The sequence below is a fragment of the Methylorubrum salsuginis genome (genome assembly GCF_900114375.1).
Classification (GTDB): Bacteria; Pseudomonadota; Alphaproteobacteria; order Rhizobiales; family Beijerinckiaceae; genus Methylobacterium; species Methylobacterium salsuginis.
The window spans coordinates 193,993-244,531 of sequence record NZ_FOSV01000006.1 but is presented as its reverse complement, the minus strand read 5'-3'; the positions used below and the strand labels follow the sequence as shown (position 1 = coordinate 244,531).

Genomic DNA, 50,539 nt, shown 5'->3' with positions numbered 1-50,539 from the left:
GATCCACTCCGACAGGGCGGCCCGCTGAGCGGCCGACAGGCGCGACACCCGTCCCGGGTAGGCCAAGCTCTCGACGCCGGCCCGGCCGCGCTCAGAGTAGAGGGTGCGGTGTTCCGCCACCGAGCTCTCGTCGAGATACAGCGCCGCGGCGATCCGGGCCGGCGTCCAGCCGTCGTCGAGGAGCAGAAGCACGTTCAGGCGCCGATGCACGGCACTGTTGAGCTGGCGCCGCATCAGCGCCAGGAAATGCCCGCGATCGTCAGGAGACAGAATCAGCCCTGCCATTCCTGAAGGGATCACGCAAAACCCGCGCGCGAAAACCTAAAAACGGATTCCTTCCGAAGTCGCGGTATATCAGCGATCCCGCCCGCTGCGCCGGGGCCCGGCCGTGTCGAATCGAGCCGGGGCACCCGCGTCTCCCGGCAAGGGTCTGGAAGCCGTCTTCGCCGGACTTCTCGGGCAGATCGGGGCCAAAACAACATTCCGTTCAGGTTATCGCCGTCAAAACCATCCTTCGCAAACCGGCCACACCTTTTATCAACGCCTATCGCCGAGGATCACACCACTTTCACTCGACAAGACTTCGACGCCCCGCGCAATGCCTTCGATCGTCAGTCAAGCCTTCGCGGCAACATTCGGCCTCCTCGTCCTGGCGACGACGGGACCGAAGGCCGCCGCGCCGGAACAGGCGGTCCGGCCGAGTGATCTGGCCGGCCTGCTCCAGCCCCTGGCGGCCTCTCCGCCGCGCCTCGACCAGCACGGGGCGCGCATCACCGCCGAGACGCTGCATGACCGGCTCGTGATCGTGTCGTTCGTGAACGGCGAATGCACCGTCGTCTGCGCCGTCCGCACCCTCGAACTCGACAAGCTCGCCCGCGCCCTGCCCGAGCGCCTGCGCGAGCGGGTGCGCTTCGTGGCGCTCGGCACCGATCCGGCCCGCGACGACGCGGGGCGCCTGCGGGCCCTCGCCGACGGGCTGGTCGGGCCGACGACCCCCCTGCGCTTCCTCGGCACCGACGCCCCCGCCAACGCGGCGGTCATGGCCCGGCTGCACTATCCCGAACGCCTGCTGCCCGAGCCGCCCCCGACCCTGCTTCTGTTCGACCGGCGCGGCGAGCTCGCCATGACTTATGGCAGCGACCCGCTCGATGCTCCCCGGCTGCTGGCCGACCTCACCGTCCTCGAAACCTTCGAGGACGGGGTCGGGCGGCCCCCGCGCGGCGCGGCCCCGACCGCCGGCCGGACGGCATCGGGCCCTCAGCCCTGAGCGCCGGTTTCGCGACCTATTCCCGCGACGAGCGGCGCTCCGCCTCCCCGTCCGACCCTTTTCCCGATCGACTGAACGGAGTGACGACATGATGCGACGCGACGCGGCCTCCGGCCGGGCCCGCGCCCGCCGGACCGCCCTGCTCTCGGCCACGATGCTGGCCACGGGCTTCCTGAGCCCGGCGCAGGCGGCCAAGTTCGGGATCGTGGTCAACCCGGTCCAGGATCCGCTGATGGCCAACCTCGCGATTCCCGACGCGGCGCCCACCGTCGGCATGTGGTCGGGCGTGACCGGCTGGCCGATGAACGCGATCCACATGAGCCTCCTGCCGTCGGGCAAGGTGGTCTCGTTCGGCACGCCCGGCGGCAATCCCGGCACCCAGGACGGTCGGACCTTCGATGTGTGGAACCCCTATGCGGGCCTGGGCGACAACAGCCACGTCACCCTGCAGGGCATCGCCAAGATCAACAGCTTCTGCGCGGCGCAAGCCTTCCAGGCCGATGGCTCGCTGCTCGTGTCCGGCGGCATCTTCGACAACGGCACCGACAAGGGCAGCGTCGTCGTGAACACGGCCGCCAACGGCATCTCGGCCATCGGGGCGCAGCTTGCCAACGACCGCTACTATTCCACCATGCTGACCCTGCCCAACGGCCAGCAGCTCATCATGGGCGGCTCCTACCCCTATCAGGGCGGCTGGGCCGATCCCCAGGGCAGCATCGACAAGGGCCTGATGACCGGCATGACGCCGGAGATCTACGATGGCCAGAACTGGCGCAGCCTGTTCGGCGCCAAGAGCCGCGAGGCGTTCGGCCCCGATTTCAACCGGTTCTGGTATCCCCGCGCCTGGGTCGCGCCGAACGGCAAGGTGTTCGGCCTCTCCTCCGAGCGGATGTGGTACCTCGACCCGACGTCTAACGGCTCGGTGACCTCGCAAGCCTTCCTGCAGGGGCAGAAGGACGTCGGCAACGCGGCGGACGCCCCCAATGTCGGCCCCGCCTCGACCGCGGTGATGTTCGCGCCGGGCAAGATCCTCCAGGTCGGCGGCAACGCCTATTCCAACGGCGAGGGTTTCCGTTCGAGCAGCCGCGCGACGGTGATCGACATCAACGGCAACGCGCCCGCGGTGAACGACACCGCCTTCATGAACAACGGTCGCGGCTGGGCCAACGCCACCGTGTTGCCGACCGGCCTCGTCGCCGTCACCGGCGGCAGCCGCTACAACGACCGCGGCGACGGCGACGTGGTGCTGGCCAGCGAATTCTGGGATCCGACCACCGGCCGCTGGTCGCCGGGCGCGTCGAACGCGGTCTATCGCGGCTACCATTCGAGCGCGATCCTAATGCAGAACGGCGCCCTGATGGTCGCGGGCGGCGGCGCGCCCGGCCCGGTCGCCAACCAGAACGCGGAGCTCTTCTATCCGCCCTATCTGTTCACCAGCGTGAACGGGAAGGCCGCGCTCGCTCCCCGGCCGCAGATCGTCAGCCTCACCACCACCAAGCTCGCCTACGGCCAGACGATGCAGTTCGAGTTCGCCTCGCAGAACGGCGTGGCGCAGGTGGTGCTGATCGGCCTCAGCTCGGTCACCCACAGCTTCAACGCGACGCAGCGGCGCATCCCGCTGACCTTCACCCAGGCCGACCAGACGGTGACGCTCCAGCCGCCGGCCTCCGGCGCCCTCGCCCCGCCCGGCTATTACCAGCTCGTCGCGATCGACCAGAAGGGCGTGCCCTCACCGGGCGTGATCGTGGCGGTCGGCAACGTCGCCGCCCCCCCGCAATCCGCGGCGCCCACCGTCGCCACGGCGGGCGGGGGCACCGGGGGCGGAACGGGCGGCACCGCGGATGGCGGGACGGGCGGCACCGGCACCGGCAGCGGAACCGGCAGTGGAACGAGCACCGGCGGCGGAACGGGCACCGGCACGGCGGTCAGCCTGCAGGCCAGCAACTTCACGAACTCGTATCTGACCAACGTCAACGGCGTCGCACGCCTCGTGACGCCCGCCAACGATGGCGACCGTCAGCAATCGACGTTCCGGCTGGTCGCCGGTCTCGCCGGCACCGGCCTATCGTTCCAGTCGAGCACCTCCGCGAACCAGTACCTGCGCCACCAGAATTTCGGAGTACTCCAGCAGAACAACGACGGCGGCGACCTCTTCAAACAGGACGCGACCTTCACCCAGCGGACGGCGCTCGCCGGCACCTGTGGCTGCAACACCGGGGCCTGCGCCTCCTACGAGGCCGTCAACTGGCCCGGATACTACGTGCGCCACCAGAACTACTCGTTCTACCTCGCCAAGTTCGACGGATCGGACTTGTTCAAGCAGGACGCCTCGTTCTGCGCGGCTCCGCCGCTCGCCGGCGGCGGATCGACGGGTGGCGGGTCGGCCGGCGGCGGCCTGCCGGCTTCCAACGGCCAATGGAACCAGATCGGCGGCCCCTCGGGGCGGGTGTCGATCGGCTCCGACGGCACCGTCGTGACCAACAACGCCGACAACAAGACGGTCTGGCGCTCGACCGGCGACGGCAACTGGACCCAGATGCCCGGCACCCTGCTGAACGACATCGCGGTGATCGATGCGACCACGATGTACGGCATCGGCACCGACAACAACGTCTACCGCTACAACGGCCAGAACTGGACCCAGGTCGGCGTCAACGCCCGCTCGATCAGCGCGTCGTCGGACGGCACGGTGCTGATCGCCAACGGCAACGGCGAGCTGTGGCTGAAGCAGGCCAACGACAACTCGAACGGCTGGACCCGTCTGCCCGGACAGGCGAACCGTGTCGCGGTGATGAACGCCAACAGCCTCTGGCATGTCGGCACCGACAGGAACGCGTACCGCGGCGACCGGAACGGGAACTGGGTTCGCGTGGGCGGGGACGTCGCCGACATCGCCGCCTCGCCCGACGGCAGCGTGATGGTGATCAACGCCACCAACGGCACGCTGTGGCGCAAGGTCGGCGACAACGCGACCGAGGCCTGGACGCAGTTCGGCGGCACCGTCAAGGCCGCCGACGTGACGATCCCGAACGCCCAGCGGGCGATCATGATCGACCAGAACCGGAACGTCTTCCGCTGGTAACCGGACGATCCGGGTCGAGACCCGAGCCTGACGCACGCCCCGACCTCACGGTCGGGGCGTGCCGCTTTTCGGGGGAGGTCGGACCACGGGAGCCGCGCCGCGCGGCTCGATCGGCGCCGCGGCCCATCCGGTCCGGCCCGACAGCCGGCCGTTTCTTTCAGGCCGCTCAGGGAGCCCGTTCGACGCGGATAGGGGAACGCATGTCGCTCTTCCGCCCGTGACGGACGCTCGGCGACATCCGCTCGCCACCGCATCTATTGACTGCACCTCGCCGCACGGCCAACCAGTCATCGAAGACGCGTTAGCAAAAATTAAATTATCATATGCCACTTTTTCCCGCACTGCACGGGGACTAGCCGCATGAAATCAATTCGCTTTCGACTGACAGCTTCTGTCGTCACTCTCATTGCAGTGCTGTGCCTCAACATAGCACTTGGAATGTTTTCTACCATTAAGGCGAACCAAAGTATCGAAAGTCTCTACAGCGATCGTATCGTCCCCCTGCGCGAGCTGAAGATTGTTGCCGATAAATACGCTGTCAACATCGTCGACACCTCGCACAAGATCAACAACGGCAACATTGCGTGGGCCGAGGGTGCGCCGCTCATCGCCGATGCACAAGACCGGATCGGGACGATCTGGGCGTCCTATCTGAAGACCGAGTTGACGGAAGCGGAAAAGCGCCTCGTCGCCGACACCCAGAAAGCCATGGTGGCCGCCGATGCCGCCGTGAAGGAACTGTCCGGCATCCTGGCCGGGGGCGACAAGACTCAGCTGGCAAGCTTCGTGCGCAACCGGCTCTACCAGACCATCGATCCCGTCAGCGCCGCCGTCCAGGCCCTGATCGATCTGCAGATCGAGGAAAGCCGGACCATCTACGGCGAGTTCACCGCCCTCTCGGCGACGATCAAAGTCCTGCGGATCGCCATTCTGCTCGTCGGCGCGCTGGCCGCCGGCCTCGCGCTGTACACCGTCCTGCGCGGTGTCCTGGCCCCCCTCGGCGCCATCACGCAGATGATGCGGCGGCTGGCCGACGGCGACACGGCCGAGGCGGTGCCCGGCCTCGGGCGCGGCGACGAGATCGGCAGCATGGCGGCCTCGGTGCAGGTGTTCAAGGACAACCTCATCCGTACCCGCGCGCTCGAGGCGGAGACCGCGCTCGCCCGCGCCTCGGCCGAGGCGCAGCGCAAGGCCGGCATGCGCGACATGGCGGATCGCTTCGAGCAGGCGGTGGGCGGCATCGTCGGCATGGTCTCGTCTTCCGCGACCGAGCTGCAGGCCACCGCCCAGCAGATGACCGCAACCGCCCAGCAGACCGCCAGCCAGTCCGGCACCGTGGCGGCGGCGGCCGAGGAGGCCGCCACCAACGTCAACACGGTCGCGGCGGCGGCCGAGGAGCTCGGCGCCTCCGTCCAGGAGATCGGCCGGCAGGTGACCGGCTCGGCCCAGCTGGCGCAGGCCGCCGTGGGCGAGGCCGACCAGACCGCCACCCTGGTCCAGGCGCTGAGCCAGAGTTCGGCCCGCATCGGCGAGATGGTCGGGATGATCTCGGGCATCGCCAGCCAGACCAACCTCCTGGCGCTCAACGCCACGATCGAGGCGGCCCGGGCGGGCGAAGCGGGCCGGGGCTTCGCGGTGGTGGCGGCCGAGGTGAAGAGCCTGGCCGAGCAGACCGCCAAGGCGACCGAGGAGATCAGCCAGCAGATCGGCCAGATCCAGGGCGTGACCGGGCAGGCGGTGACGGCGATCGGCGGGATCACCGGGCGGATCCGCGAGATCGACGACGTGGCCGCCTCGATCGCGGCGGCGGTGGAGCAGCAGGGGGCGGCGACGCAGGAGATCGTGCGCAACGTGGCGCAGGCCTCGGCCGGCACCCACGCGGTCACCGGCAACATCGCCGGGGTGGCGCAGGCCTCGGAGGAGACCGGGGCGGCCGCGAGCCAGGTCCTGGCGGCGGCCTCCGAGCTGTCGCGGCAATCCGAGCATCTCGGCGCCGAGGTCCAGCGCTTCCTCGCCACCGTCCGCGCCGCCTGAGCGAAGCCGGCACCCGCGCCGGAATTCGATCCCCGACGAGAGCCGCCTCCGACCTGACGGCGTCAGGTCGGAGGCGATCCGAGGCCGCGGGGCCGCGCACAACAACAATCCAATAAAATCACCCAAAACCTGCGAAGAAAATCACCCAACCCCGAAAAACAAAGAAAACGGCTTTCGTTGACACCAATACAGACCGGCTGCTCCTCTTGAGCCTCGTGCCAAGGGAGCCGCCGATGTCGAGTCAGACCCCCACCTCGATCCATGCCGAGACGCTCGCGCTGCATGCCGGCTGGCGGGCCGATCCGCAGACCGGGTCGGTCGCGGTGCCGATCCACCAGACCACCTCCTACCAGTTCCGCGACACCGACCATGCCGAGAGCCTGTTCGCGCTGCAGGAACTCGGCAACATCTACACCCGCGTCACCAACCCGACCGTCGATGTGCTGGAGCGGCGCCTCGCCGCGCTCGAAGGCGCCGCCGCGGCCCTCGCCCTCGCCTCGGGGCAGGCCGCCTCGGCGCTCGCCGTGCAGAACCTCGCGCGGACCGGCGACAACATCGTCTCCTCGACCGACCTCTACGGCGGCACGTGGAACCTGTTCGCCCACACCTTGCGGGAGCAGGGCATCGAGGTCCGCTTCGTCGACCCGACCGACCCGCACAATTTCTCCCGCGCGACCGACGGGCGGACGCGGGCCTACTACGCCGAGACCCTGCCGAACCCGAAGCTCACCGTGTTCCCCATCGCGGAAGTCGCGGCGATCGGCCGGCCGCTCGGCATCCCGCTCATCGTCGACAACACCGCAGCCCCTCTGCTGGCGCGGCCCCTCGACCACGGCGCGGCGGTCGTCGTCTACTCGACGACGAAGTATCTCGGCGGCCACGGCATCGCCATCGGCGGGGCGATCGTCGATGGCGGGCGCTTCGATTGGGCGGCCCATCCGGACCGCCAGCCGGCGCTGAACACGCCCGACGACAGCTATCACGGCGCGGTCTGGACCGAGGCGGCGCAAGCCATCGGCCCGATCGCCTACGCGCTCCGGGCCCGCGTGCGGCTGCTGCGCGACCTCGGCCCCGCGGTCTCGCCGCTCAACGCCTTCCTGACGCTGCAGGGCATCGAGACGCTGCCCCTGCGCATCGAGCGCCACAGCCGCAACGCGCAAAGCGTCGCCGACTGGCTTGGGCAGCGCCCTGAGGTCGCGCGGGTGATCCACCCGTCGGTCCAGACCGGCGCCGCAAAAGAGCGGGCCGACCGCACCCTGAAGGGCGGCTATGGCGGCCTCGTCGGGTTCGAGCTGGCGGCGGGCCGCGCCGCCGGGCGCCGCTTCATCGATGCGCTGAAGCTATTCTACCACGTCGCCAATATCGGCGATGCCCGCAGCCTCGCGATCCATCCGGCCACGACCACGCATTCGCAGCTGACGCCAGAGGAGCAGCGCGCCACCGGCGTCACCGACGGCTATGTCCGTCTCGCGGTCGGGCTGGAGCACATCGACGACATCCTGGCCGACCTCGATCAGGCGCTTTCCGCCGCCGGATCCCTGGCGCGGGCGGCCTGAGATGCCGGCCTCCCTCCCGATCCTCGACCTCGCCCGCCTCGATGTGGGCGAGACGGAGAGACGAACCTTCCTCGAAGAACTGCGCCGTGCGGCCCGCGAGATCGGCTTCTTCTACCTCGTCGGCCACGGCATCCCGGACGCGCGGATCGCGGACGTGCAGGCTCTCGCGCGGCGCTTCTTCGCCCTGCCGGCGGCGGAGAAGCGGGCGGTGGCGATGGTGAAGTCACCGCATTTCCGCGGCTACACCGAGGCCGGCGCCGAGATCACCCGCGGCCGGGCCGATTGGCGCGAACAGTTCGACATCGGCGCCGAGCGGCCCGCGCTGCCGCGCGCGCCCGGCGCCCCGGCCTGGACCCGGCTGCAGGGCCCGAACCTCTGGCCCACGGCGCTGCCGGAACTGCGGCCCGAACTGCTGGCGTGGCAGGAGGCGGTGACGGGAGTCGGCATCCGCCTGCTCGAAGCCTTCGCCCTCGCTCTCGGCCAGCCGGCCGACGCCTTCGCGCCGATCTATGCAGGCGCGCCCAACCAGCACATCAAGATCATCCGCTATCCCGGCCGCGAGGCGACGCCCGACGACCAGGGCGTCGGCGCGCACAAGGACAGCGGCTTCCTCACGCTCCTCGTGCAGGACGACGAGGGCGGCCTCGAAGTGACCGACGATGCCGGGGGCTGGATCGCGGCGAGCCCGGTGCCGGGCGCCTTCGTGGTCAATGTCGGCGAACTGCTCGAACTCGCCTCGAACGGCTATCTGCGCGCCACGATCCACCGGGTGGTGACGCCGCGGGCAGGGCGCGACCGGCTCTCGGTCGCCTTCTTCCTCGGCGCCCGCCACGACGCCACCGTGCCGCTCCTCGACCTGCCGCCCGCGCTGGCCGCCCAGGCCGGAGGAGCGGCCAGCGACCCGGACAACCCGCTCTTCCGCGAGGTCGGCCGCAACTACCTCAAGGGCCGCCTGCGCTCGCATCCCGACGTGGCGGCCGTCCACTACGCCGACCTGCTCGACAAGGAGGTAAGGGCCGCATGATCCCAATCGGCGCGGATCCTGACGCATCGCCGATCGCCCCCGCGGCGGCGGGGCGGCGGGCCTCCGCCGGACGCACGGGACAGGACCCTCGGTCCGGTTCCGTGCCGCTTGGTATGAGAGACTTTCTTGGCCGCATCCGCGCCTTCCTGCGCGGCGTCGAATGCCCCGCCGAGGCCGGTCCGCTCCCGCTCGCCGCGGGCGCCATGCTCGGAAACGAGTGGCTGGCCCCGCATCTCGTGCGCTGGCCGCCCCGGACTCTCCCGGGCGCGGAACGACCCGGCAAATCCTGACCCGGCCGCCGTCGGCGCTGCCGAATCCACCGAGGCGCCGCGGCCCGGAACGAGACAGCCGGAAACCGGCCGGGCGCAGAGCGCCCGGCCGGTTTCATGCGTCCGCAGGGGCTGCGCCGGCCCCGCTCAGCCGGGCGCGAGGCCGAGGATCGAGCCGAGCGGCACGATCAGCGTGGCGCCGACGTAGAAGCCGTCCTTGGAGCGGTTCGGGGTGAAGGGGTTCCAGTAGGAATTGCCGTTGACGAGGTACTGCACCACCGGTTCGAAGAAGATGCCCTTGCCGAGCGCCAGATGGGCGTTGGCCTCGAACACCAGCTTGTCGCGCGGATAGGCGCCGCCGGGCCCGCCCGAGATGAGGTTGGCGTCGCCGAGGAACAATGCGTAGTCGGAGGCGATCCGCTGCCAGTTCACCTTGAGGCCGTAGCGGTCGAGGGGCCGGCTCTGGTCGGGTGCCTGGAGGGTGAGGCCGGCGAAGGCGTTCCAGCGGATCGGAATCGTCGGGTCCGGGGCATAGGCGAGGCTGGCATAGGCCTGAAGCGAAGTCGGGTTGAGGTTGGCGCCGTCCGCCCCGCCATCGGCCCGCCAGACCACCTTCGATCCGGTGAGGATCACGCCGGAGGTGCCGGAGCGCTGCAGCACCGGATCGCCGGGATTCAGCCCCTTCGAGCGGCCGAAGACGGTGCGAAGATTATCCTCGTGGTCGGCGGTGTTATGGAAGCCGGTCAGCGCGACGCGGCTCGGGTACAAGTCGGTCGCGAAGGTGGTGGCGCGGCCGATCTCGGCCAGCGTCACGACGCCGTTCAGCGGCTCGGTGCCCCAATCGTAGCCCGAGGAGAAGTTGGCGCGCCCCGTCACCGCGAAGGCGCCGGCCTGGATGTAGCTCTCGGGCGTGAGCTTGTAGGCGACGTTGCCGCCCCAGACGCCGTAGAGCGGCGAGGTGAGCCCGGCATTGATCTGCAGGATGTCCTGGAAGCAGCTCGCCGCCGACTGGCAGGGCGGCAGCGCGTAGTATCGGTTGGGATGCGTGCGCCCGACCTCGACGGAGAGGCGGTCGTCCAGAAGCCGCTGCTCGTAGGTGAGCGTCGAGAGGCGGGCGAAGTCGCGGTTGAAGGTCGGCTGGTAGCCCACCGTGCTGTCGCCGACATCGCCGTCCATGTTGCGGTTGTTCCACCGCGCCCCGATGAAGAGCTGGGTGAAGTGGAACAGGCCGCCCTTGATGCCGGCGAGCCGCTCGAGGTCGGCGTCGAGACTCAGCAGGTAATAGGTCGAGTGGGAGAGCTGGCCGGGGCGCAGGCCGGCGCTCGGGTTGGCGAAGGAGAAGTCGTAGACGTTGACGTCGAAGCTCAGGCCGGCCCGCGCGAGGTCGGCGGCGTAGGGGGCAAGCGGGCCGTGCCACTTCACGCTGCCGTCGGGCGCGATGCCGATGGCGCCCGGATCGGTGCGGGGCCCCGCCTCGCCGGTGAAGGTCTCCACCGCGCTCGGCGACTGTGCCAAAGCGGGGATTGTCGCGACCGGCAGGAGGCAGGCGAGGGCCGTCGTCCGGAGCAGGTGGCGCAAGGGAAACGGCAGGGGCAGGCTGTTCGGCATCGGGCTCGTCTTCAAGGGCAAATGCGCAGGCGGCATCGGTCCGGCGCGAGGGCCGGCATGCGGAGGCGGATCGAGGGAGTGACGGCCCGCTATCGCCGGGCTTGTCCGGAGGGGACCGGTGGAAACGGGATGCCGATGCGTCCCGCACCGGCCCTCGGAATCAAGAGCGGCAAAGGTGAAGCCCCGCTCCTCGATCCCTCGTCATCCGAACTGGCATGATGATCCAAATTAATAGGCTCTCGGTCAATGAAATCGATTGTCTTTTTACATTGGCATATTGGAACGACATCCCCTCGCGACGCTCAAACAGGGAACGACCGCGCCTTCGCGTCACGCCGGCTGCCGCTCCGGTGCGGGCGCGCCCGCGCGGGGGCCGAGATAGTATTGCTTGATGTCGTCGCGGCTCCGCAGCGTCTCCGCGCCACCCTCCAGCACCGAGCGGCCGTTCTCCAGCACGACGGAGCGGTGGGCATGGCGCAGGGCCAGGGTGACGCTCTGCTCGGCGATCAGCAGCGTCAGGCCCTGCCTCCGGTTCAGGTCGGCCAGCACGCGATAGATCTCCGCAGTCACCTTGGGGCTCAGCCCCATGGAGGGCTCGTCGAGCACGAGCAGGCGCGGCCGGCCCATCAGCGCGCGGCCGATCGCGACCATCTGCTGCTCGCCGCCCGAGACCAGCCCGGCGGGCAGGCGGCGCTTCTGCGTCAGCCGCGGAAACAGCGCGTAGACCTGCTCCAGATCGGCGCGCAGGTCGGCCCGGCCCGAGCCGCGCCCGAGACCGCCCGCGATCAGGTTCTCCTCGACGGTGAGCGCGCGGAAGCAGTGGCGCCCCTCCAGCACGCCGACGAGGCCGGCGCGCACCAGGGCGTCGGTGCGGGTTCGCCCCACGTCGCGCCCGTCATAGGTGATGCGCCCGGCGGTGACCTGCCCGCGGGTCGCGGGCAGGAGGTTCGAGATCGCCCGCAGCAGCGTGGTCTTGCCGGCGCCGTTGGCACCGACGAGGGCGACGATCTCGGCCCGGCGCACGGTGAGATCGACGCCGGACAGGGCCTGCACGGCGCCGCCATAGACCGCCTCCAGCGCCTCGACGCGCAGGAGGACATCGTTGTGGTCGGTCACTGGGGATCCGCCGAGGCGCGCTTGGCGGTGTCGCCGGCCCGCTCCTCCGCGTCGCAATCGCGGGGGGTGATCCCGCGCTCCTTGGCGTAGGCTGCGGACGAGGCCTCGATGATCGGGCGGAGCGCCGCCCAATCGGGCTTGATCCAGTCGGAGACGACGCTCCACTTCGCCCCGTCCCATTGCTGGAAGGTGACGCGGCCCTCGCCCTCGTGGTTGGCGCAGGTGACGTTGATCGAATGGAACAGGCCCTTGGCGCCGAGGCTCGCCACCCGCGCCTCGTCGAGACGCAGATGCTCGAAGCCCCAGCGCACCTCGTCCCCGGTCAGCGTCCGGTGGCCGAACTTCGCCTGCGCGATCCGCACCGCCTCGACGTTGAGGATGCCGTTGAGCACGCCGAGATTGTGGTAGACGCTGCCGATGCGCTTCGTGTCGGCGAGATTGCCCGCGCCCTTGTCGTAGACGCCGCGCACGATCTCCTGGATCACCGGATACTGCGTGCCGGAGGCCTGCGTCGTGATCGCGACGTAGCCCTTGGCGGCCTCGCCCGCCGGGATCACGTCCTCCTCCGAGTTGGACCAGACGTTGCCGACGATGCGGCTCGCCGGGAAGCCGGTCTTCTGCGCGGTCTTGAGCGCCACCGGGTTCATCACGCCCCAGCCGCGCAGCACGACGTAGTCGGGCTTGAGGCGGCGGATGGTGAGCCACTGCGATTGCTGCTCGTTGCCGGGATGGGGCACCTCGATCTGCTCGACCTTGAAACCGTGTTGCCGGGCGAGCTGCTCGTAGATCGGGATCGTCTCCTTGCCGTAGGGTGAGCCGTGATAGAGCACGGCAATGGTCTTGCCCTTGAGCTTGTCCAGGCCGCCCTCGCGGGTGGCGAGGTATTCGACGATCCCTGAGGTCTCGCTGTAGGGGTTCAGGAGCAGCGGGAACACGAAAGGAAAGACGCGGCCGTCGGTGGAATCGGTGCGGCCGTGGTTGATCGTGATGAGCGGCACCTTGTCGGCGGTGATGCGGTCGATCATGGCGTAGGCGATGCCGACCGAGAGCGGGTTCCAGGCGGCGATGCCGGGCCGGGATTTGAGCCGCTCGTAGACCTCGACGCCGCGCTCGACCTCGTACTGGGTCTCGCCCTCGCTCCAGGTGAGCTTGACCCCGTTCACGCCGCCGTCGCGGCTGTTGATAAGGTTCAGGTAGTCGATGAAGCCGCCGAAGAAGCCGGTGCCGCCGGCCGCATAGGGCCCGACACGGTAGCTCTGGAGCGGGAAGTACTGCTCGTCGGCGCTCGCCGCGGCCCCGAGGGCGAGGAGGGCGGCGCCGGTCAGGAGGGCGCGGGACAGGACTTTGCGGGGCATCGAGCGATCCTTTCGGTGGGAGGATGGGATCAGGAGCGGGGACGGACGCGCCGGAGGGCGTGATTGAGCGCGCGGTCGAGAAGCGCGGCGAGGCCCGCGGGCTCGCGGATCAGCACGGCGACGATGAGCGCGCCGAGCACGATGCGCTGGACCATCTCCAGCGTGCCGCTGTCGAAGCCGTCGCCGAGAGCCGCGGCACCGAGGCGCGACAGGACCAGCGGCAGCACGACGATGAAGCCCGCCCCGAGGAAGGCGCCGCGCAGGGTGCCGAGGCCGCCGATGATGACGATGAACAGGATCTGGAACGAGCGATCGAGGTTGAACCCCGCCGGCTCGACCGTGCGCAGATAGGCGAAGGCCCACAGCACGCCCGCGATCCCGACGATGAAGGAGGAGAGCGCGAAGGCCAGGAGCTTGGTGCGCGCCACCTTCACCCCGACGATGCGGGCGGCGGTCTCGTGGTCGCGGATCGCCACCAGGTTGCGCCCGGTCGGCGAGCGCACGAGGCGCCACGCCAGGAACGTCAGCACCGCCACGACGGTGAGCGAGAACAGGTAGCGTCCGCGGGCGTCGTCGAAGGAGAGGCCGGCCACCTCGAGGCGCGGCGCGGCGACGATGCCCGACGGGCTGTCGTTGGAGAGCCAACCGATGCGGTTCAGCGCCCAGGCGACGAAGAACTGAACGGCCAGCGTCGAGACCGCGAGGTAGAAGCCGCGCAGCCGCAGGGCCGGCAGCCCGGCGACCGCGCCGACCGCCGCCGCGACTAGCCCGGCGAGAAGGATCGTCGCCGGCAGCGGCAGCCCGGGCAGGCGCAGGGACAGGTTGAAGGCGGCATAGGCCCCCACCGCCATGAAGGCGGCCGAGCCGAGGGAGAGCAGGCCGGCATAGCCGGTGAGCAGGTTGAGCCCGAGGCCCGCGAGCGCGAGCGCCAGGAACGGCGTCAGGATCGCCTCGAACAGGTAGCCGGTGCCGAGGAGCGGCACGAGCCCGTAGGCGAGCGCCAGCAGGAGCAGGATTCCGGCGGCGCCCGTGCGGCGCGGCCGGGCGAGGTCGAGGGGGAGAGCGGTCGCCACGGCCTCACACCCGCTCGACGCTGCGCAGGCCGAACAACCCGGACGGCTTGACCAAGAGGAAGGCGAGCGCCGCCACATAGGCGATCCAGCCCTCGATGCCGCCACCGATGAACGGGCCGAGATAGACCTCCGCCAGCTTCTCGGCGGCGCCGACGATCAGCCCGGCGACGATGGCGCCGGCAATCGAATCGAAGCCCCCGAGCACCAGCACCGGCAGCGCCTTGAGGACGACGAGCGAGAGCGAGAACTGGACGCCGAGCCGCGCCCCCCAGAGCAGGCCCGCCACCAGGGCGACGAGACCCGAGGCGATCCACACCGCCGACCAGATCCGCGGCAGGCGCAGGCCCGCGTTCAGCGCCGCCAGCGGATCGTCGGCCACCGCGCGGAAGGCCAGCCCCGTGCGGGTGAAGCGGAAGAACAGGGTCAGCCCCGCCACCATGAGCCCGGCGAGCGCGGCCGCGAACAGGTCGAACCGGCTCACCAGCACGCCCGCGACGTCGAAGGGGGTGTCGTCGATGCCGAGATCGAGGGCGTGGACCTGCGTGCCCCAGGCGAGTTGGGCCGCGCCTTCGATGACGTAGGCGACGCCCAAGGTCGCCATGAACAGGGTGATCGGCGGCTGGTTGACCAGCGGGCGCAGCACCGTCCGCTCGATCGTGAGCCCGACCACCACCATCACGGCGAGCGTCGCGGCGAGTGCGGCCGGGAAGGGCAGGCCCCGCTCGACGAGGCTGACGAAGGTCAGCGCGGCAAACAGCACCATCGCGCCCTGCGCGAAGTTGAGGACGCCGGAGGTCTTGTAGATCAGCACGAAGCCGATCGCGACGAGGGCGTACATGACGCCCGAGAGCAGGCCGCCGACGACGACCTCGACGAGGAAGGCGAGATCGGGGCTCATGCCGCCTTCACCTCGCCCTCGGTCTCGTCTTCCTCGTCATCCGCTCCGAGATAGGCGGCAATCACCGCCGGATTCGCCTGAATCTCGGTCGGCGTGCCCGTGGCGATGCGGCGGCCGTGATCGAGCACGGTGATCGTGTCGGACAGGCGCATCACCACGCCGATATCGTGCTCGATCAGGACGATGGCGGTTCCGAACGTCTCCCGCGCGGCCAGGATGAACCCGCTCATCTCGGCCTTCTCGGCGGCGCTCATGCCGGCCATCGGCTCGTCGAGCAGCAGCAGACGCGGCTTCGCCACGAGGGCGCGGGCGAGTTCGACCCGCTTCTGCAGACCGTAGGGCAGGCTGCCCGCCGCCCGCGCGCGGAAGGCCCCGAGCTGCAGGAGATCGATGACGGCCTCGGCCCGCGTCCGGTGCTCGGCCGCCTCGCGGCGCGCGGCGGGCAGGCCGAGCACGTGCGCGGCCAGCCCGGCGCGCCGGGCGCCCGCTAGCCCCGACAGAATGTTCTCCACCACGTTCAGGCTCTTGAACAAGGCGAGGTTCTGGAAGGTGCGGGCGACGCCGAGCGCCGCCAGCCGCCCCGCCGGGACACGGGCGAACGACGCCTCGCCGATGCGGACGCGCCCGGCCTGGGGCGCGTAGAGGCCGCTGATCGCGTTGATCAGGGAGGATTTCCCGGCGCCGTTCGGGCCGATGATGGCGTGGATTTCGCCGGCCGCGACCGCGAGATCGATCCCGGCGAAGGCCACCGCGCCGCCGAAGCCGAGCGACAGTCCCTCGACGGTCAGGATGCGGTCCTGCGACGCTCGAGCCCGCCGCCGCGGCGCCGCGGCGTCGGGCACGAGCGGGCGGGAAGGCGCAGGCCGCCCGAACGGGGCGGCGCGGTGCGGAAGTCCAGACATCGAAACGAGAACCGTCAAGCGGAAGCAGTCCCGGACCCGTGAAAAGATCCGAAACGGAATCGATAAGACAAAACAGGTGATCGCCGGAGCTTGTCAGAGAAGCGCCGAACTCGCTCGCTTATACTGAGACTGGCGAGCGGGCGTCAAAAGCATGGAATTCCATTGTTTTGCGCGCGGCAGGCGGTGTCTCTCGCTTCCCCGCCCGGATGGATAAGATTTTTACCCCTCGCCCGCGCCGATATTCGGTCGCTTCACACGGTGATACGTCGGAGGCCGGTGGCAGGCGGTGTTCTCGCCTCCGGGAACGGACGGCTCCGCGGGCCTTGCGCGCCGCGACGCCCGCCCCCTCGCTTGCCCGGGGCCGGCTTCTATATGCCGGCTCACGAACTCTCCAACGGCACGGGTCGGGCATGCTGGGCTGGTTTCGCGCATTGATGCCGCGGGAGGATCGCTTCTTCGACCTCTTCGAGCGTCACTCCCAGACCCTCGTCGCCGCCGCGGAGGCGCTGCACGGGGTGTTGCGCGGCGGCCCCGACGTGGCGCGCCATTGCCGGACCGTGATCGAGCAGGAGCGACAGGCCGACGCGATCACCGCCGAGGTCCTGCTGGCGGTGCGCCGCAGCTTCATCACCCCCTTCGACCGCGGCGACATCAAGGATCTGATCCAGTCGATGGACGATGCCGTCGATCAGATGAACAAGACGGTCAAGGCGATCCAGCTCTACGAATTGCAGGCGTTCGATCCGCTGATGCAGGAGATGGGCGGCACGGTGGTCGAGGCGGCCCGCCTCACCGTCGAGGTGGTGCCGCTCCTGAGCGCAGTCGGCACCCACGCGGCCCGCATCAACCAGATCACGGAGGCCATCACCAAGGTCGAGGGCCGTTCGGACGAACTCGAGCAGCGCGGCCTGAAGCGTCTCTACCAGGCCCATCGCCAAGACGGCGGGGATGGCAACGCCATGGCCTACATCATCGGCGCCGAAATCTATGGCCATCTGGAGGATGTCGTCGATCGCTTCGAGGACGTCGCCAACGAGATCAGCGGCATCGTGATCGAGAACGTGTGACGGCCATGGAGACCGAGACCCTCGCGCTGCCCTACCTGATCGCGCTGATCGGGATCGCCCTGCTCTTCGACTTCCTCAACGGCCTGCACGATGCGGCCAACTCCATCGCCACCATCGTCTCGACCCGCGTGCTGCGGCCGCAATACGCGGTGCTCTGGGCGGCCTTCTTCAACTTCATCGCGTTCCTGTTCTTCGGTCTGCACGTGGCGCAGACGCTCGGCACCGGCATCGTCGATGCCGGAATCGTCGATCCGCAGGTGATCCTCAGCGCGCTCGTCGGCGCCATCGTCTGGAACGTGGCGACCTGGGTGTTCGGCATCCCGTCGAGTTCCTCGCACGCCCTGATCGGCGGCCTCGTCGGCGCCGGCATCACCAAGGCCGGCCCCGGCGTCGTCGTCTGGTCCGGCCTCGGCAAGACCGTGGCGGCCATCGTGCTCTCGCCGCTCCTCGGCTTCGTCCTGGCGCTTCTGCTCGTGCTCGTCGTGTCCTGGGCCTGCGTGCGGGCGACGCCGTTCGGGGTCGATCGCACCTTCCGCGGGCTGCAATTCGTCTCGGCCTCGCTCTACTCGCTCGGGCACGGCGGCAACGACGCCCAGAAGACGATGGGCATCATCGCGGTGCTGCTCTACGCGCAGGGCCATCTCGGCCAGGACTTCCACGTCCCGCTCTGGGTGGTTCTGTCCTGCCAATCGGCGATGGCGCTGGGCACCCTGTCGGGCGGCTGGCGCATCGTCCACACGATGGGCTCGCGCATCACCCGGCTCAACCCGATGCAGGGCTTCTGCGCCGAGACCGGGGGCGCCATCACCCTGTTCCTCGCCACGTGGCTCGGCGTGCCGGTCTCGACGACCCACACCATCACCGGGGCCATCGTCGGCGTCGGCGCAGCGCGGCGGGCGTCCGCCGTGCGCTGGGGGCTCGCCGGCAACATCGTGATCGCCTGGGTGGTCACCCTCCCGGCCGCGGCGGGAATCTCCGCGGGCTGCTACCTGCTTACGCGGCTCCTTGCGCCTTGAGGCGCCGCACGAGCCGAACGCGCCGTCCTCACGCAGCCGCGCCCGGGGCCCGCCCCACGGTCAGGCGATAGAGGAGCATGCCGGCCAGCATCGCCGCGACGAACAGGGCGACCTCCGGCAGGCCGAGAGCCAAGCCGGGAGCCAAGCCGGCCAGGGCCGGGCCGGGGCAGAAGCCGGCGAGCCCCCAGCCGATCCCGAACAGGGCGGCGCCGGAAAGGAGCCGCGCGTCGGGCCGCCGGTTGGCCGGCACCTCGAAACGGGGCGCCAGCAGCGGCCGCTCCATGCGGGCCTTGACCGCGTAGCCGAGCGCCGAGACGCCGACGGCTCCGGCCAGCACGAAGGCGAGGCTCGGGTCCCAGGCCCCCGCGAGGTCGAGGAAACCCAGCACCTTCTCCGGGTCCATCATCCCCGACAGGGCGAGGCCGAGGCCGAACAGCAGGCCGCTCGCGAGGGCGGCGATCGGGCGGGGCAGGCTCATCGGGGCATTCCGTGACGGACGAGGAAGACGGTGAGGAAGGCCGCCGCCATGAAGGTCGCGACGGCCGCGAAGGAACGGGGAGAGAGCCGGGCGAGGCCGCAGACCCCGTGGCCGCTGGTGCAGCCGGAGCCGAGGCGCGTCCCGAAGCCGACGAGGAGCCCGGCGACGACCAGCATCGGCGTGGAGGATTCGAGGCGCACCGCCGGCCAATGGCCGGTGGCGAGCCGAAACAGGATCGGGCCGGCGACGAGGCCCACGAGGAAGGCGATCCGCCCCATCGCCTCTTGGGACAGCGGCCCGAGGAGACCGCCGAGGATGCCGCTGATGCCGGCGATGCGACCGTTGGCGAGGAGCAGCAAGGCCGCGGAGGCGCCGATCAGGGCGCCGCCCGCGAGCGGGGCGAGGAAGGCGTTCACGACGGGTCTCCGATCTCTACGACCCGACCGAGCGCCCGGATCGACGCCGGGCATGAGCGCCAGGCCTGGTCGCGGGTCCGGAACGGTCGGGCCGGCGACGATAGAAATCGCCCCGGGCGCCTCCGGCAAGATGCGCCTCCGCGGGTCGGTCAGGCGGTCGGGTCAATGCTCGGGCGCCGACAGCGGCATGGGCGGTTGGCAGGTCCCCCGCCGCCGAAGCGGCCGCCCCCCCGTCAATCCGCGCCGTCCAGGACGACGCGGTAGCCCGACATGTGGGCGGCGCGCGTCCTCACCGCGCCGATCAGGTCGGCGAGGGCCGGGGCGTCGAGGGAGCGGCTGACGGCGAGATAGTAGGTTTCCCAGCCCAGCGTCACGAAATCGAGGCCGAGCCGCTCGGCCGCCGCCCGTACGCCGAGCCCGGCATCGGCCGCGCCGCAGGCGATCACCGCCGCGACCGCCTGATGCGTGAATTCCTCGACCGCATAGCCCCGGATCGCCGACGGCGACAGCGCGGCCTCGGCCAGCATCCGGTCGAACCAGTCGCGGGTGCCCGAGCCCTTCTGGCGGTTGACGTAGCGCACGTCCTCCCGGGCGAGATCGGTGACGCTGCGGATGCCGCGCGGATTGCCGGGGGCGAGCAGCAGGCCCTGCTCCCGCTCGAACAGCGGCGTGAGGACGAAGCCGGCCCCCGCATGAACGTCCGAGAAGGGTGGACCGGCCTCGGCCGGGCCTTGAGCCCCGCAATGGAAGCCGGCCGCATCGGCGCTCCCTTCGAGGAGCCGCCCCAAAGCCGCGCGGCTGCCCATCACCGATAATTCGATGCCGTCCCCCTCGCTCAGCACCTGGACCACGAGCGGATCGTGGCTCGCCGCGAGCGTCAGCGCCCCGGCCCGCCCGGTCAGAAGCCGGCGCAGGCGCTGCTCGACGCTTCGGGTCTCGCGCACGAAGCCGGCCTCCAGGCCGAAGGTCGCGGCGGAGAACGCCTCGGCGAGCGCCGCGCCGAACTCCGTCAGCGCCGTGCCGTGCCCCCGGGTCTTGCGCACCAGAGGACGGCCGAGCGCCGCCTCGTAGGCTTGAAGCCGCGCCCAGGCGGCCCGGTAGGACAGGCCGAGGGCATCGGCGAAGCCCTGCACCGAGCCCGATCGGGCAATCGCCTCGAACATCACCGTCAGGTCCGACACCGCAAGCGTGTTCGCCCCGATCCGCACGGTGCCGCCGAGTCCGAGCGTCACGGCGAGTTCCCCGTGCTCGGCAGTCCGGTTCCGATCGGTTGGGTCAAAGCTGTCGCTCACGACATGATCTCTCGCGTGCCGGAAGCCCGGACGAGGCCTCGCTCGACGGACGGTACCGGCGCGAGGCTGCGCGTGTCGCCGGGCCGGCACAAGGGACGCGCCGACGACCGCGTGCGGATGTCCTCAGATCTCTGCGCTCGCGCGCACCGCCGCCGACCACCGACCGGAACCGGCTCATACCGAGCGGCACGGACCAGGGCCGATGGTCTTGTTCCGTGCGTCCGGCGGACGCCCGCCGCCGCGCCGTCGCGGGGCAATCGGCGATGCGTCGGGATCGTCGCCGATTGGTCGGAGCGGTGACGAGGCGGCGGCCCGAGCTGCGGTGTCGCGAGGGTCTTCGCCAGTGCCGGGCCTCGACGCCGCGCGCCATCGCCGTCCGACATCTTCCACGATGACGATTTCTGTTCGATGCGGGCTGCGTCGATCGACCGAAGAACTGGACGAAAAGATCAGTCGCCCGGTCAATACGCTGGTGCAAAAGCATCGCCGCGCACTGCCTTATTTGGATTGATCCAGTCGTTTTCGCGCGGGTGCGGACCTTCAACATCTCATTAACCATAAAACGCTAATGTCGCCGGCAACGATCGGATCGGGGCGCGAAGGCTCGTCGGCGGCATGAAGTGGGGAGCAATGGTCGTCGGAGCGGCGCTCGGCGGCGCCGTGGCCGGCGCGGCGCTCGCCGCCGAGCCGCTGAGCGGACCGGCCTCCGGCCTCAACCCGGATTATGCCGGCACCGTGCCGGGCCCGCGCCCCTCCGGCGGCATCCTGCGGCGGGGCACGGACCAGTTCGTCGGCGGCGAGGCCCCGGCGCGGGCGCCGCTGGGCGGCGCCACGGTCAGCCTCAACCTCGTCGAGGTTCCGCTCTCCGAAGCCGCCAAGGCGGTGCTCGCCGACACCCTGGGCTGGGGCTACAGCCTCGACGAGCGCGCCGCCGGCACCATCACCCTTCAGACCGGCGGCCCGGTCACCCGCGATACCCTGCTGTCGATGTTCGAGACCGCCCTCGGCAGCCGTGGCCTGGTGCTGCGGCGGCGCGGGCGCACGGCGCAGATCGTGCCGTCGAGCGGCCCCGGCGTGCATCCGGTCCAGGGGCCCGCCGCCGAAGCGGGTGCCGTCACCGTGCCCCTGCGCTGGATCTCGGCGGCCGAGATGCAGGCGGTGCTGGGCACGATCGCCCCGCGCGAGGTGGTGCTGCGCGTCGACCGGGCCCGCAACCTGCTGATCCTGTCGGGCGATGCCGGGCAGATCCGGGCGCTGCGTCAGACCATCGAGGTGTTCGACGTCGATTGGATGCGCGGCATGTCGACGGCGATGCTGCCGGTGCGCAGCGCCAACCCCCGGAGCATCGCCCGCGACCTCACCCAGATCTTCGGCGGCGAGGCGGCGGGCACCGGCGACATGATCCGCTTCGTGCCCAACGAAGCCCTGGGCGCGATCCTCGTGGTCAGCTCCCGCGCCGTCTATCTCGACCGGGCGCGGGCGTGGCTGGAGCAGTTGGAGATCTTCGCGGCCGAGCGCGAGCGGCAGCTCTTCGTCTACCGGATCCAGAACCGCTCGGCCAAGGAGCTCGCGATGGTGCTCCAGGGCGTCGTCGCCGCCGAGACCGGAATGTCGGTCGGCGGCGGGATGGGCGGCATGGCGGGCGGCATGGCGGGTGGCATGGCGGGTGGCATGGCGGGTGGCATGGCGGGCAGCATGGGGGGCGGCCTCGGCGGGGGATACGGCATGGGCGGCGGCACGATGGGCTCGGACCCGTCCGGGCTCGGAGGCGGCGGCGGCTTCGGCAGCGACCCTTCCCGTGGCGGCTCGGGCAGCCTTCCGAGCCAGATGTCCAGCGGCTTCGGCTCGTCCTTCGGCGGCTCGTCGGGGAACCAGGGTGGTGGGCTCGGCGGCGGGCCCTCGGGCGGGCTCGGCGGCGGGCTCGGCGCAAGCCCCGGCGGCCTCTCGGGCGGGGGCGGCACCCTCTACGGCGGCGCCTCGGCCTATGGCGGCGCCGGCCTGGAGAGCGGTTACGGCGGCTCCGGCGGCGGCATGGGCACGCGGCGCGACGCCATCGGCATCGTCGCGGACGAGGCCAACAACAGCCTCGTCATCTCGGCCACCCGCAACCAGTACGACAAGATCCTGCGCATCCTCGGCCGCCTCGACGCGATGCCGACGCAGGTTCTGCTGGAGACCGTGATCGCCGAGGTAACCCTCAACGACGAACTGCGCTTCGGCGTGCAGTGGTTCCTCAAGAACGGCCCGGCCCAGTTCAATAACATTCAAGGGGACGTGGTCGGTCCGACCGGGCGCGGCACGGGGACCGCCGACCTCCTCGGCAAGGCGATCGGCGGCGTGCCCGGCTTCAACTACCTGCTGAACGCCGCCGACTTCAACGTCGTGGTCAACGCGCTCCAGGGCGTGTCCCGGGTCAACGTCATTTCCAGCCCCAACATCACGGTCCTGGACAACCGGACCGCGAAGCTGCAAGTGGGCGATCAGGTGCCGATCGTGCAGCAGACCGGCCAGAGCGCGCTCTCGACCAACGCGCCGATCCTGAACCAGATCGAGATGAAGGATACCGGCGTCATCCTCTCGGTGACGCCACGGGTCAACAAGAACGGCCTCGTGGTGCTCGACATCAACCAAGAGGTCAGCGACGTGGTGAAGACCACGACCTCGAAGATCGATTCGCCGACCATCCGCCAGCGCCGGGTGGCGACGAGCGTCGCGGTCAACGACGGCCACAGCCTCGCCATCGGCGGCATGGTGCAGGAGAAGGCGGAGATCTCCAACGAGGTGGTGCCGGTGCTGGGCGAATTGCCCGTCATCGGGCAGGCCTTCCGCAACCGGTTGGATCGGCGCGTGCGCACCGAGCTGATCGTGTTCATCCGCCCCCGGGTGATCCGCGGCACCGCGGAGGCCGACCGCATCGCCGAGGATTTCCGCCAGCAGTTCAAGGCGATGATGCCGGTCCGCCCGGTCCCCGCCACCCCGCCCCTCGCCGTCGCGCTGCCGGGCCAGGAGGGCGTACTGCGGCGGATGATGGAGTGAGGGAAGCGGCCCGCGCCGGGATCGTCACCGGGGGAGTCCGCCGCCGAGACGCGCCGGCGGACCGCCTCACCGCCGCAGGGCCGGATCGAGCGGCTTCGGGCGCAGGGTCGCGGGAGGACCCATGAAGGCGGCGGTGAAGCGGCGGCCGCGCTGATCCACGGTGACGTGCTCGGGGGTGATGGCGGTCACGCGCCAGTCGCCGCGGCCCTCGCCGGCCTTCAGCCACGTGCGGTCGCCGCTGCCGTCGTCGATCAGCGCGTGGGACACCGCGCCGTCGAGGCGGATGCCGCGGACCTTCAGGACCGGGCGGGGCGGCTCGCCCTCGGCCACGGTCTCGCGGCTGCCCCGCGCGGTCCAGGCGCGCCGGCCGGGATCGAACAGTGGGCGCTGCAGGGCGGCCGTGCCCGGCGGCTCGGTCCAGGGCGCGGCGGGGGACGGCGTGGGATCGATCCGCACGGGCCAGGCGAAGGCCGCGAGCGCCAGGGCGGCGGCGAGGCCGAACAGGGCGCGCGGTATCAGGCCGGTCGGAGGAAGGCGCGGCCTCACGGGGCGCGCCCTCCGGTCTCCGGCGGGGGCGGGGGCAACTGCACGCCGCGCAGGGTCAGGCTCGCGCGCATCACCAGGGGACGGCCGCCCTCCTCGTCCGCCGCGCGCGCGATGTCGAATTCCGCCGCCTCGACGGCCATCAGCGGCGCCTCGGTCTCCAGCGCCTGCAGCAGATCGTGCAGGCCCTCCGCCGTGCCCCGCAGAAAGGCGCGCAGGCGCGGCAGGGTGGGCTGGGCCGGGTCGGCCTCGAGGTTCGTGGTGTCGATCACCACCGCGCGGCTCCCGGCGAGGGTTTGGAGCCGCGCCCGGAACGCCGCGAGCAGGCCGTCGGCATCCGCGGCCACGAGGGGCGCGGGTTGCGGCGGGCGCGCGGCGGCGGCCTGCGCCCGGGCGAGGCGGTCGCGGGCGGCGGCGATCTGCGTGTCCGCGTCGATCGCCCGCGAGACCGGGCCGATGGCGAGCGCCAGGAGCAGCCCGAGACCGCCCAGGGCGACGAGCACCGGACGGTTCGGCAGGAGGCCGGAAGAGGACAGGGTGGGGAGCTTCACGGCTGCCCCCCGCCCATCGGGCGCGGCAACTGGACGACGATGGTGCGCGTGCCGTCGGAGGCGACCGAATATCCGCTCAGGGACGGCGCACCGAAGCCCGGGACGCGGCTCAGCGCCGCGAGCGCGGCCGGCTCGTCGGCGGCGATGAGGGTGATCCGGGCGCCCTGCGCATCGAGGCGCAGGTGCGTCGCGGAAACGGAATCCGGTAGCGCGGCGGCGAGGGCGTCCCAGCTGCGGGCGACGGGCGGCAGGCGGCCGGACAGGATCGCCGCCGTTCCGGCCTGGACCGGCGGGGGATGGGCCGGGCCGGCGGCGCGGCGGGCCTGCGCGAAGGCGTCGTCGAGGGCGGCCAGCGTCGCGTCCTGATGGGCGCGAAAGCCCCAGAAGGCGGCGAGCATGAGCAGGGCGGCGCCCGCGAGCAGCGCGAGATCGCCCTTGCGGGCGCCGCCGGCCAGCCCCTGGAGGCTGCGATGGCCGCCGGTGAGGAGATCGACCGGCATGGTCCGTTCCTCGTCTGGCCCGACCGTGACCGGGCCGGCGGCGATGCCGGCCTCGCGCAGCGCCGCGAGCAGCGGATCGAGGGCGGCCCGCTTGAGGACCACGTGGCGCACCTTGAGGCTGCGGGCGGCGGGATCCTCGCCCTCGACGAACCAGTCGCTGTGGACCCCGGCCGTGCGGAAGGGCGTGGCCGCCTCCAATTCCTGCGCCAGCACCGCCCGCATCCGGGGGAGCGCCGCGCTCGGCAGGGTGAGGGTGCGCATGAAGCAGCGGGCCGGATCCACCAGGATCTTGGCTCGAATGCCGGCCTGTCCGGCGCGGATCGCCGTGAGCTGAGCCGGCAAATCGTCGGCCTCGGCGTCGAGGCGCCGGATCAGGGGCGTGGCGCCCCGCCGGTCGATCAGGATCAGGCCCGGCTCGGCGGGGCCTCCGAGACGGATCGTCAACGGGCCCGGCGCCCGGTCGGCCCGCACCTCGCTCAGACCCAGAAGGTAGGCGGTGGCGTCGAGGCTCTCGCGCAGCACGGCCTTGCGCGCGGGCAGCGTGCGGGCCGGATGGGCGTCCATGGCACTCACGCGAGAGGGGCTCCGGGAAGGCGGCGAGACGAGTTGTTAAGCCTCCCGGTGTTTACGTCGGCTTAAAGGGCGCGACGCCCGCGCGGACATGACCGTGACGTCGGCCCGCCGCGTCGGGGGCGATCCGGGACATGCTGAGCGTCTGGGGTTCGAAGAGCCGGCCGCAGCGGGCGCGGCCCGACCGCCGCGGGGGCGCCCGCGACCGGCTCGACGCGCCCCGCGCCTTCATCGATTCTCTGGCCGCGGGTGGCCTGCTCGATCCGGCGGGGCACGAGCGGGCGCTGGCCGCCCTCGATCTGCCCGGCCGCCGGCCGCTGCCGGTGCTGCTCACCGAACTCGGTCTCGTCCACGAGGCGAACCTGACCGATGCGCTCGCCGAGGCGACCGGGCTCGCGGTGCTGCACGAGGAGGATCTGCCGGCCGCGCCCGTTCTCCCGGATGTCATCGGCGCCGATTACTGCGCCCGCGCCCGCGTGCTGCCCGTCGCCGAGGAGGCGGGCGGCCTCGTGGTCGCTCTGGTCGATGCGTTCGACCCGGAGATTCCGGCGGCGCTGGAACACCTCACCGATCGCCCGGTCACCTGCCGGCTGGTGGGCCCGAGCCAGTTCGAGCGGGCCCACCGCGCCCTCTACGGCGACGTGATCGGTGACGAGGACGGCGGCGCCGAAGACGACCTGAGCCGGCTCGCCGACGTGGCGAGCCAGGCGCCGATCGTGCGGCTCGCCGCGCGCCTCGTGCGAAAGGCCTTCGAGCTGACGGCTTCCGACATCCATCTGGAGGCGGAGGAGGCCGACATGCGGGTGCGCTACCGCGTGGACGGCGTGCTGGTGGAGGCCGAGCGCCTGCCGAAATCGGTGCAGCTCGCGCTCACTACCCGCATCAAGATCCAGGCCGGCCTCAACATCGCCGAGCGGCGCCTGCCGCAGGACGGTCGCATGAAGGCGCCCGACCGCGGCCAGGACGTCGATATCCGCGTCTCGACCCTGCCCACCGCCCACGGCGAGAGCGTAGTTTTGCGCGTGCTCGACGGCTCGCGCCGGGTCGAGGATTTTTCGTCCCTCGGCTTCGACGCGCCGGCCATCGCCCGCATCTCCGCGATGACGAGTAAGCCCAACGGCCTCGTCCTCGTCACCGGCCCGACCGGCTCGGGCAAGACCACGACGCTCTACGCGGCCCTGCGGCGGATCAACGGCCCGCATCTCAAGGTCGTCACCGTGGAGGACCCGATCGAGTACCGGATGGCCGGCGTCAATCAGGTTCAGGCCCATGCCGGGATCGGGCTCGACTTCGCGGCGGCGCTCCGCTCGATCCTGCGCCAGGATCCGGACGTGGTGATGGTCGGTGAAATCCGCGACGGCGAGACCGCGCGCATCGCCGTGCAGGCTTCGCTCACGGGCCATCTCGTGATCTCGACGTTGCACACCAACTCGGCGCCCGCCACCGTGACCCGGCTGATGGATATGGGCGTCGAGCCCTATCTCATCGCCGCGACGCTCAACGGCGTGGTGGCCCAGCGCCTCGTGCGCCGCCTGTGCGGGGCCTGCGCCACGCCGGAGCCCGCGACCGATCAGGAGCGGCTGCGCCTCGCCGTGCCGGCCTCCCGGCCGCTGACGCTCAAGCGCGCCCGCGGCTGCCCGGCCTGCAACGGCACCGGATACCGCGGCCGCATGGTCGTGTCCGAGATCATGCCGCTCGACCCCACCCTGCGCTCGCTCATCGCCGAAGGCGCGGGGGAGGGGGCCATCACCAAAAGCGCCCGCGAGGCCGGGATGGCGAGTCTCGTCGAATGCGGCCGGGCGCGGGTGATCGCGGGCGACACCACCCTCGACGAGGTCGGGCGTGTGCTGGAGGGCCAGCTCTGATGCCGCGCTACGCCTATCAGGCCTATGCCGCCGACGGGCGCGCCCGTTCGGGGAAGATCGAGGCCGACAGCCGCCAGCGCGCGGTGGCGCAACTCCGCGCCGACGGGTTGCAGGTCTTCGCCATCGAGGTCGCCGCCATGGGGCCGGCGCCGTTCTGGAGCCGCGACCTGTTCGGGCGCGACCGGGTCAACGACGCCGCCCGCCTCGCCTTCCTCAGGGAGTTCGGCACGCTGGTCGGCGCCGGGCTCACCGTGGACCGGGCCCTGCGGCTGGTGGAGCGGCAGGCGTCGGCCGCGCTCAAGCCGATCCTCGCCGACATTTTGGAGCGGGTGGTGTCCGGCGCCTCCCTGTCGCGGGCGATGGCGGTCCACCCGCAGGCGTTCCCCGCCGACATGGTCGACATAGTGCGGGCCGGCGAATCGACGGGGACACTGGTGGATGTGATCGGCTCGCTGACGGGCTCGATTGAGCGGCGCGACGCGGTGCGCCGCCACTTGTCCTCGGCGATGATCTATCCGTCCCTGCTGGTTCTGATGGCGATTGGCACGCTCGTCATGATCGTCGTGGTGCTGGTGCCGGCCTTGGCGCCGCTGTTCGACGGCACCGGCCGGGAGCCGCCCTTCGCGATCCGGGCGGCCGGCGCGCTCGGCGATGTCGTCGGCAAGGGCTGGCCGTGGATCGTCGGCGGGTCGGCGTTGATCGCGCTCGCCCTCGTAAAATTCTGGCCGGACCCGGCCTTTGCCTCGGCCCGCGGGCGCTTCGCGCTGCGGCTGCCGCTGGTGCGGGAGATCGTGGTCGGGATCGAGCTCGGGCGCATCTGCCGGGTGCTCGGCACGCTCTTGACCGCGCAGGTGCCGATCCCCGACGCGGTGGCGGCCACCCGCCCGCTCGCGGGCAACCGGGTATTCCGCGCGGCCCTCGACGAGGCGGGGCGGCGGCTGACCGAGGGGGCGAGCCTCGCCGCCGGCCTGTCGAGCCTGAAGGCGCACGCGCCCTCGACGCTCAACCTCATCGCCAGCGGCGAGCAGGTGAACCGCCTCGGGCCCGTGCTGATCCACGCCGCCGAGATGCACGAGACCCAGACGCGCCAGCGCATCGACCGCCTGCTCGCCCTGATGACCCCGCTGGTGACCGTGACGGTCGGCGGGCTGATCGGCGGCCTGATCGTTTCGGTGATGGGCGCGATCACCAGCGTCGGGCAACTGGCGCAGTAACGCCGGATTTCCCGCCTCGCGCGCCCATCGCGGGGCGGAACGCCGATCCGTTCCGCCGGAATGCGGCCGGGCCCTTGTGTCTTGTCCCCTTGTCTCTTGTCCCCTTGTCTCTCGGCCCCTCGGCGCTCAAGGTCGACCCCGACCCGCCGCGCTCGCCTCGGTCGCGTCCGCGTCGCCGGGCTGATGCAGAAGGTGCAGGTAGGTCGGGTCGAAATCGCAGAAGGCGCGCAGCCGCGCCACGTCGGGCACGTGCAGCCGACGCTCCTGAAGCCGGATCAACCCCTGCTCGCGCAGATCGCGCAGGACGCGGCTGACATGGATCGTGGTGATGCCGAGGATGTCGGCCAGCATCGGCTGAGTCATCGGCATGGCGCAGTCGGTCGGGCCCGCGGCCCCGACGATCTGCTGGCGCAGCAGCAGCTCGCAGAACAGGTGGGCGATACGGCGGTCGGCGGCGCGCTGGCCCATATTGGCGAGCCATTCCCGCACGATGCTCTCATCGACGAGCGTCGCCCACCACAGGGCGCGGGCGATGCGCGAATCGCGGAACACCAGGGCGTCGATCCGCTCCTGGGGCACGTCGGCGACGGTGCAGGGGGTCAACGCGGCGATGTAATGGTCGGAGGGGCCGAGCACGATCGATTGCAGATCGCAGAAATCGCCCGGCAGGAGCAGGCCGAGGATCTGTCGGCGCCCGTCGCCGACGAGCTTGTAGCGGAAGGCGAAGCCCTCGACGACGAGATGGACGCCCGGTGCCGGCTCGCCGGCCCGGACGATGTCCTGCTGCGGCTCCAGGGTGCGGCCCGGCCGGAACAGCCCGGCCAGGAGCGAGCGGTCGCCGTCGTCGAGATCGACGCCGTGCCGCAGCTTGCGGACCAGGGGATTGCTGCGCGGGATCGCCACCAATGCATCCATGGCCGCTCAACGCGGCAGGGGCGCCCCGCGTTTCGCCGGACTCCTCCGGAAACCGGCGATCAGGCCGCCTTCCAGCGCCGGGCGGCGTTGTTGCCGAAGGCGCGGGAATAGAGGCCGCAATAATGGAGCGCGGCCCGGTCCCAGCCGAACTCACGCGACATCGCGGTGCGGCGCATCGTGTTGAGGCGCTTCTTCTGGCCGAAGGCCTCGAAGGCGCGGGCGATCGCCGAATTCAGCCCGCGGGGCGAGGCGTCGGCGAAGGTGAAGCCGGTCACCCCGTCCTCGACGGTGTCGTTGAGGCCGCCGGTGCGGCGCACGATCGGCAGGGAGCCGAAGCGCTGGGCGTACATCTGCGCCAGCCCGCAGGGCTCGAAGCGGGACGGCATCAGCAGGAAGTCGCTGCCGGCGAAGATGCGGCGCGCTTCCGTTTCGCGGAAGCCCACATGGACGCCGACGTTGTCGGGATGGCGCCCGGCGAGATCCCGCAGCGCCTCCTCGAACCGGCCCTCGCCCTGGCCGATGACGACGAGCTGCCCGCCCTCGGCGACGATGGATTCGGCGGCCGCCAAGCTGAGGTCGATCCCCTTCTGATGGACGAGGCGGGAGACGATGGCGAAAAGCGGCCCGCGGGAGACCGCCATGCCGAACTGCTTGCGCACCTCGTCGGCGTTGGCGCGCTTGCCCTTCCAGTCGTCGGCCTCGAAGGGCGTGGCGAGGTGCGGGTCGGTGCGCGGGTCCCAGCTCTCGTCGATGCCGTTGAGGATGCCGGTGAGCCGTCCTTGCGCGGCGCGGGTGCGCAGCAGGCCGTCGAGGCCGCAGCCGCCCTCGGGCGTGGTGATCTCGCGGGCGTAGGTGTCGCTCACCGTGGTAACGTGGGAGGCGTGGTAGAGCCCGGCCTTCAGAAACGAGAGCTGGCCGTAGAACTCCACCCCGTCCATCTGGAAGGCGTAGTCCGGCGCGCCGATCCGCCCGAGATTGTCGCGCGGAAACAGGCCCTGATAGGCGAGGTTGTGGATCGTCAGCACGCTCGGGCGGCGAATGCCGAGCCACGCCATGTAGGCCGGCGCCAGCGCGGTCTGCCAATCGTTGAGGTGCAGGAGGTCGGCCGACCAGAACGGGTCGAGCCCGGCGGCGAGTTCGGCCGCGGCGCGGCCGAGCCGCGCGAAGCGGATGTCGTTGTCGCCGAAATCGCCGCCCGCGTCGCCGTAGGGCGTGCCGTCGCGCTCGTAGAGGTCGGGGGCGATCAGCGCGTAGACGCCGAGCCCGTCCGCCGTCGTGCCGTAGCCGAGTTCGCAGCCGGGGACGCCGGCGAAGGCGCCGATCCGGGTGATCACCGAGAAGTTCTTGAGGCCTGCGATCACCGAGGCATAGCCGGGGATCAGCACGCGGACATCGTAATGGCGCCGCAGCGCCCGCGGCAGCGCACCCGCGACCTCGCCGAGGCCGCCGGTCTTCACGAAATCCGCCATCTCGGGCGTGGCGAACAGGATGCGGGGGAGAAGGGAGCGCTCGGTCTGCGGTTCGGCGTCGAAGGCGGGGAACGGCGTTACCTCGGCGGCCGGCAGCTCACCGAGATCCACATATGCCATCGAAACGCCCCCACGCCCCTGACGCAGACCCCGGACCGTGTTGTCCGTTAACGCCGCGCTCCGCATGACAATGCTCCGGAAGGCACTCTGTTCCGTTGCATCGCACAATTCAGGCCACGTTCAGATGAAGATTGATGGCGCGGCGCCCGCGGTTGCATCATGGCCTGCATGCGCTGCGCGCGGGCCGCTTCATCTCGACGAATCGGCGCGCAGCACCACGCCCTCGTCCGGCGCGAGCGGCAGGACATCGCGGGCGATCTCGCCCGCCCGCCCCGGACGGGTCGAAAGCAGGACGGTCCAGGCCGGTCCGCCCTCCAGCGGCACCGCCTGCTCGGAGCCCCCGAAATTGAGCAGGATGCGCACGGTTTCGGCACCCTCGAACCGCTCGTAGGCGAAGATTTCGGCGGCGTGTTCGGGCGCGAGGGGGAGGCCGCGCCAGCCGCCGACCGAGAGCGCGGCGTGATCGCGGCGCAGCGAGAGCAGGCGGCGGTAGAGCGTCAGGATCGAGCGGGAATCGTCGCGCATCGCATCGACGTTGCGGCGCTCAAGGTCCGCCGTCTGCGGCAGCCACGGCTCGGCCGGGCTGAAGCCCGCGTTCGGGCCCTCGTCCCACTGCATCGGCGTGCGGACCGGGTCGCGCCCGTGGCCGGGCTCGTTCTTCTCCCACGGGTCCCGCACCCGGTCCGCCGGGATCGGCACGTGACCGAGCCCGATCTCGTCGCCGTAATAGAGCGTCGGCGTGCCGCGCAGCGTCAGGAGCAGCATCGCGGCGACCCGCGCCTGCGCCTCGCCGACGCGGGCGGCGATGCGCGGCCGGTCGTGGTTGCCCAGAACCCAATTCGGCCATCCGCCCTCGGGGAGCGCCGCCTCGTATTCGGCGACGAGCGCCGCCACCGCGTCGGCCCGCCAGGGCGTTTCGAGAAGCTGGAAGTTGAACGGCAGGTCGGCCGCCGTGAGGTCGGGGCCGTAATAGGCCACCAGCCGCTCGATCGGCAGGTAGATCTCGCCGATCAGAACCCGCTCGCCGTATTCGCGCAGAACGCTGCGCATCCCCGCGATCACCTCGATCACCTCGGGCCGGTCGCAGGAATAGACCTGCGAGAAGCGCTCGATACCGGGCCGGTCGGCTGCGAAATCCGGGTTTGCCGGGTTGTCGCGAAATCCCTCGTCCTTGATCAGGTGCCAGATCACGTCGACGCGGAAGCCGTCGACGCCGCGCTCCAGCCAGAAGCGCAGCACGTCGTGCATCGCCGCGCGGACGTCCGGGTTGCGCCAGTTCAGGTCCGGCTGCTCGGCCAGGAAGGCGTGATAGTAGTACTGGCCGCTGGCCTCGTCCCGGGTCCAGGCCGGACCGCCGAAGTTGGAGAGCCAGTTGTTGGGCGGCCCGCCATCGGGGGCCGGATCGCGCCAGATGTACCAGTCGCGTTTCTCGGAGGTACGGCTCGCCCGGCTCTCGGCGAACCACGGATGCTCGATCGAGGTGTGGTTGGGGACGAAGTCGAGGATGACCTTGAGCTTGCGCCGGTGCGCCTCGGCGATCAGGGCGTCGAAATCGGCGAGCGTGCCGAACAGCGGATCGACGGCGCAGTAATCGGCCACGTCGTAGCCGAAATCGGCCATCGGCGAGCGGAAGAACGGCGAGATCCACACCGCATCGACGCCGAGCCACGCCAGATGGTCGAGCCGGGCGGTGATGCCGGCCAAGTCGCCGACGCCGTCGCCGTCCGTGTCCTGGAACGAGCGCGGATAGACCTGATAGACGGTCCCGCTTTTCCACCAGATCGTGTCGGGCATCGGACCTCCCCGGCGTCGGCCTCGGGACTGCCCCGATGGCGGCGCGCGTTCTTCCGGGGTGGGGTAGGGCCGTTCAGGCTGCCTTCAAGCGACGGGCGCCAATTCGTGACGCGAGGCCGTGCGGAACCGGCAGCCTTGTGTCGACAAGGACACAGCCTTGCAGGCACGACGCTTGCAAAGGTGATCTCCGCCCGCATGTGTCTCGACAAGCCCCTGCATCCGCAACACCATGCGCGGGCAGGGTTGTCGGTCCTCGTCCTGCCGCAAGAAGCGGGCAGGGTCCGATGCATTACCGATTCGAATCGGCTGCGACGAAGGGGGTTGGTCCAGTGCTGAACGAAGCTTTGTCCGTTCTCGTCCGGAACGGCGACGCGGACACGTCCGCTTCTTCCTCGAAACCGGCGAAGGCTGCAGCCACATATGTGAAGCCGCGGCAAGCCGACGATCGCGACCCGGTGGTCGCCCTGCGCGAGGACATTCGCGCCAAGCTCATTTACGTGCTCGGCAAGACGCCGGAGAGCGCCCGCGACCGCGACTGGTTCGCCGCCACCGCCCTGGCGCTGCGCGACCGGATCGTCGACGCCTGCCACGAGGGGCAGGCCGGCACCGTGCCGGACAAGCGGGTCTATTACCTCTCGCTCGAGTTCCTCATCGGCCGGCTCCTGTCGGATGCGATGAACAATCTCGGCCTCGTCGAGGCCACCAAGCAGGCCCTGCGCGATCTCGGCGTCGATCTCTCCGAGGTCGAGGGCGCCGAGCCCGACGCCGCGCTCGGCAATGGCGGCCTCGGGCGGTTGGCGGCCTGCTTCATGGAGAGCATGGCGAGCCTGTCGATCCCGGCCATCGGCTACGGCATCCGCTACGATCACGGCATCTTCCGCCAGTCGCTCGAGGACGGCTGGCAGCGCGAGGCGCCGGAGACCTGGCTCGCCGAGGGCAACCCGTGGGAGTTCGCCCGGCAGGAATCGACCTACAAGATCGGCTTCGGCGGCCACGTCACCATGACGAGCCACGGCGACCACCATATCCGCCGCCACTGGCACCCGGCCGAGACCGTCAACGCGGTCGCCTACGACATCCCGGTGGTCGGCTGGCGCGGCCGTCACGTCAACATGCTGCGCCTGTGGAAGGCGGAGTCGGACGCGCCGGTCGAGCTCGCCCGCTTCAATGCCGGCGACCATGTCGGCGCGGTGGCCGGCCGCGCCCGCGCGGAGGCGATCTCGCGGGTGCTCTATCCGAGCGATTCGTCGGCGGAAGGCCAGGAACTGCGCCTGCGCCAGGAATACTTCTTCACCTCCGCCTCGCTGCAGGACCTCGTGCGCCGGCATATCGCCGAGCGCGGCTCCTTGCGCACGCTGCCCGACCACGCCGCGATCCAGCTCAACGACACGCACCCGGCCATCGCGGTGCCGGAGCTGATGCGCATCCTGCTGGAGGAGCACGACTTCCTCTGGGAGGACGCGTGGCAGATCACCTCCAACACCCTGCACTACACCAACCACACCCTCCTGCCCGAAGCGCTGGAGACCTGGCCGGTGGAACTGATGGAGCGGCTGCTGCCGCGCCACATGCAGATCATCTACCTGATCAACTGGCTCCACCTCGAAGAGCAGAGCAAGAATGCCCGGGGTGGTGCGGCCCACATCGCCGCGGTCTCGCTGATCGACGAATCGCATGGAAGGCGCGTCCGCATGGGACCGCTCGCCTTCCACGGCTCGCGCCGGGTCAACGGCGTCTCGGCGCTGCACAGCGACCTGCTGAAGTCGACGGTGTTCAAGGATCTCCACGAGATCGAGCCGGAGAAGATCGTCAACAAGACCAACGGCATCACCTTCCGCCGCTGGCTGCACAACGCCAACCCGGAGCTGACGGCGCTCGCCGTCGAGACCGTCGGCAAGGGCGTGCTCGACGATCCGACCGAACTCTTGAAGCTCGTGCCCTACGCCGACGATCCGGAGTTCCGAACGCGCTACGCGGCGATGCGCAAGGTGCGCAAGAAGCGCCTCGCCCAGGTCATCGCCGAACGCACCGGCATCGCGGTCGATCCGACCGCCCTGTTCGACGTGCAGATCAAGCGCATCCACGAGTACAAGCGCCAGCTGCTCAACCTCGTCGAGACGGTGGCGCTGTATCAGGCGATCAAGAAGGCCCCGAACAAGGACTGGACGCCCCGCGTCAAGATCTTCGCCGGCAAGGCGGCGCCGAGCTACGTCCAGGCCAAGCTGATCATCAAGCTCGCGGGCGACATCGCCAAGGTCGTCAACGAGGATCCGGATATCGGCAACAAGCTGAAGGTGGTGTTCCTGCCGAACTACTCGGTGAGCCTGGCGGAAGTCATCATCCCGGCGGCCGACCTGTCCGAGCAGATCTCGACCGCGGGCATGGAGGCATCGGGCACCGGCAACATGAAGCTGGCGCTCAACGGTGCGCTCACCATCGGCACGCTCGATGGCGCCAACATCGAGATCAAGGATCATGTCGGCGCGGAGAACATCTTCATCTTCGGCCTCGATGCCGAAGGGGTGCTCGCCCGCGTCGACGAGCCGGCCTATGCCAACAAGGCGATCGCGGCTTCGCCCCGTCTCGCGGCGGCGCTCGACGCCATCGGCAACGGCTTCTTCTCGCCCGACGAGCCGCGCCGCTTCGCCCCGCTCATCGACGAGCTGCGCCACCGCGACCGCTACCTGACCACGGTGGATTTCGACGATTACTGGCGCGTCCAGCGCGAGATCGACGCCGCCTGGCGCCGCCCGGCCCAGTGGTGGCGCACCGCCATCCTCAACACCGCCCGGATGGCGTGGTTCTCCTCCGACCGCTCCATGCGGGAATATGCCGAGGAGATCTGGCAGGTGAAGCTGGGCTGACGCCAGCGTAACGAACGACTCGAACGCGAGCGGGCAGGGGAGGCGACGCCTTCCCTGCCCGTTTCATATGCTCCGCCTCGCAATGACGGCGCGGAGTTTTCGGAGTCGTCAGGGCAGCGTCAGCCGCCCCAAAGAATCCTGACAAGAGTCAGCGCACGTTGTGCGGCCAAGCCGTGGACGAGGCGAACAGGCCGATGCCTTCGCCGGCGCGGCCGCCCTTGGAGCGGCGGGCGGTGCGCAGCAATGCGGAGAGCAGGGTGATGATGCCCGGATCGCGGTCGATCGCCTCGACCTCGGGGCGGACGGGCTGGGCGGTGAGGATGGTCAGCATGGGTCGGGTCCCCTTGTTCGGTGGTGGGCCCTGGGCGTCGCTCCCTTGTTGCGGTGCAATATAAAGGTTTCCCACCGGACTCGCGTCCCACGCGACGTCCGCCGCAGGCTTGCGCTGGGCTCATGCCGGTGCCCTCGCACCTTCACAGTTTTGCAACACTCTCGTGGCTCGCCGGTTGACCGCTCGACGCCGAACCGTCATCCGCTCGTCATTTCCAGGCATCAATCACGCCGCTCTCACACGACGAGCAGCCCGACGAGGAGCGTTCCACCATGTCCGACGGTCAGAAGCAGGATTGGCCCGTCCACGGCCGCATCACCGGCCCGATCGTGATGATCGGCTTCGGCTCGATCGGTCGCGGCACGCTTCCCCTGATCGAGCGGCATTTCGAGTACGACAAGAACCGCTTCACGGTGGTCGAGCCCTCCGACGCGCATAAGGATCTCGCCGACAAGCACGGTCTGCGCTTCGAGCAGGTGGCGCTGACGAAGGAGAACTACCGCGACGTCCTCACCCCGCTCCTCACCGAGGGCGGCGGCCAGGGCTTCTGCGTGAACCTGTCGGTCGACACCTCATCGCGCGACATCCTCGAGCTCTGCCGTGAGCTCGGCGCGCTCTACATCGACACGGTGGCTGAGCCCTGGACCGGCTTCTACTTCGACAAGGGCCTGACCCAGGCCGACCGCACCAACTATGCCCTGCGCGAGAACATCCTCGAGGCCCGCCGCGCCGCGCCCGGCGGCCCGACGGCGGTGTCGTGCTGCGGCGCCAATCCCGGCATGGTGTCGTGGTTCGTCAAGCAGGCGCTCCTGAACGTCGCGGCGGATACCGGCGTGACCGATCCCGAGCCCAAGACCCGCGAGGAATGGGCCGCGCTGATGCACAAGGTCGGCGTCAAGGGCGTCCACATCGCCGAGCGCGACACCCAGCGCGCCAAGCACCCCAAGCCCATGGGCGTGTTCGTCAACACGTGGTCGGTCGAAGGCTTCGTCTCCGAAGGCAACCAGCCGGCCGAGCTCGGCTGGGGCACGCACGAGACGTGGAAGCCGGACAACGCCGAGGGCCAGACCAAGGGCTCGCGCTGCGCGATCTTCCTGCTCCAGCCCGGCGCCGACACCCGCGTCCGCACCTGGGTGCCGACGGTGGGCGCGCAGTTCGGCTTCCTCGTCACCCACAACGAGGCGATCTCGATCGCCGACTACTACACGGTGCGCGAGAACGGCGAGGCGGTCTACCGCCCGACCTGCCACTACGCCTACCACCCGGCCAACGACGCCGTGCTCTCGCTCCATGAGATGTGGGGCAATGCCGGCAAGGTGCAGGAGCAGCAGCACATCCTCGACGAGAACGAGATCGTCGACGGCATCGACGAACTCGGCGTGCTCCTCTACGGCCACAAGAAGAACGCCTACTGGTACGGCTCGCAGCTCTCCATCGAGGAGACCCGCCGCGTCGCCCCCTACCAGAACGCCACCGGCCTGCAGGTGACCTCGGCCGTGCTCGCCGGCATGGTCTGGGCGCTGGAGAACCCCGAGGCCGGCATCGTCGAGGCCGACGAGATCGATTTCCGCCGCTGTCTCGAAGTGCAGACGCCGTATCTCGGCCCGGTGGTGGGCGTCTACACCGACTGGACCCCGCTCACCGACCGCCCCGGCCTGTTCCCGGAGGACATCGACACGAGCGACCCCTGGCAGTTCCGCAACGTGCTGGTTCATCGCTGAAGCGAGACAGGGGGCCGCCCGCGACAGGGCGGCCCCGCGATGCTACGCTGCGGGTCTTCACGCGGAGGTGTGAGCGATGGCCGTCGCCGTCCGCCGCGATCCGCCCATGCGGGTCGCGGAATACAAGCAATGGGTCGCCGCCCGGCCCGAGGGCGAGCGCTGGGAACTGATCGACGGCGCGCCTGTGATGATGGCGCCGGCCAAGGATCGTCATCACCGCATCGTCTACAACCTCCTTCGGGCGCTCGGCGACCTCGCCGATCCGCGGGGATGCTGGGCTCAATCCGGCCTCGCCGTCCTGAGCGAGGCGTTCGATGACTACGCGCCGATCCCGGACGCGCTCGTCCGCTGCGGGGCCGAACTGCCGGACGGCTACGCCGACGATCCGCTGCTGGTGGCCGAAGTCCTCTCGCCCTCCACCCTGATCAACGACCGCGGGCTCAAGGCGCGCTTCTATCAATCGATCCCGTCCCTTCGGACCCTCCTGCTGATCGAGCCGGACGAGGCGCGGATCGAAGTGTGGCGGCGGGGATCCGGCTGGACGATGCAGCTCGCCAGAGCCGACGAGCGGATCGATCTGCCCGAACTGGGCGGCGCCCTCGCCGTGGCGGACGTCTACAAGCGGATCGACTTCTGAGCGTCGGCATCCGCATTGGCTGCCTCCCGATCGGATGCTAGCCTCTTCTGGTTCTTCCAGAGGATCGGCGATGGCCGTGGCGGTTCGGCGCGACACCCGCATGCGAGTCGCGGAATACAAGGAATGGGTCGCCGCCCGGCCCGAGGACGAGCGCTGGGAGTTGATCGACGGCGCCCCGGTGATGATGGCGCCGCCGGCCTACCGGCACCAGCAGATCGTCTCGAATCTCGAAGCGGCCCTGCGTCGCCTCGCCCGCCCGCGGGGCTGCTGGGCCCTGTCCAACCTCGCGGTCCTGAGCGAGGCGTTCGACGATTATGCACCGATCCCGGATGCGCTGGTCCGCTGCGGAGACCCGTTGCCCGACGGCTACGTGCGCGATCCGCTGCTCGTGGCCGAAGTCCTCTCACCCTCCACCATGAACAACGACCGCGGATACAAGGCGGATTTATACCAATCGGTCCCGTCCCTTCAGACGCTCCTGCTGATCTATCCGGACGAGGAGCGGATTGAGGTTTGGCGCCGCGAGGCTGAATGGACCCTACGGTTCGCCGGCTCCGGCGAGACGATCGACCTACCCGAACTGGGCGGCGCCCTTGCGGTGGCGGACGTCTACGACGGGATCGACCTCTGAGCCGGCCCGTTTGCCAAGCCCCGGCCGGGTGCTAGCATCGCACCCGTCTCGGAGGCCCCTCGATGGCGCTCGCCGTTCGGCGCGATCCCGGCATGGGAGTTGCGGAGTATCAGGTCTGGGTCGCGGATCGGCCCGACGAGGAGCGCTGGGAGCTCATCGACGGCGAACCCGTGCTCATGTCGCCGCCGAGCGAGCAACATCAGTCGATCGTCATGAACCTGCTCCGGCAACTCGCGCCGCTCGCCCGTGCCAAGGGCGGCCGCGCGATCCCCGGCATCGCCGTGCTGAGCGACGCCATGGACGGGTTCGCGCCGATCCCCGACGTGCTGGTCCGTTGCGGCTCCGTGCTGGGGCACGGCTACGCCCGCGATCCGATCCTCGTCGCCGAAGTGGTCTCGCCCTCGACCGTGAGCCGCGACCGTGGACCCAAGGCCGCGTTCTATCGAACCATCGCCTCGCTCGACGCATTTCTGCTGGTCGATCAGGACGCGCCGTGCGTTGAGGCGTGGCGGCGCGACGCGGCGGGTGCTTGGGTCCAAGACGTTCGGGGGCGCGACGCGCGCATCGATCTGCCCGAACTCGGTGGCCGGCTCGCCGTTGCCGACATCTATGACGACATCGACTTCTGACGCGAGCGCACCGCCCTTGCCCCATTTCGAAGATTTCTACGCCAACAAGCTGCGCGGCTCGCTCGGCGTCACCGATGCCGAATCGGTGCTCGACCTGCGCGAGGCCAACCGGGCGACGGCGGAGGCCTCCATCGGCGACATGCTGGAACGCAGCCGCTTCGCCAAGGGCAAGACCGTGGCGGTGAGGCTCGCGGCTCCGCCCGAGGGCGGGGGGGAGACGCTGTTCCAGCCGGTCGGGCGCCTCCTGCTCGATGCCAAGCGCCGCGGCTGGATCGAGCGGCTGCAGACCTTGCCCGCGGGCGATGGGCTCGGCTTCTACGTGGCGCTCGCGGGCAAGCCCGCGCGCGAGCGCGACTGACGCGGATGGGTTGGAGCCGGAACGACAACGCCCTCGAACATCTCGCCCGCTTCGGCTTCGGCGCCCGCGGCTTCGTCTACTGCGTCGTCGGCGCACTGGCCGTGCTGGCGGCCCTCGGACAGGGCGGCTCGGCCGGCGACAGCAAGGGCGCCCTGCGGGCCGTGCTCGGCGGGCCGTTCGGTGCCGTCATCGTCGGGCTGATCGCGCTCGGGCTCGCGGGCTTCGCCCTGTGGCGCGTCGTCGAGGGCGTGACGGACGCCGACCGGCGCGGGAACTCGGCCAAGGCGCTGGCAGTGCGGGGGGCGCATCTCATCAGCGCCTTCGTCTATGCCGGCCTCGCGCTCACCGCCGGGCGGCTCGCCTTCGGCATCGGCCGGGCCTCGGCCGGTGGCGACGGGGTGCAGGACTGGACCGCCTGGCTCCTGCGCCAGCCGTTCGGGCCCTGGCTCGTCGGGCTCGCCGCGTTGGCCGTCACGGCGGCCGGGTTCGCCTACGCGAAGAAGGCCTGGACGGGCGACGTGACCGACCGGCTGTCGCTGCCCAGTGAGAGCGAGCGCTGGGCGAAACCGCTGGGCCGGTTCGGCTACGCGGCGCGGGCGGTGGTGTTCCTCATCATCGCGGGCTTCCTGGCCTCCGCCGCCTGGACGCAGGGCCCCTCCGAGGCGCACGGCCTGTCCGGCGCCTTCGCGGCGCTCAGGGCGCAGCCCTATGGCTGGGTGCTGCTCGCCGTGGTCGCCGCCGGCCACTTCGCCTTCGGGGCCTTCGGCCTGATCCAGGCGCGCTATCGCCACATCGACGCCCCGGATCTCGGCGAAGCCGACGCGGCGCTTGAGCGGGCCAAGCGCTCGGTCGCCTGAACCCCCTTCGTTGACACGGGGCGAGGGTGCGCCGATACCGCCCCGCGTCCCCGACAAAAGCACCATGCAGAAGCGCACCCTCAAGACGGCGGTGATGGTCGCCCACGATCTCGCCGCCACCGCGGCGGCCGTGGTGTTGACCTTCGTCTTCCGCTTCCAAGGCGAGTTGCTGGCCGAGCGCCTGCATGCCCTGCCGCTGCTGCTGCCGCCGTTCCTGGCCTATGCCGGGCTGATCTACGCTTGGTTCAAGCTCTACCGCACCAAGTGGCGCTTCGCCTCGCTGCCCGATCTCGCCGGCATCGTGCGCGCCGCCAGCGTCATGGCGCTGACGCTCCTGGTGCTCGACTACGTGCTGGTCTCGGCCAACCTCCACGGCTTCTACTTCTTCGGCAAGATCGCGATCCTGCTCTATTGGGTGCTGCAGGTCTTCCTGCTCGGCGGCCCGCGGCTGGCGTTCCGCTACCTGAAATACGCTCGCTCGCGGCAGAGCCACGCGCGAACGGCGACCACGCCGACGCTGCTGCTCGGACGCGGCGCCGACATCGAGACCGTGCTGCGGGCCATCGAATCCGGTTCGGTCAAGCGGCTGTCCCCGAAGGGCATCCTCTCGCCGCGGGCCGACGAGGCCGGGCAGATGATGCGCGGCGTGCCGGTGCTCGGCGGGTTTCGCGACCTCGAACGGGTGGTGGCCGATCTCGGCAACCGCGGCCTGCCCGTGCGCCGCCTCGTGGCGACGCCCTCCGCGCTGGCGCCGGAATCCGAGCCCGACGACCTGATCGCCCGGGCCCGGCGCCTCGGCCTGCCGCTCGCCCGCGTCACCAGCCTCGGCGAGGGCATGCGCGATGCCGAACTCGCGCCGCTGGAGATCGAGGATCTGCTGCTGAGGCCCACCGTCGCCATCGACCGGCCGCGCCTCGAAGGCTTCCTGTCCGGCGCCCGCGTGGTGGTGACGGGCGGCGGCGGCTCGATCGGCTCCGAAATCTGCGCCCGCGCGGTCGCCTTCGGCGCGTCCGCATTGCTCGTGATCGAGAATTCCGAGCCCGCGCTGCACGGCGTGCTCAATAGCCCGGCCCTGCTCCAGGCCGAGGCCGACGTGCAGGGCGCCATCGCGGACATCCGCGATCGGGAGCGGCTGTCGGCGGTCATCGCCGCGTTCCGGCCGACCCACGTCTTTCACGCTGCCGCGCTCAAGCAGGTGCCGTATCTGGAGCGGGACTGGGCCGAGGGCATCAAGACCAACGTGTTCGGCTCGATCAACGTCGCCGAGGCGACGGTGGCCGCGGGCGCGCGGGCGCTCGTGATGATCTCGACCGACAAGGCGATCGAGCCGGTCTCGCAACTCGGCGTCACCAAGCGCTTCGCCGAGATGGTCGCGCAGGCACTGGACGCCGAGCAGGCCGGCTCCGACGCCACGCGTTTGATCGCCGTGCGCTTCGGCAACGTGCTGGGCTCGGTCGGCTCGGTGGTGCCGGTGTTCAAGGCGCAGATCGCCCGCGGCGGGCCGCTCACCGTCACCCATCCGGAGATGGTGCGCTACTTCATGACCGTGCGCGAGGCCTCCGACCTCGTGCTCACCGCCGCCTCCCACGCCGACGCGGAAGGGCGCGGCGCCACCGGCGAGCAGCGCGCGGCGGTCTACGTGCTCAAGATGGGCCAGCCGGTGCGCATCCGCGAACTCGCCGAGCGGATGATCCGGCTCGCGGGCTTCGAGCCCGGCGAGGACATCGAGATCCAGGTGACCGGCGCCCGCCCGGGCGAGCGCCTCAACGAAATCCTGTTCGCCCGCGAGGAGCCGCGGGTGCAGCTCGACGGCATCGACGGGGTGATGGCGGCCAAGCCCGTCTTCGCCGATCGTACGGTGCTGGAGGGCTGGATTCTGCGCCTGCGCGCCGCCGTGGAGGCGGGCGACCGCGGGGCGGCCGAGGCGGTGTTCGAGGAGGCGATCCCGGATTTCCGCCATCGGACGCGCTCTGTGCCGAAGGCGGATGCCCCCGCCGCACCGGCGCAGGCTGTCGCCGCGACCCTGTAGGAACGGCAGCCTACGGCTCCGCCCCCTCGCACCCCTTCACCCCCGCATAAGCGTTCAGGATCGCCGAGAGCAGGCCGGGAAAACGCGCCTCCACCTCGTCGCAGCGCGAGTGATTGCGCATCTCGACGCCGTGGCGCTCGGAGCGGATCAGGCCGGCCTCGCGCAGCACCTTGAAATGGGCCGAAAGCGACGATTTCGGGATCACCCGCTCCCCGAGCGACGAGAGTGCCGCGCAGGCCTGGACGCAGCCGGCCTGTGTGATGCTGGCGAAGATCGCGGCGCGGGCCGGGTCGGCCAGCGCGTGCAGGATTGCCTCGGGCCGCACGTCTTCAATCGCAGGGTGAAACAGCGGTCGCATCATTCATCCATATGGAGGCTTGAACCGCGCTCCCATAGTTCTGAGATTCCGAACTATGGGACAAAGGCGACCGATCCGGCGCCGGTCCGTAAGAAGGATAGCACGGATGTCGAAGCTCGCAGGCAAGGTCGCCGTGGTGACGGGCGCCTCGAAAGGGATCGGCGCGGCCATCGCCAAGACGCTGGCGCGGGACGGCGCGGCGGTCGTGGTCAACTACGCGTCGAGCAAGGCCGGCGCCGACGCCGTCGTCGCGGAGATCACCGCCAAGGGCGGCCGGGCCATCGCCGTGCAGGGCGACGTGTCGAAGGGGGAGCAGGCCGAAGGCCTGATCGCGGCGGCGGTGCAAGAGTTCGGCCGGCTCGACATCCTCGTCAACAATTCCGGCGTCTATGAATTCGCGCCGATCGAGGAGGTGACGGAAGCGCATTACCGCCGCCTGTTCGACATCAACGTGCTCGGCGTGCTGCTGACGACGCGGGCGGCGGCCAAGCATCTCGGCGAGGGCGGCAGCATCGTCAACATCTCCTCGGCGGCGACGCTGGTGAACATGCCGACCTCGGCCGCCTACACCGCGACCAAGGGCGCGCTCAACGCCATCACCGGCGTGCTGGCCAACGAGCTGGCGCCGCGCCGCATCCGGGTCAACGGCGTCAGCCCCGGCTTCGTCGTGACCGAGGGCGCGCAGACGGCGGGCATCGTCGGCTCGGAGATGGAGGCCGGCATCGTCGCGCAGACGCCGCTCGGCCGCGCCGGCCAGCCCGACGACATCGCGGGCGTCGTGGCGTTCCTGGCCTCCGACGACGCCCGCTGGGTGACCGGCGAGGATATCGCGGCGAGCGGCGGCGTTCGCTGACCGGGGCGCTATCCCCCCGCCCGGGCCAGGGCGGCAAGCCCGTCCCGCGTGTTCTGCGCCGGCTGCCAGCCGAGAGCCGCGAGGCCGTCGGTGCGGGCGACGAGGGAGCCCGACAGACGGTCGAAGGCCTCCTGCCGACCGGTGGCGCGGCAGGCGAGCCCGATCAGCGGGGTGGGGCAGGGCAGGAGGCCGGAGCCGCGGCCGAGGCCGGCGCGCAGAGCGGCGATCATGTCGGGCAGCGTCAGGGGGTCGGGGTCGGCCACGATCAGCGGGCGCCCGATCGGGCCGGGGGCGTCGAGGGCGGCGGCGACGGCCCCCGCGAGGCTCTCCACCGAAACGAGGGAGCGCCGCCCGGTCAGGCTTCCCAGTGGGAGCGGGTAGGGGGCACGGGCGAGCTTGAGCAGGGCCGCCATGTTGCCCTTCACGCCCGCGCCGTAGACCAGCACCGGGCGCAGAGCCACCCAGTCGAGCCCGATCTCGGCCAACGCCTCCTCCGCCGCGAGCTTCGAGCGGCCGTAAGCGTCGGTCGGGGCCGGTGCATCCGCGTCGGTGAGTGGAGCCGCGGCGCTCGGTCCCGTCTGCGCCCGGATCGAGGACAGGAACACGAAGCGCCCGACCTTGGCCCGCTGCGCCGCCTCGGCGAGCTTTCGCGTCGCCTCGGTGTTGGAGGTACGGAAGTCGTCCTCGGGCGCGCCGGACATGGCATGCGCCAGCCCGGCGGAATGCACGACGGCATCGACGCCGCTGAGTGCGGCGGCCATGTTCATGGGCCGCGCCAGATCGCCCACCACCGCGCCGCTCGCCCCCTCCGGCACGTCCACGGGCCGGCGCAGCAGCACCCGCACCCGATGGCCGCGGGCGGACAACGCCGTGAGCAGGTGGCGCCCGATGAAGCCCGTCGCCCCCGTCAGCGCGATCAGCTTTCCGCTCAAGCTCTTGCCCCCTCATGCCTACGGCGCGGCGTCGCGAAAAGGCGCAGCAGCCATCCGACGAGCCCCGCCGCGACGACGAGGCCCAGAAGCGTGACCGGCCAGGACGGCCAAAGCAAGGTGATCAGCGCGAGGGCGGCGAGCGCGCCCTGTACGGCGAAGACGCGGGTGACCACCCCCATCACCGAAAAGCCGTTCACGGTGGCGACCTGATAGAAATGGCTGCGGTGGGCCTGCCACACCTTCTCGCCGCGCCGAAGCCGCCACAGCAGCGTCAGCGTCGCGTCGGCGACGGGGTAGAGCGGCAGGATCAGCGCGGCGGCGAGACCGCCTTCCGCGGCGAGGCGGTACAGGAGCCACGCCACGATCAGGCCGACCGGCAGCGAGCCGACATCGCCCATGAACAGCCGGGCCACCGGCCGGTTGAACGGCGCGAATCCGAGAAGCCCGCCGAGCAGGGCGCCCGCGACGAGGGTCGGTTCGGGCGCATAGCCGCCGAGGATGCCGAGACCCGTCAGGAAGGCGGTGAGCGGCACGAACTCGGCGACCGTCATCCAGTCGAGCCCGTCCATGAAGTTGACGAGGTTGACGAACCACAGCCCGGCGACGACGGCCGCGGGAAGCTCCAGCCAGGCGAGACCCTCCGGCAGGAGCCGCCCCTGGGCGGTGGCCACCACGGCGGCGACCGCGCCGGCCTGCACCACGAGCCGGAGCGAGGCCGGCAGCGGCCGGATGTCGTCGACGGCGCCGACGCCCGCGAGGACGAGAACGGCGAGGGCCAGCGCCGTGCCCTCGGTGCCGCGCAGGCCGATCTCGAGGAAGGCGGCCAAGAGGGCCGCCGCGATCAACGCCGCGCCGACGATGGCGATGCCGCCGCCCTGCGGGGTCGGCACCTTATGGCTGGAGCGGGCGTTCGGGCGGGCGAGCGCGTAGCGTTGCAGCAGCGGCTTCAGCAGCACGATCAGGCCGGCGGAGAGGGCAGCCGCCAGCGGCACGGCGAGGAGGGGCGCGAGGGTCATGCGCCAGGATTTCCGACCCACCACGCCCAATCCCTCCCCCGCGCAGGGGGGAGGGGAGGGCGGTCGCGTGTCGGGTTGGGGCGCATCATCCCTCCGCTCTACCCGCCGCCGCGCGGCCGGGCGAGGGCTCGGCTTGTTTTGGCCGCAAAGCCGCGCGATCCGCTGAAAGGGCGGGGGCCGTCAAAGAGTGGTGGGCCACCCCCCGCGCCGTCGTGTGGGCGCCTTGCGGGGGCGGGGCCCCGCCGATACCACTTTGGCCGACCGCACCCGCCGTCACCCCGTTCCGCCGCCTCGCCTCCGCCGGTCCAAGAAAAGCCCGTTGCGCACCCTGTCCCCGGCCCTTGCCCCGGCCCTCACGACCCTGACGGTTCTGGCCGGCCTCGTGCTCGGCCTCCTCGGGGTCCTCACGCCCGCCCACGCGGTGGAGGCCGTGCGCGTCACCCTCGACGCGCCCGCCGTGGACCTGACGCCGATGATCGAGCGCTACCGCTCGGACGGCGACCTGATCCAGATCTCGACCGCGCCGGGCAAGGACGGCATCGTGCGGCGCATCGCGGTCAAGGCGCGCGAGCCCGGCGCCCGGCCCGACTGGATGGTGTTCGCGCTCACCAACGACACCGACGAGCAGATCGACCGCCTGCTGGTCGCCCCGCATTTCCGCCTCGTCGGCTCCGGCGTGGTCTGGCCCGATCTCGGCGGCTCGCGCATCGCCGCCATCACGGCGAGCGAGGGCATCCGCCCCGAGCGCGACGAGAGCCTGGAGGCCGACCAGTTCCTGATCACCATCGATCCGGGCACCACGGTCACCTACGTCGCCGAGCTCAAAGGGCCCAACGTCCCGCAGGTCTATCTCTGGGACCAGGACGCCTACCGCAAGAAGACCGCCGGGCTCACGCTCTACAAGGGCATCATCATCGGCATCGCCGGGCTGCTGGCGCTGTTCCTCACGATCATCTTCGTCGTGAAGGGCGCGATCATCTTCCCCGCCGCCGCCGCCCTATCCTGGGCGGTGCTGGCCTATGCCTGCATCGATTTCGGCTTCCTGCAGCGGGTCTTCCCCGTCACCGAGGGGGCGGAGCGGATCTACCGGGCGTCCGCCGAGGCCGTTCTCGGCGCCACGCTGCTGGTGTTCCTGTTCGCTTACCTCAACCTCTCGCGCTGGCACGTGCGCTACAGCCACGTCGCCTTCTTCTGGCTGATCTTCCTCGCCGGCCTCGTCGGGCTCGCGGTGTTCGATCCCCCCGTGGCCGCGGGCGTGGCGCGCATCTCGATCGCGGCGGTGGCCGGCGTCGGGCTGATGCTGATCCTCTATCTGGCCGTCCACAACGGCTACGACCGGGCGATCCTGCTCGTCCCGACCTGGCTCCTGCTGCTGTTCTGGGTGGTGGCCGCGGGCTTCGCCATCACCGGGCAGATCGGCTCGGACCTCGTCCAGCCGGCGCTGATCGGCGGGCTCGTGCTGATCGTGATGCTGATCGGCTTCACCGTGATGCAGCACGCCTTCGCGGGCGGGGGCCTGAGCCACAGCCTCGTCTCCGACACCGAGCGCCGGGCGCTGGCCCTGATGGGCGCGGGCGACATCGTGTTCGACTGGGACGTGCCGGGCGACCGCGTCTTCGCCGGCCCCGAGATCGAGGCGCAGCTCGGCCTCAAGCGCGGCGCGCTCGAAGGGCCCGCCGCCAACTGGCTGGGTCTCCTCCATCCCTTCGACGTGGAGCGCTACTCGGCGGCCCTCGACACGGTGATCGAGGAGCGGCGCGGCCGCATCGTCCACGATTTCCGCCTGCGCTCGGCCGCCGGCCCCTATGGGTGGTACCGGCTGAAGGCGCGCCCCGTGATCGGCACCGACGGCGAGGTGATCCGCATCGTCGGCACCATCGCGGACGTGACCGAACTCAAGACCGCCGAGGAACGCCTGCTGCACGACGCCGTGCATGACAGCCTCACCGGCCTGCCGAACCGCGAATTGCTGCACGACCGGCTCGACGCGGCGCTGGCGCTCGCAAGCCAGGACGCCCGGCTGAAGCCTGCGGTGATCGTCCTCGACATCGACCGGTTCAAGGCGATCAACGACGCCATCGGCCTGTCGGCGGGCGATTCGATCCTGCTCACCCTGTCGCGTCGCCTCGGGCGGCTCCTGCGCCCGCAGGACACGCTGGCCCGCGTGGCGGGCGACGAGTTCGCCGTGATCCTGCTCTCCGAGCGCGAGCCCGACCGCATCCTCGCCTTCGCCGAGATGATCCGCCGGGCGATCGCCACGCCGGTCACCTATGCCGACCGCGAGGTGTTCCTCACCGTCTCGATCGGCGTGGCGCTCCACGAGGCCGGGCCCGGCACGGCCGGTCAACCGAAGCGCGACGAGGTGGTCAAGAGCGCGCAGATGGCGATGATCCAGGCCAAGCGCGGCGGCGGCGACCGCATCGAGATCTTCCGCGCCAACATGCGCACCGAGCGCTCCGACCGGCTGATGCTGGAGGCCGACCTGCGCAAGGCGCTGGAGCGCAACGAAATCCGCGTGCTGTTCCAGCCGATCGTGCGCCTCGAGGACCGGACGGTGGCGGGCTTCGAGACGCAGCTGCGCTGGGATCATCCCAAGCTCGGGCGCATCCCGCCCGCGACCTTCCTGCCCGTGGCGGAAGAGATCGGCGCCATCGTCGCGCTCGGCAACTTCGCCATCGAGCGCACGGCGCTCGAACTCGCCGCCTGGCAGCGCTCGCTCGATGTCGAGCCGCCGATCTTCGCCTCCGTCAACGTCTCTTCGCGCCAGCTCCTGCGCCACGACCTCCTGCACGACGTGAAGACGGTGATCGCCCGCACCGGCGTGCTGCCGGGCTCGCTCAAGCTGGAGATGAGCGAGGGGCTGGTGATGGAGAACCCCGAATACGCCGCCCAGATGCTGACCCGCATCCACGACCTCGGCGCGGGCCTCTGCCTCGACGATTTCGGCACCGGCTACTCGGCGCTCGCCTATCTCCAGCGCTTCCCCTTCGACACCCTCAAGATCGACCAGAGCTTCGTGCGTCAGATGGGCCAGGGCCGCACCACGATGCTGCGCTCGCTGGTCCGGATGGCGCAGGAGCTCGGCCTCGCCGTCGTCGCCGAGGGCGCGGAATCGGAGGAGGACGCGCAGGGCCTGCAGGAGCTCGGCTGCGACTACGCGCAAGGGGCGGCCTTCGGCGAGCCGATGACCATGCTCCAGGCCCGCCAGCTCGTCGGCGCGGCGCCGGAAGCCGCTTGAGCCCGGTCTGAGACCGGTAGGTACGGCAACGGCTTAAGTCTCCCTTAACCATAAGCCGGCATGGTCACGCTCAGGTTTCCGGGGTGCTTCGAGCGCAGCCCCGGCCGGACCGGGGATGAGCGATGACCGAGGCGCACAGACGCAGGGAGCCGGGAAGCGGGGGCAGCGCGGTGCGGCGCCTGATGGCGCGCCCGATCCGTGCCCACATCGCCGGCGCCGCCCAACCACAGATGCCGGCCCTCAAGGCCGAGGCGACCGCGCCGGTCCCGGCGCCCGCAGCGCCCGGCCCCGAGACGGGCGACGTGGCGCGGCTGCGCATGGAAGTCCTGATGATGAAGGCGGCGCTCGCCGCCGAGCGGCGCGAGAGCGAGGCCCTGCGCACCAGCCTCGGACTGGGCGAGGCCCAACAGCTCGGCGACGAGGCCCGCGCCGAGCGCGACCGTTGGGCCGCCCTGGTCGGGCGCCTGATCCACGGCACGCTCTGACGCGCCCGGCTCGCGAACCGGCTCACCTGACTTTCCTTCAAAACGAATCCGGAGCGGGATGCCCGCCATGCGTGCTCCCATGAACGCCCGTTGCTCCCTCGTGGTGAACGGCCAGACCCTGCGGGTTTCACCGGGGGACACCTCCCTCGAGACCGCGCTGGCCGACGGCGTCATCACGCCGATGCAGGGCCTGCAAAGCGGCCTGATCATGGGGCAGGCCGCCGCCCCCGCGGGCCGGCGCCTCGCCGCCCGCGCCCGGCGCGCGGAGAACCCGACCGTCTCGATCCCCGATGCCGCGCCGCTGATCCATACGCCCAAGGCCCCGGCCCGCCCGCCGGTGCGGCGCGTCGGCAGCGTCGATGCCGTGACGGCGCTCGGGCCTCGTGTGCTCCAACTCGTCGTCACCCTGGAGCGGCGGCTCCCGTTCGAGCCCGGCGATCAGGTCTGCCTCACCTTCGAGGGCGGGCGCCCCGTCACGCTCGCGCCGACGCTGAGCGTCGAGGGCGGGGCCGAACTCAACGAGCTGGTGTTCCATCTGCGCGGCGCGTGCGCCGACGATCTGGAAGCCCT

At 70.8% G+C, this 50,539-nt stretch carries 44 protein-coding genes (1 of these 44 cut by a window edge); 24 read left to right on the top strand and 20 right to left on the bottom strand.

Annotated elements, in window-relative coordinates:
• Positions 1-285: helix-turn-helix domain-containing protein (locus BM140_RS10330; protein WP_131803781.1), on the bottom strand; the 285-nt coding region annotated here is incomplete at its 3' end.
• A 313-nt stretch (positions 286-598) separates the two neighbouring features.
• On the opposite strand from BM140_RS10330, the gene BM140_RS10325 reads away from it, so the two are divergent.
• The 6 genes from BM140_RS10325 to BM140_RS25835 all read left to right on the top strand — a co-directional run bounded on the left by BM140_RS10325 (position 599) and on the right by BM140_RS25835 (position 9,253).
• Positions 599-1,267 (top strand): SCO family protein, encoded by a 669-nt coding sequence (locus tag BM140_RS10325; RefSeq protein ID WP_091945134.1) that lies wholly within the window; start codon positions 599-601, stop codon positions 1,265-1,267.
• An 88-nt stretch (positions 1,268-1,355) separates the two neighbouring features.
• The gene (locus BM140_RS10320) at positions 1,356-4,349 is read left to right on the top strand and encodes an AbfB domain-containing protein (protein ID WP_091945131.1); all 2,994 of its coding nucleotides are present in this window, start codon (positions 1,356-1,358) and stop codon (positions 4,347-4,349) included.
• A 360-nt stretch (positions 4,350-4,709) separates the two neighbouring features.
• Entirely contained in the window at positions 4,710-6,383 is a 1,674-nt protein-coding gene (locus tag BM140_RS10315; protein WP_091945128.1) for a methyl-accepting chemotaxis protein, read from the top strand.
• A gap of 233 nt (positions 6,384-6,616) precedes the next feature.
• Positions 6,617-7,939, top strand: coding sequence for an O-acetylhomoserine aminocarboxypropyltransferase/cysteine synthase family protein (locus BM140_RS10310; protein WP_091945126.1), 1,323 nt, complete (start codon positions 6,617-6,619; stop codon positions 7,937-7,939).
• 1 nt (position 7,940) lies between these two features.
• Complete coding sequence (locus BM140_RS10305) at positions 7,941-8,963, top strand: isopenicillin N synthase family dioxygenase (protein ID WP_091945122.1); 1,023 nt, start codon at positions 7,941-7,943, stop codon at positions 8,961-8,963.
• Between the two features lie 113 nt (positions 8,964-9,076).
• Positions 9,077-9,253, top strand: a complete 177-nt coding sequence (locus tag BM140_RS25835; protein WP_165616435.1) for a hypothetical protein — start codon at positions 9,077-9,079, stop codon at positions 9,251-9,253.
• A gap of 126 nt (positions 9,254-9,379) precedes the next feature.
• Here the strand turns inward: BM140_RS25835 and BM140_RS10300 are convergent, their stop codons facing one another.
• The 6 genes from BM140_RS10300 to BM140_RS10275 all read right to left on the bottom strand — a co-directional run bounded on the left by BM140_RS10300 (position 9,380) and on the right by BM140_RS10275 (position 16,184).
• Positions 9,380-10,840 (bottom strand): carbohydrate porin, encoded by a 1,461-nt coding sequence (locus tag BM140_RS10300; RefSeq protein ID WP_091945119.1) that lies wholly within the window; start codon positions 10,838-10,840, stop codon positions 9,380-9,382.
• A 330-nt stretch (positions 10,841-11,170) separates the two neighbouring features.
• Positions 11,171-11,956, bottom strand: a complete 786-nt coding sequence (locus BM140_RS10295; protein WP_091945116.1) for an ABC transporter ATP-binding protein — start codon at positions 11,954-11,956, stop codon at positions 11,171-11,173.
• Positions 11,953-13,311 carry an ABC transporter substrate-binding protein gene (locus BM140_RS10290; RefSeq protein ID WP_091945113.1) on the bottom strand — a complete coding sequence of 453 codons (1,359 nt, stop codon included), beginning with the start codon at positions 13,309-13,311 and terminating at the stop codon, positions 11,953-11,955. Before BM140_RS10290 ends, BM140_RS10295 begins: the two co-directional genes overlap by 4 nt.
• Before the next feature lie 29 nt (positions 13,312-13,340).
• Positions 13,341-14,384, bottom strand: a complete 1,044-nt coding sequence (locus BM140_RS10285) for a branched-chain amino acid ABC transporter permease (protein WP_244535377.1) — start codon at positions 14,382-14,384, stop codon at positions 13,341-13,343.
• Between the two features lie 4 nt (positions 14,385-14,388).
• Positions 14,389-15,282 carry a branched-chain amino acid ABC transporter permease gene (locus BM140_RS10280; RefSeq protein ID WP_091945107.1) on the bottom strand — a complete coding sequence of 298 codons (894 nt, stop codon included), beginning with the start codon at positions 15,280-15,282 and terminating at the stop codon, positions 14,389-14,391.
• Positions 15,279-16,184, bottom strand: a complete 906-nt coding sequence (locus BM140_RS10275; RefSeq protein WP_091945104.1) for an ABC transporter ATP-binding protein — start codon at positions 16,182-16,184, stop codon at positions 15,279-15,281. The genes BM140_RS10280 and BM140_RS10275 overlap by 4 nt, the downstream gene beginning before the upstream one ends.
• A gap of 410 nt (positions 16,185-16,594) precedes the next feature.
• Here BM140_RS10275 and BM140_RS10270 point away from each other — a divergent pair, with 410 nt between their 5' ends.
• Both BM140_RS10270 and BM140_RS10265 read left to right on the top strand, forming a co-directional pair.
• Positions 16,595-17,251, top strand: a complete 657-nt coding sequence (locus BM140_RS10270; protein WP_091945101.1) for a DUF47 domain-containing protein — start codon at positions 16,595-16,597, stop codon at positions 17,249-17,251.
• Between the two features lie 5 nt (positions 17,252-17,256).
• Positions 17,257-18,267, top strand: a complete 1,011-nt coding sequence (locus BM140_RS10265) for an inorganic phosphate transporter (RefSeq protein WP_091945098.1) — start codon at positions 17,257-17,259, stop codon at positions 18,265-18,267.
• A 28-nt stretch (positions 18,268-18,295) separates the two neighbouring features.
• Here BM140_RS10265 and BM140_RS10260 read toward each other — a convergent pair whose 3' ends face one another.
• The 3 genes from BM140_RS10260 to BM140_RS10250 form a co-directional block, all read right to left on the bottom strand.
• A complete protein-coding gene (locus tag BM140_RS10260) occupies positions 18,296-18,745 on the bottom strand; it encodes a DUF6691 family protein (RefSeq protein WP_091945094.1) in 450 nt (149 codons plus the stop codon).
• Positions 18,742-19,161: a YeeE/YedE family protein gene (locus BM140_RS10255; RefSeq protein WP_091945091.1), complete on the bottom strand. Its 420-nt coding sequence runs from the start codon at positions 19,159-19,161 to the stop codon at positions 18,742-18,744. Before BM140_RS10255 ends, BM140_RS10260 begins: the two co-directional genes overlap by 4 nt.
• Positions 19,162-19,394: 233 nt before the next feature.
• The gene (locus BM140_RS10250) at positions 19,395-20,453 is read right to left on the bottom strand and encodes a substrate-binding domain-containing protein (RefSeq protein WP_091945087.1); all 1,059 of its coding nucleotides are present in this window, start codon (positions 20,451-20,453) and stop codon (positions 19,395-19,397) included.
• Positions 20,454-20,796: 343 nt separating this feature from the next.
• Here BM140_RS10250 and BM140_RS25830 point away from each other — a divergent pair, with 343 nt between their 5' ends.
• On the top strand, positions 20,797-20,964 hold the full coding sequence (locus BM140_RS25830; RefSeq protein WP_165616434.1) for a hypothetical protein: 168 nt from the start codon (positions 20,797-20,799) through the stop codon (positions 20,962-20,964).
• A gap of 104 nt (positions 20,965-21,068) precedes the next feature.
• Entirely contained in the window at positions 21,069-23,489 is a 2,421-nt protein-coding gene (gene gspD, locus BM140_RS10245) for a type II secretion system secretin GspD (RefSeq protein ID WP_091945047.1), read from the top strand.
• 66 nt (positions 23,490-23,555) lie between these two features.
• Here the strand turns inward: gspD and BM140_RS10240 are convergent, their stop codons facing one another.
• Genes BM140_RS10240 through BM140_RS25825 form a run of 3 tightly spaced genes read right to left on the bottom strand, consistent with a single transcriptional unit; the run spans position 23,556 to position 25,656 of the window.
• A complete protein-coding gene (locus BM140_RS10240) occupies positions 23,556-24,035 on the bottom strand; it encodes a hypothetical protein (RefSeq protein WP_091945044.1) in 480 nt (159 codons plus the stop codon).
• Entirely contained in the window at positions 24,032-24,583 is a 552-nt protein-coding gene (locus BM140_RS10235) for a GspMb/PilO family protein (protein WP_165616433.1), read from the bottom strand. The genes BM140_RS10240 and BM140_RS10235 overlap by 4 nt, the downstream gene beginning before the upstream one ends.
• Positions 24,580-25,656, bottom strand: coding sequence for a hypothetical protein (locus BM140_RS25825; protein ID WP_165616432.1), 1,077 nt, complete (start codon positions 25,654-25,656; stop codon positions 24,580-24,582). Before BM140_RS25825 ends, BM140_RS10235 begins: the two co-directional genes overlap by 4 nt.
• A gap of 131 nt (positions 25,657-25,787) precedes the next feature.
• On the opposite strand from BM140_RS25825, the gene BM140_RS10230 reads away from it, so the two are divergent.
• Complete coding sequence (locus BM140_RS10230; RefSeq protein WP_091945038.1) at positions 25,788-27,518, top strand: GspE/PulE family protein; 1,731 nt, start codon at positions 25,788-25,790, stop codon at positions 27,516-27,518.
• Positions 27,518-28,732, top strand: coding sequence for a type II secretion system F family protein (locus BM140_RS10225; RefSeq protein ID WP_091945036.1), 1,215 nt, complete (start codon positions 27,518-27,520; stop codon positions 28,730-28,732). Before BM140_RS10230 ends, BM140_RS10225 begins: the two co-directional genes overlap by 1 nt.
• A gap of 126 nt (positions 28,733-28,858) precedes the next feature.
• Here the strand turns inward: BM140_RS10225 and BM140_RS10220 are convergent, their stop codons facing one another.
• From BM140_RS10220 to BM140_RS10210, 3 genes are all read right to left on the bottom strand, one after another.
• Positions 28,859-29,647 carry a Crp/Fnr family transcriptional regulator gene (locus BM140_RS10220; RefSeq protein ID WP_091945033.1) on the bottom strand — a complete coding sequence of 263 codons (789 nt, stop codon included), beginning with the start codon at positions 29,645-29,647 and terminating at the stop codon, positions 28,859-28,861.
• Positions 29,648-29,706: 59 nt separating this feature from the next.
• A complete protein-coding gene (gene glgA, locus BM140_RS10215) occupies positions 29,707-31,236 on the bottom strand; it encodes a glycogen synthase GlgA (RefSeq protein WP_091945030.1) in 1,530 nt (509 codons plus the stop codon).
• Between the two features lie 189 nt (positions 31,237-31,425).
• Positions 31,426-33,030 (bottom strand): alpha-amylase family glycosyl hydrolase, encoded by a 1,605-nt coding sequence (locus BM140_RS10210; RefSeq protein ID WP_091945027.1) that lies wholly within the window; start codon positions 33,028-33,030, stop codon positions 31,426-31,428.
• Positions 33,031-33,359: 329 nt separating this feature from the next.
• Here BM140_RS10210 and BM140_RS10205 point away from each other — a divergent pair, with 329 nt between their 5' ends.
• Positions 33,360-35,894: a glycogen/starch/alpha-glucan phosphorylase gene (locus BM140_RS10205; protein WP_091945024.1), complete on the top strand. Its 2,535-nt coding sequence runs from the start codon at positions 33,360-33,362 to the stop codon at positions 35,892-35,894.
• Between the two features lie 148 nt (positions 35,895-36,042).
• Here BM140_RS10205 and BM140_RS10200 read toward each other — a convergent pair whose 3' ends face one another.
• Positions 36,043-36,225 carry a hypothetical protein gene (locus BM140_RS10200; protein ID WP_091945021.1) on the bottom strand — a complete coding sequence of 61 codons (183 nt, stop codon included), beginning with the start codon at positions 36,223-36,225 and terminating at the stop codon, positions 36,043-36,045.
• 272 nt (positions 36,226-36,497) lie between these two features.
• On the opposite strand from BM140_RS10200, the gene BM140_RS10195 reads away from it, so the two are divergent.
• The 7 genes from BM140_RS10195 (at position 36,498) to BM140_RS10165 (ending at position 43,087) form a co-directional block, all read left to right on the top strand.
• Positions 36,498-37,946: a homospermidine synthase gene (locus tag BM140_RS10195; RefSeq protein ID WP_091945018.1), complete on the top strand. Its 1,449-nt coding sequence runs from the start codon at positions 36,498-36,500 to the stop codon at positions 37,944-37,946.
• Positions 37,947-38,022: 76 nt separating this feature from the next.
• A complete protein-coding gene (locus BM140_RS10190) occupies positions 38,023-38,583 on the top strand; it encodes a Uma2 family endonuclease (RefSeq protein ID WP_091945015.1) in 561 nt (186 codons plus the stop codon).
• Between the two features lie 70 nt (positions 38,584-38,653).
• Complete coding sequence (locus BM140_RS10185) at positions 38,654-39,214, top strand: Uma2 family endonuclease (protein ID WP_091945013.1); 561 nt, start codon at positions 38,654-38,656, stop codon at positions 39,212-39,214.
• 62 nt (positions 39,215-39,276) lie between these two features.
• Positions 39,277-39,843, top strand: a complete 567-nt coding sequence (locus BM140_RS10180) for a Uma2 family endonuclease (protein WP_091945010.1) — start codon at positions 39,277-39,279, stop codon at positions 39,841-39,843.
• Between the two features lie 16 nt (positions 39,844-39,859).
• The gene (locus BM140_RS10175; RefSeq protein ID WP_091945007.1) at positions 39,860-40,201 is read left to right on the top strand and encodes a hypothetical protein; all 342 of its coding nucleotides are present in this window, start codon (positions 39,860-39,862) and stop codon (positions 40,199-40,201) included.
• A gap of 5 nt (positions 40,202-40,206) precedes the next feature.
• The gene (locus BM140_RS10170; protein ID WP_091945005.1) at positions 40,207-41,058 is read left to right on the top strand and encodes a DUF1206 domain-containing protein; all 852 of its coding nucleotides are present in this window, start codon (positions 40,207-40,209) and stop codon (positions 41,056-41,058) included.
• Between the two features lie 64 nt (positions 41,059-41,122).
• Complete coding sequence (locus tag BM140_RS10165; protein WP_091945002.1) at positions 41,123-43,087, top strand: SDR family NAD(P)-dependent oxidoreductase; 1,965 nt, start codon at positions 41,123-41,125, stop codon at positions 43,085-43,087.
• A gap of 10 nt (positions 43,088-43,097) precedes the next feature.
• Here BM140_RS10165 and BM140_RS10160 read toward each other — a convergent pair whose 3' ends face one another.
• Positions 43,098-43,445 (bottom strand): ArsR/SmtB family transcription factor, encoded by a 348-nt coding sequence (locus tag BM140_RS10160; RefSeq protein WP_091945174.1) that lies wholly within the window; start codon positions 43,443-43,445, stop codon positions 43,098-43,100.
• A 106-nt stretch (positions 43,446-43,551) separates the two neighbouring features.
• On the opposite strand from BM140_RS10160, the gene BM140_RS10155 reads away from it, so the two are divergent.
• Positions 43,552-44,298: a glucose 1-dehydrogenase gene (locus BM140_RS10155; protein WP_091944998.1), complete on the top strand. Its 747-nt coding sequence runs from the start codon at positions 43,552-43,554 to the stop codon at positions 44,296-44,298.
• Between the two features lie 8 nt (positions 44,299-44,306).
• On the opposite strand, the gene BM140_RS10150 is transcribed toward BM140_RS10155, so the two are convergent.
• Positions 44,307-45,230, bottom strand: coding sequence for an NAD-dependent epimerase/dehydratase family protein (locus BM140_RS10150; protein WP_091944995.1), 924 nt, complete (start codon positions 45,228-45,230; stop codon positions 44,307-44,309).
• Positions 45,227-46,246 (bottom strand): MraY family glycosyltransferase, encoded by a 1,020-nt coding sequence (locus tag BM140_RS10145; protein ID WP_091944992.1) that lies wholly within the window; start codon positions 46,244-46,246, stop codon positions 45,227-45,229. Before BM140_RS10145 ends, BM140_RS10150 begins: the two co-directional genes overlap by 4 nt.
• 319 nt (positions 46,247-46,565) lie before the next feature.
• Between BM140_RS10145 and BM140_RS10140 the strand changes: the two genes are divergently transcribed.
• The 3 genes from BM140_RS10140 to BM140_RS10130 all read left to right on the top strand — a co-directional run.
• The gene (locus tag BM140_RS10140) at positions 46,566-49,484 is read left to right on the top strand and encodes an EAL domain-containing protein (protein ID WP_091944989.1); all 2,919 of its coding nucleotides are present in this window, start codon (positions 46,566-46,568) and stop codon (positions 49,482-49,484) included.
• 182 nt (positions 49,485-49,666) lie between these two features.
• Positions 49,667-49,969 carry a hypothetical protein gene (locus BM140_RS10135; RefSeq protein ID WP_244535376.1) on the top strand — a complete coding sequence of 101 codons (303 nt, stop codon included), beginning with the start codon at positions 49,667-49,669 and terminating at the stop codon, positions 49,967-49,969.
• A gap of 67 nt (positions 49,970-50,036) precedes the next feature.
• Positions 50,037-50,539, top strand: the 5' portion of a protein-coding gene (locus tag BM140_RS10130; protein ID WP_091944984.1) for a ferredoxin reductase domain-containing protein. It continues 454 nt past the right edge of the window; 503 of the gene's 957 nt are visible here — the first part of the coding sequence; its start codon is at positions 50,037-50,039; its stop codon lies beyond the right edge, outside the window.

Bases quoted from the DNA above. Each gene is read 5' to 3' on its own strand.
- BM140_RS10325 (WP_091945134.1), top strand. From the start codon at position 599: ATGCCTTCGATCGTCAGTCAAGCCTTCGCGGCAACATTCGGCCTCCTC.
- BM140_RS10320 (WP_091945131.1), top strand. From the start codon at position 1,356: ATGATGCGACGCGACGCGGCCTCCGGCCGGGCCCGCGCCCGCCGGACC.
- BM140_RS10315 (WP_091945128.1), top strand. From the start codon at position 4,710: ATGAAATCAATTCGCTTTCGACTGACAGCTTCTGTCGTCACTCTCATT.
- BM140_RS10310 (WP_091945126.1), top strand. From the start codon at position 6,617: ATGTCGAGTCAGACCCCCACCTCGATCCATGCCGAGACGCTCGCGCTG.
- BM140_RS10305 (WP_091945122.1), top strand. From the start codon at position 7,941: ATGCCGGCCTCCCTCCCGATCCTCGACCTCGCCCGCCTCGATGTGGGC.
- BM140_RS25835 (WP_165616435.1), top strand. From the start codon at position 9,077: ATGAGAGACTTTCTTGGCCGCATCCGCGCCTTCCTGCGCGGCGTCGAA.
- BM140_RS10300 (WP_091945119.1), bottom strand. From the start codon at position 10,840: ATGCCGAACAGCCTGCCCCTGCCGTTTCCCTTGCGCCACCTGCTCCGG.
- BM140_RS10290 (WP_091945113.1), bottom strand. From the start codon at position 13,311: ATGCCCCGCAAAGTCCTGTCCCGCGCCCTCCTGACCGGCGCCGCCCTC.
- BM140_RS10280 (WP_091945107.1), bottom strand. From the start codon at position 15,282: ATGAGCCCCGATCTCGCCTTCCTCGTCGAGGTCGTCGTCGGCGGCCTG.
- BM140_RS10275 (WP_091945104.1), bottom strand. From the start codon at position 16,184: ATGTCTGGACTTCCGCACCGCGCCGCCCCGTTCGGGCGGCCTGCGCCT.
- BM140_RS10270 (WP_091945101.1), top strand. From the start codon at position 16,595: ATGCTGGGCTGGTTTCGCGCATTGATGCCGCGGGAGGATCGCTTCTTC.
- BM140_RS10265 (WP_091945098.1), top strand. From the start codon at position 17,257: ATGGAGACCGAGACCCTCGCGCTGCCCTACCTGATCGCGCTGATCGGG.
- BM140_RS10260 (WP_091945094.1), bottom strand. From the start codon at position 18,745: ATGAGCCTGCCCCGCCCGATCGCCGCCCTCGCGAGCGGCCTGCTGTTC.
- gspD (WP_091945047.1), top strand. From the start codon at position 21,069: ATGAAGTGGGGAGCAATGGTCGTCGGAGCGGCGCTCGGCGGCGCCGTG.
- BM140_RS10230 (WP_091945038.1), top strand. From the start codon at position 25,788: ATGCTGAGCGTCTGGGGTTCGAAGAGCCGGCCGCAGCGGGCGCGGCCC.
- BM140_RS10225 (WP_091945036.1), top strand. From the start codon at position 27,518: ATGCCGCGCTACGCCTATCAGGCCTATGCCGCCGACGGGCGCGCCCGT.
- BM140_RS10220 (WP_091945033.1), bottom strand. From the start codon at position 29,647: ATGGATGCATTGGTGGCGATCCCGCGCAGCAATCCCCTGGTCCGCAAG.
- glgA (WP_091945030.1), bottom strand. From the start codon at position 31,236: ATGGCATATGTGGATCTCGGTGAGCTGCCGGCCGCCGAGGTAACGCCG.
- BM140_RS10210 (WP_091945027.1), bottom strand. From the start codon at position 33,030: ATGCCCGACACGATCTGGTGGAAAAGCGGGACCGTCTATCAGGTCTAT.
- BM140_RS10200 (WP_091945021.1), bottom strand. From the start codon at position 36,225: ATGCTGACCATCCTCACCGCCCAGCCCGTCCGCCCCGAGGTCGAGGCG.
- BM140_RS10195 (WP_091945018.1), top strand. From the start codon at position 36,498: ATGTCCGACGGTCAGAAGCAGGATTGGCCCGTCCACGGCCGCATCACC.
- BM140_RS10190 (WP_091945015.1), top strand. From the start codon at position 38,023: ATGGCCGTCGCCGTCCGCCGCGATCCGCCCATGCGGGTCGCGGAATAC.
- BM140_RS10185 (WP_091945013.1), top strand. From the start codon at position 38,654: ATGGCCGTGGCGGTTCGGCGCGACACCCGCATGCGAGTCGCGGAATAC.
- BM140_RS10180 (WP_091945010.1), top strand. From the start codon at position 39,277: ATGGCGCTCGCCGTTCGGCGCGATCCCGGCATGGGAGTTGCGGAGTAT.
- BM140_RS10170 (WP_091945005.1), top strand. From the start codon at position 40,207: ATGGGTTGGAGCCGGAACGACAACGCCCTCGAACATCTCGCCCGCTTC.
- BM140_RS10165 (WP_091945002.1), top strand. From the start codon at position 41,123: ATGCAGAAGCGCACCCTCAAGACGGCGGTGATGGTCGCCCACGATCTC.
- BM140_RS10160 (WP_091945174.1), bottom strand. From the start codon at position 43,445: ATGCGACCGCTGTTTCACCCTGCGATTGAAGACGTGCGGCCCGAGGCA.
- BM140_RS10155 (WP_091944998.1), top strand. From the start codon at position 43,552: ATGTCGAAGCTCGCAGGCAAGGTCGCCGTGGTGACGGGCGCCTCGAAA.
- BM140_RS10145 (WP_091944992.1), bottom strand. From the start codon at position 46,246: ATGACCCTCGCGCCCCTCCTCGCCGTGCCGCTGGCGGCTGCCCTCTCC.
- BM140_RS10135 (WP_244535376.1), top strand. From the start codon at position 49,667: ATGGCGCGCCCGATCCGTGCCCACATCGCCGGCGCCGCCCAACCACAG.